Here is a 47,727-nt window from a genome sequence, read left to right on the forward strand (position 1 = left end):
TTCTGCGCGAGAGCTGTGGCGCAACCCCGTACTCCGCACCGCCTACATACTGCAGGTCACTGCGGTCGTCGCCCTCGCTGCCTCGTGGCAAGCCTGCTATGCCGGGCTCACCTCGAGATCCACGCGAGACCCGCAGTTCGAATTGGACGCGGGCGGCAGTTTCGCGGTGGCCTTCGCGGTCTATCTGCCGTTCTTTGTGCTCGTGACTCCATGCCTTGTCATCGTTGCCATCTCAGGACTGACCTCGTACCGATTCGCGCCTTCAGCCACTGCCTTTGGTGCAGTGATCATGGGGGCATTCGCGCACTGGGCGCGAATCAACGACGCTTTGATCGACAACAAGCCCGCCTTGAGCGGCTTTCTCGACGCGAGCAATGTGCTCGCGGGCCTCGCCGGCGTCGCTGCGCTAGCGGCGATCGCTGTGCGCTTCCGAACAGTGCGGCGGGCCACCATCCTTGCGAGCGTGCTCGTTGTTCTCGCCGCCTACAGCATTACCTCCGCGGGCTGGATCGGCAAACGCGTCCTGGCCCCACAGTGCGGCGAACGCCTGTCGGACTGGTTCGACGCCGACGCGACCTCCATCTACGCCGGGACCGCCACCTACACGGCACCCCCTTTCGAGAACCCAGGGACGAGGCACCTCGATGTTGTGCTCGAGTTCCACGCAGGCAACGGACGCGCCACCACCAAGCCGGAAACCCCGGTGTCGATGACGCAGGAAACCAGCGCGGAGCTGACGTTGAGCTCATACGGCGGGTTCGTGAAGCTGGATTGGAGTGTGGGGTACAACTCTCGCATCACAAGATTGGAATCGCCGGTATGCGCCCCCGGCAGCACCACAGTGACCTCAGCGGCGTACTACGGTCACTACTCCACATTCATCCGACGCGACACCGCGACCTACCGGGCCACGGGCACCCTGACCCGAACCCATTAGCACCGCTCCGAACCACCCACTCCCCTGGCGCACACCATTCGTACGTGAAGTGTGAACCCGAGGGGGTACTGGTGCAGGTGGCCTCTCGGGCGATGCCTACACCAGTACCCGATGATCAGTCGACCAGCTCCAGAGGGTGCGGATTCGCACCCTTGTTGGGATTCGCACTCGTTCCGGGGAGGGGCGGGTCAGCTGGTGGTGTGGCCGTTGGATTCGGGGGTGCCGCCTGCGTGGGCGTATTCGGACAAGGCCGCGGCCAGCGAGTGCGGGACGCGGGCGCGGACCCGGGTGCCACCTTCCTCGTGGGTGGCGGAGATGATGCGGCCGTCGGCGTGGATGCGGGCGAGCAGGTCGCCGCGGGTGTACGGGAGCAGGACGCCGATTTCGACGTCGAGGCCGCCGAGCACCTCGGCGAGCCGGTCGCGCAGGGCGTCGATGCCGAGGCCGGTGTTGGCGGAGACGAACGCCGCATCGGGGAGCTGACCACGCAGGCGGGTGAGCGCCATCGGATCGAGGGCATCGATCTTGTTGACCACCAGCAGTTCCGGCGGAGCCGAGGTGCCCTGCTCCTTGATCACGTCGGTGATCACCTCGCGGACCGCCTTGATCTGTTCGGCGGGCAGCGCGTCGGAACCGTCGACCACATGCAGCAGCAGGTCGGCGCCGGTCACCTCTTCGAGGGTGGAGCGAAACGCCTCGACCAGCTGAGTCGGCAGGTGCCGCACGAAACCGACGGTGTCGGTGAACACGACCTCGCGGCCGTCGTCGAGATCGGCACGGCGGGTGGTCGGATCCAAGGTGGCGAACAGCGCGTCCTGCACCAGCAGGCCCGCGCCGGTCAGCGCGTTCATCAGGCTGGACTTGCCCGCGTTGGTGTAGCCGACGATCGCGACCGACGGGATGCCGCTGGAGTTGCGGCGGGCCCGCATGGTGTCGCGCGCGGTCTTCATCTCGCGGATCTCGCGGCGCAGCTTGGCCATTCGCTCGCGGATCCGGCGACGATCGGTCTCGATCTTCGTTTCACCGGGACCACGCAGACCGACGCCGCCGTTGCTGCCCGCGCGGCCACCGGCCTGCCGGGACATGGATTCACCCCAGCCGCGCAGTCGCGGCAGCATGTATTCCATCTGCGCGAGCGCGACCTGCGCCTTGCCCTCGCGGGAGGTGGCGTGCTGGGCGAAGATATCGAGGATCAGCGCGGTCCGGTCGATCACCTTGACCTTGACGACCTTCTCCAGCGCGGTGAGCTGCGCAGGGGTGAGTTCACCGTCACAGATCACCGTGTCGGCGCCGGTTTCGAGCACGACGGCGCGCAGTTCTTCGGCCTTACCCGAGCCGATGTAGGTGGCCGGGTCTGGCTTGTCCCTGCGCTGGATCAGCCCTTCGAGCACCTCCGAGCCTGCGGTCTCGGCGAGCGCGGCCAGTTCGGTCATGCTCGCGTCGGCCTGCGCGGCACTGCCGGTGGTCCAGACACCAACCAGCACAACGCGTTCCAGGCGCAGCTGCCGGTACTCGACCTCGGTGATGTCGGTGAGTTCGGTGGAAAGCCCGGCCACGCGACGCAGCGAGCTGCGTTCGTCGAGCTGCATCTCGCCGACCGTCGGCTCGGCGGCCGTCCAACCGCCGGACCGCTTCATCCGCGCGGCATGCTCGGCCACCACGTCACCCTCGGACTGATCGTCCGTCGGCTGTGTGCTGTCCTCGGCCGCCTCGAACTCGTCGGCCGGAGTGAATTCAAACGTCTTAGATTTCGTCATTCAACCTCATCGATCGCTGTCCTGACCTGCAGGGAACCTGCGCGGCGGGGGAGCATATCGACATATTCTTTGGCACAAGGTTTGTGCCGACTTCCTCCCAGATTACGCCCCTCAGCGTCCTCGGCCCGGTGTGCGAGGTCAAGCGAGTTTCGACTGGTCCCCCATTCGAGCTAACTCGAGATCGCGTGCCACCAGTCCTGCGCCAGGTGCCCTTTGGCCACGAGGACCGAGGGCCCCCGCAACCGGGCAGCACCACTCGCGATGCCGACGGTGACTTCGCCACCCGGAATACGAACGCGCACTTCACCACTGTCGGTGGCGAGGTCGAAACCCGTGCCCGCCAAGGCCGCTGCCGCCGCGGCAACGGTTCCTGTTCCGCAGGAACGGGTTTCGCCGACGCCGCGCTCGTACACCCGCATATCGACGGCGCCGTCGGCGTCGAGCGCGGTCACGATCTCCACGTTGACGCCGTGCGGGAACAGATCCGGGTCGTAGCCGGGCGGCACGGTCAGGTCGAGCTTGGCGAGCCCTTCCGCGGAAAGCCCAGGGTCGACGCAGGCCAGATGCGGGTTGCCGACGTCGATGCCGAGGCCGGAGTAGGCCCACCCCGCAACGGTCGCCGTCGATTCGCCGAGCTGACGGACCTGGCCCATGTCGACGGTGACGTCACCGTCGACCGCGGTCGCGGCGTGCACCTTGACCGGTCGAGCGCCTGCCCTGCTGCCGACAACGAACTCGGCGACCGCCCCGGACCCCGCGCGACTGCCGACAACGAACTCGTCGCTGGTCTCCAGCCCGGACGCCACCAGGTAATGCGCGAACACCCGAACCCCGTTGCCGCACATCTCGGCGATGGACCCATCGGCGTTGCGGTAGTCCATGAACCAGTCGTCGGCAGCCACCCCCGCCGGAATGTCCGCGAGCACCCCCGCAGCCTGCAACGCACCGGCTCGCGCCACCCGAAGCACCCCGTCGGCGCCGAGTCCGCGCTGCCGGTCGCACAGCGCGCTGACCCGTTCCGGCGTCAGGTCGAGGCGCACCTCGAGGTCGGGCAGCACCACGAAATCGTTCTGGGTGCCGTGGCCCTTGGCGAACTCGATATCCGACACGTGCGTGTTTCTCCCTACTCGGTTGTCACTTGGCAAACGTCCGGCGCTGCCGGGAAATTTCGTACAGCGCGACGGCCGCCGCTGACGGCGCGCCGAGCGAGCTCGCGGTGCCGCCCATCGGGATGTGCACCATGTCGTCGCACGCCTGCTGCCAGGCGGCGCTCATTCCGCTGGTTTCGTTGCCGACGACGAGGATCGTCGCCTCGGTGAAGTCGTAGTCGTAGGCCGCGCGCGGACCGTGCTCGTCGGTGCCGACGATCCGCGTCGGAATTCCCCGCCGCACCTGCCGATCCCGGAATTCGATCACCTGCGCTGGCCCGGCCGCGCGCAGCACCGGCATGGCGAACAGCGATCCCGTCGACGCGCGCACCGCCTGCGGGTCGTACTGGTCGGCCCCGTGTCCGGTGACGATCACGCCGCCGGCGCCGAACGCGTCGGCCGAACGGATCAGCGTGCCGAGGTTGCCCGGCGAATTCGGTCGGTCGAACACCACGACAACGGGCGCGTCCTCGCCGGGCTCCCCCGGCGCGAAGGTGTCGAGCTCGTCCTGCCGCGACACCGCCACGGCCACCACTTCCGGTATGCCGCCTGCCTTTTCGCCGAGTTCGGCCATCAATTCCGGCACCAGGCCGACCTGCGGAACGTCGCTCGCATCCAGCAGTTCCCTGGCCCAGCTCGACAGGTCGGGAGTGCCGAGGCGATAGAGCAGCGTCTCCAATGGCCAGTCGTTGGCGACCGCCTGACTGATCGGCCGGACGCCCTGCACGAGGAAGCGTCCGTCGCGGTGACGTTTGGTCCGATTGTTCAGATATGCCTGCCACACCTGCACGGAGGCGTTGCGAGTGCTCACACGTCGGGTCACTGGGGACTCCGTTCCTTCTCATCGAGCAAGGCGAGCGCGGTCGGCACCAGATCGGCGGCGGCGCCGTCCACCCAGCGCACCCGTGGATCGCGGCGGAACCACGAGCGCTGCCGTCGGACGTAGCGCCGAGTGCCGATCAGGGTGCGTTCCCGCGCGTGCTCAAAGTCATATTCGTTGTCCAGGTAGGCGAGGACTTGTGCGTAACCGATGGCACGCCGGGCCGTGACGCCGTCGCGCAGACCGAGTTCGATCAGGGCGCGCACTTCGTCGACGAGCCCTTGTTCGAACATCAGCTCGGTGCGCAGTTCGATCCGTTCGTCGAGTTCGGTTGTCTCGCGGTCGACCCCAATGATGACGGTTCCCCAACGCGGCGTACCGATTTCGGGCGCCGAAGCGGCGAACGGTTTTCCGGTGAGTTCGACGACCTCGAGTGCGCGCACCATTCGCCTGCCGTCGGTGGGCAGGATGGTGGCCGCGGCAGCAGGGTCGGCCTGCCGCAGTGCCGCGTGCACCGCGTCGACACCGCCGTCGGCGAGCACCGCCTCCCAGCGCGCACGCACGCCAGGATCGGTGGCCGGGAACGCCCATTCGTCCAGCAGCGCTTGGACATACATCATCGAGCCGCCGACGATCACCGGCACCCGACCGCGCGCCATGATCGCCTCGACGTCGGCGCTCGCCGCGGCTTGATAGACGGCGACGGTCGCGGTTTCGGTCACGTCGAGCACATCGAGCTGGTGATGCGGGATGCCGCGCCGCTCGGCGACGGTGAGTTTCGCGGTGCCGACGTCCATGCCGCGGTAGAGCTGCATCGCGTCGATGTTGACGATCTCGCCGCCGAGCCGTTCGGCCAGGTCGAGGCCGAGGTTCGATTTGCCGGTGGCGGTGGGGCCGACGACGGCGATCGGGGTGATCGGGTCGGTCACGACTGCGCCTCCGCGGCCCGCCACAGGCCTACGTGATAGCCGACGCCGAATGGTGCGGCCTGGTACCGGGTCTCGACGATCGGATCGGCATCGAACAACCCCGTCAGCACTTGATACGCGGCTCGGCCGGACAGCACAAGCTCGGCGCACAGCACCGGGTTGAGCGCGCGCAGTCCGGCGAGATCACCGGTGCGCAGCATCCGATCGAGGTCCGCTTGCACCGCCTCGGCGCGCTCGTCCAGGTAGCCGGGCGCCTTCAGCGTCAGGGTCGCGGCGCCGTCGGCGATCACCAGCACACCGTGCCGCGCGTCCGAACCATCCGCCTCGGCACGAAGTTTCATGCCGAGCGCGCGGCAATCGTCCGGATCGGTGTCCTCGGCAACAATGTGGACATCGGCGGCAATGGCCGGCGCGACCTGTTCTCGCAACCATCCAGCGATCAGCACGGGCAACGGAAGTCGCGGATCCGGCGCCGCCGACGCGGTCGCGGACAGCGCCACCCGCACATCGGCGCCGAACCCACGGAACGTACCGACCGTTCCCGGCCCGAATGCCTGGTCGGCGGCGCCGACACCGACGACCGTCCACCGGTCTGTCACCGCGGCCATGGCGGTCGCGGCGGCAACCACCTCGGCCCGCAACGCCACCCGTGGATCGACCTGATGACCGGGGATCGGGCCGGTCGCGCCGCCGCAGAGCTCGGGCACCAGGATCGGTGGCGACGGGACCAGCGCGGCAATCGAGAACACGTCGTAACCGTATCTGTTGCCCCGACCGCCGCTGTGCACCGCGGGTAGCGGCCCGGCTTCGAGTGTCTCTGCCGCAAAGGTGGTCGGGATTGATACTGTTCGAAGAGCTACAACCCAGGTCATCAGGGGTTGCAATCCCGTGATTCCTCCGAGTGAAGGCGTGGGTCGATGGTCACAAGGGCTCGGACCGGGTTCAATGGGATGAGCTAGAGCGTAACCAGGCAGCCGTGACGCGCGGCAGGGACGAGGAGCTATGACCGACAGCAACGGAACCGCGAAAGCCAGCCCCGGCAAGATGCCGCGCTCTTCCGGTGCCCCGAAACCCGGCGGCTCGATCCAACCCCCCAAGCCGCACGCGACCCCGGGCCCGGCTCAGCAGCACCCGCATCCCGTCGTCGTGCCGACCGTCACCGACCCCAGTGCGTGGGGCCGCGTCGACGACGACGGCACCGCCTGGGTGAAAACTGCCGAGGGCGAACGTCAGGTCGGCTCCTGGCAGGCGGGCGACGCCACCGAGGGGCTCGCCCACTTCGGCCGCCGGTTCGACGATTTGGCCACCGAGGTCGCGCTACTCGAAGCCCGCCTCGCCGCGGGCGCGGACGCGCGCAAGACGAAGGCCGCGGCCGTCGCCCTCGCCGAATCGCTGCCCACCGCCGCCGTCATCGGCGATATCGACGGGCTCGCCAAGCGCCTCGACGCGATCGCCGAACACTCCGAAGAGGCGGCCGCGCACGCCAAGGAGGAGAAGGACCGGGCTCGGCACGAGCACACCGAGCGCAAGGAAGCGCTGTGCGCCGAGGCCGAGAAGATCGCCGCCGAATCCACCCAGTGGAAGTCCGCAGGCGACCGGTTACGCGAGATCCTCGACGAGTGGAAGTCGATCCGCGGCGTCGACCGCAAGGTCGATGACGCGCTGTGGAAGCGGTACTCGAAGGCGCGCGAGGCGTTCAACCGCAGGCGTGGCGCGCATTTCGCCGAGCTCGACCGGGAACGGGCCGCGGCGAAGACGCGCAAGGAAGAGCTGTGCGTGCGCGCCGAGGAACTGTCCAGCTCCACCGACTGGGTCGGCACCGCGAGCGTCTTCCGTGATCTGCTCGCCGAGTGGAAGGCCGCGGGCCGGGCGCCGCGCGAGGCCGACGAGGCGCTGTGGCGGCGCTTCAAGAGCGCGCAGGACGTGTTCTTCGCCGCCCGCAACGCCGCCGTCACCGAGCGGGACGCCGAGTTCGAGCAGAACGCCACCGCCAAGGAAGAGCTGCTGCACGCCTACGACCACATCGACCCGGCCAACGGCCTGGAAGCCGCCCGCGCGTCTTTGCGTGAGCTGCAGGACAAGTGGGACGCCATCGGCAAGGTGCCGCGCGAACGCATCCAGGAACTGGAAGGCAAGCTGCGCGCCATCGAGAAGCGGGTCCGCGACGCCGCCGACGACCAGTGGCGGCGTACCGATCCGGAGGCGATGGCGCGCGCCGCCCAATTCCGTGAGCGGGTAGCGCAATTCGAGGAGCAGGCCGCCAAGGCGCAGGCCGCAGGCAAGGCTCGAGACGCCGAGAAGGCGCTGGAGCAGGCCAAGCAGTGGCGCGAGTGGGCCGAGGCCGCGGAAGGCGCTGTCACCAACCGCTGAGCGACACCTCCGGGTACGTCGCGCCTGCCGACCGCGACTCACGGTGTGGCGCAGGGCGAATCAGCGCCGAACGACGTCGCGTTGGCCTCGACGCGGCAGCCGCATCGCGGGCCAGGACTACCTCTGGCGACCAGTGCGCGGCCGCGCCGAGCGACGCCGCTTCCGCCTAGACGCAGCGGCCTCGCAGGCGAGGACTACGCGGCCAGTGCTCGGCCATTGCGCCGCTTCGCCATTGAGACCTGGGCGAACATGGTGAGCCCGGATATCAGGAGCGCCGCGAGCGGGAGCAGCGGAATGTAGGACACCCAGATGATGGGGTCCGGCAGCGACAGCGCAACGAACGTGACGAGGACGGTCACCAGGAAGGTGACAGCCGACCAACGGTGCAACGGCCGAACCCACGTGGCCCGGGCACCGGCCGGTGAGCTACTGCTGGACCGCCTGCTCGTCCGATACCACCGCACCAGCAGATAGAGCCCGGAGAAGAAGAGCAGGGCGAGCGGGAGCAACGGCACATAGGACACCCATTCCGGCCCCTGCGCAGCCAAGACCACCACGGTGACCACAACCGTCACCGTGAAGATGATCGCCACCCACCGGTGGAACTGCCGAATCCCCTTGTTCCAGTTCATGCGTCCTCCTTGTGAAATACGAGCAACCCGGCGATCTGCCGGACGTATATCAGCGACGCAAACGCTAGCGAAAGCTCTGTGACCAGCGCTTCTCGATTCCTGATCGGTTCTGGTGATCCTATTCCGCAGCTCCGTCCGATCAGCTGTTCCGTGAGACATCAGGCTTCATCCGCCCGGCGTCGATCAGTGTCTGTCGGGCCGCCGCCTTGTACGGACACTGGTCGGCGCGGCATTCTTTGTGCAGTTGCATCGCCGCGTGCGCTTCCGAGATGCCGAGTGGGCGGTCCGGCGCTTCGTGCGGCCACACAGTATGCGGCGCTACGGCATCGGATAGCTCGGCGCGAACCTGCTGGCGTCGACGCTCGGCTCGCCACTCTTCTTGGATACGGTCGACGATAGCTTGTACCGACGTGTCATCGGCTTCGGCCTCGCGCCACCAGTTGAACCCCACGGTGTTTCACCCCTGCCATGTATTCCAATGTTTGGATGCACACCACCCGGCAGGGTCATTTCACCGCCAGCGGCTCACTGCCGACGATGCGCCTGAATCGAGAGAAGGTAGGCGCGCCCGCCGGGTGGGTGCTGAGTCCCAGCTTCGCAATCGGGCTGCCGCCGGACACCTGCTCTGCGGGTTGCCATTCGCCAGGTTTCTGGGTGTCTTGACCTGCGTATTTGCTCGAGTAGTCCGATATTGCCCAGCAGGATGGGTAAGTTCGGAGAACTCGCTGGTGTCCGCAGGCGCAGAGGGGGTGCACGTGGCAGTTCAACCGCGTCCGTTGAGTCCCCAGGCGCGTGGCCGCGAGATGGCCGCCGTGGGCAAGAAGCTGTGGACCGAGCTGGGGTCAGTGACACGCGCGGCGACCGAGCTACAGGCTCGGTATCCAGATGTGCCCAGTTTGCAGGCTTTCCGGTACGCGGCCGGCTTATCGCAGGACCTTGCGGCTGAGCGCTACAACGAAATCACAGGGAACCAGACTTGCCTCGGTGGCACATCGATCAATGCGTGGGAAACGTGGGCGCGCGGACGTGGGCAGGGATCTCCGCCGTCGTTGTCGAGCGTGTTGATCCTCTGTGCGGCCTACGGCCGTGGCCCGCTCGGGGTGGCGGAGGAGTATGTTTCGCCGACCGAGCTGATTGCTGAGGCCTACGAACGTCTTCCGATCGAGGACCAGCTCTCGCTCAAGCAGTTCACAGCCAAGAGGGGCACTCGCACGGCGACCAAGGCCCAGCAGTCGACGCAGGGGAACGTATCGGTGTCCGAGGAGACGACGCCGCAGGTGGGCGCAGAGTTCACTCTCTCCGCCCCGACCGTGGAGTACGGCAACTCCGACATCCTCGTTTGCACCTTGCCGAATCCGGTGCCCGGTCAGTTACTCGACTTGAGTTGGGAAACCTTCGGATTCGGCATCGAACGACTGTCGCAGCAAGTCAAGAACGTCGGCAAGCGCCTGGACGTAGATGTGTGCTTCGGAGTGAACGAGGCCGGTCTCGTGATGGCCGCATTCCTTGCCTCGGCCCGGTTCTCCCGCTGCAAGATAGGTTATCTGCGGTGCAACAAAGTGCGCGACGGCATCGATCTGGATCGCGCGTCATTCTTCCCTGATACCAGAAGTGCACCGACCATTTTCATCTGCGACTTCGAAGTGAAGCACGCCGATGTCGTCGGTTACCTTGCCCACGAGATTCGGGTGCGATATCCGAAAGCTGAGCTGTATTTCGCCGTGTTCGGCGCCATGACCAAAGGTCGTGACCTGAGAGTGGGCAGTTTCGACGATCTGACCGGGGCAACGATCATGCGTGCGGCTGGATTCGAGGCTATCTTCCTTGCCGCTACGATGAGTCCTCCCGGTATCGAACCTCCGCTCGAGTTGCGATGACGTACACAGAGGCGATGACTCGATGAGCAGTCCAGGATCGGCCACAGATCTCGCCCGATGCATCGTAGGGGCGGTGCAGCTGATGATCGAAGAGATCCGGCCGCGACTGATAGACGCCGCACTGACCGGACATCGGGCCGAAAACGAGAACACTCGACACGCCGACAACTTCTTGTCCGAGTATGACCTGTGGATGCATGATCGCTACAAAACGGTACTGGCAGAACATATTCCGTCGTTTGTCTACGCGTCGGAAGAGGCCGATCCGGAGGTCATCGGGGACGAGACCGACCCCGATCTGTGCATCCTTGTCGATCCCTTGGATACCAGCGAACTAGCCGTACGCGGACTGTGCGGCTATACGCACGTTCTTGTGTACTCACGTGCTCTGGCTCGCCCTCTCGCGGCTGTGGTCGGTGACATTTTCCATCACATCCAGATCTATTCTGCGGCGCGCGATAACAATGGCGATGATCGCGCTTCCATCACCACCGCCGACGGCCGTGAACAAATTCTTGACAGCCCCTCGGGCGCAACACTTTCCGACGCGCTGGTCACCAACTACCTGATGCGACCCGAGCAGCGATTCCAACCGCTTGCCAGGCAACAGCGGTTCATCGAAGCGCTCAGCGCTCCGTCTCGTGACGGAAAGGCGCGGGGCCGTATCGGTGTCGACTTCGGGTCGATCGGACTGTGCCATGTTGCCGCCGGATTCTCCGATGCCATGGTCGAGTTCGCCAAGGGATTCGCTATCTGGGACCTATCCCCTGGTCACTACATCCTTCATGCGGCGGGGGGAATCGTGACAGATCTCGACGGAGCGTCGATCCCGTTGGACTACAACCTGAACTCATTGCGCGACATCAGGAGCGCAATGGCAAGGCGCCAGAAGTTCATCGCTGCCGGAAATGCTGCTCTGGCAAACGAAATCCGCGGGACGCTCACTCCGTCATGAACGGGTTCGAGTTCGTGGCACAGCGGAGCGGGTCTACTCGCCGGTGAGGCGGCGGCGGTCGCGTTCCTCGGCGGCGGCGGAGGCGTTGCGGCGCTGCTCTTCCGCGGCCAGTTGCAGGGCGGTGCGGCTCCAGACGACGCGAACCCAGTGGAAGGTCAACACGATGGCGGCGAGGGTGCCGAGGATGAGGCCGATGGCCGGGCCTGCGCCGTGATAGTTGCCGATGCCGGGTGTCTGGCGGTGCCAGATCGAGAAGACGCCGAACACGCTGGTGATCGCGGTGCCTGCGACGGCGATCCAGGCGAGGAACCAGCGCCGGGTCATCAGCGCCAGCGTCGAGAAGCCGACGCCGAAGATCACCAGGAACCAGACGAAGATCCGCGACGGCAGCCCGATGTGCTCCAGCCGGGCGGCGTCGGTGCCGAGCAGCACATCGAAACCGCGGGCGCCACCCGCGTGCGGCAGCACCAGCGAGAGCAGCAGGACGAACACGGCGCCCGCGACCACCATGGCGCGCACCCCTGGATCGATCTCGCCGGCGATGCGGCGTTCGACCGCGTCCAGGTCGTCACGGAACTGTTCGAAGTTGCTGCTCTCGACCGCGTTCACGGAACCCTCGTTTCGTTCGGCTTGTTCGTGGTTCGCTGCACTGCCCGCGTCCACTGTGCCATCTCCGGGTTCGGTCCCTGCGGCCGACCCACTACCGCCGGTAGTAGGTTCGGATGTTTCCGGCTTTTCGCCGTCGGGCGTGCGGTCCGCGTGCCCGTCGACCGGTCGCTCACTCATGCCCCCACCTCACTGTGGCTCGAACATCCACGGCCGCAACCGAGTTGGTCATACACCGCAACCGGTCGAACACCCTGCGGCGGCAGCCGGTTCCGGCGCGGGCGCACCGATGCGCGGCAGGCCGAGCCCGACCCCGATCGGTTGAGTCTTCGGGGTGATCCCCTGCTCGTGCGCATCACCGGCCGCGGTCCGCCGGTGCGACTTGATCGGCGCATCCGCGATCAGGTGATGCGGCGCCGCCTCGGTGAGGTCGACGGTGATGATGTCGCCGGGACGGATCATTTCGGCGGTCCCGCCCGGCCGGAAATGCACCAGCCTGCCGTCGCGGGCCCGCCCGCTCATGCGTGCGGTCGCGGCGTTCTTCTTGCCTGCGCCCTCGGCCACCAGCAGCTCGACCTCGGTGCCGATGAGCGCCCGATTCGCCGCGAGCGAGACTTCCTCCTGCAGCGCGATGAGCCGCTCATACCGTTCCTGCACAACGGCTTTCGGCAGCTGGTCGGCCATTTCCGCGGCCGGGGTGCCCGGGCGCTTGGAGTACTGGAAGGTGAACGCACTGGTGAATCGCGCCTGACGAACCACATCCAGGGTCTCCTGGAAGTCCTCCTCGGTCTCGCCGGGGAAGCCGACGATGATGTCGGTGGTGATCGCCGCGTGCGGCATCGCGGCACGCACCTTCTCGATGATGCCCAGGTAGCGCGCCTTGCGGTAGGAGCGCCGCATCGCCTTGAGCACCTTGTCCGAACCGGACTGCAGCGGCATGTGCAGCTGCGGGCAGATGTTCGGGGTGTCGGCCATCGCCTCGATCACGTCGTCGGTGAACTCGGCCGGGTGCGGCGAGGTGAAGCGCACGCGCTCCAAGCCGTCGATGGTCCCGCACGCGCGCAGCAGCTTGGCGAACGCGCCACGATCGCGCGGCTCGTCCGGGTCGGCGAACGAGGCGCCGTAGGAGTTCACGTTCTGTCCGAGCAGCGTCACCTCGAGCACGCCCTGGTCGACCAGCGCCTGCACCTCGGCGAGCACGTCACCGGGGCGGCGGTCGACCTCCTTGCCGCGCAGCGACGGCACGATGCAGAACGTGCAGGTGTTGTTGCAGCCCACCGAGATCGACACCCAGCCCGCGTAGGCGGACTCGCGCTTGGCGGGCAGGCTCGACGGGAACGCCTCCAGCGACTCCAGGATCTCCACCTGCGCCTCGGCGTTGTGCCGTGCCCGTTCCAGCAGCACCGGCAGCGAGCCGATGTTGTGGGTGCCGAACACCACGTCCACCCACGGCGCCTTGCGCACCACGGTGCCGCGGTCCTTCTGCGCCAGGCAGCCGCCCACCGCGATCTGCATGCCGGGCTGGTCGGCTTTGATCGACGCCAGATGACCGAGGGTGCCGTACAGCTTGTTGTCGGCGTTCTCGCGCACCGCGCAGGTATTGAGTACGACCAGGTCGGCCGACGCCCCCGGCGCGGCCTTCACATAGCCCGCGTCCTCCAGCAAGCCGGACAAGCGTTCGGAATCGTGCACGTTCATCTGGCAACCGAAGGTGCGGACCTCGTAACTGCGCGTGCTCTCCGCAGGGAGTTGGGCGAGAGTCAGCACGTGCCCACCCGTCACCCGACCGCCACCCCTCACCGAGTCGCTTCGCGACGCTGCATGTCCCTTCGAATCCACTTGTCCAGGGTACGGGGACAGGCAACGCGAGTTTCGCGGGCATCGGCGCAGGCCTCGGCCGCCGCCGTCCTCGAGTGGCGGGATCCGGTCACCCGGTCACGTGACGACGCTCCGACCGCCCACGATGCACCTTTCGGGAGGATTACAGACACATGTCAATACGGCGCGGCGCGACGGTGTGTCGCAGAAACTCGGGCAAATCCACGTTTTCCGCTTAAGGTCTTTGACCATGACCGACGACGCCGCCGCGCCCGATACAACGGGGGACGCTTCAACCGGGGACGCCAGCGCCGCCACCAGCGCGCCGATGATCTCGATGCGCAATGTGCAAAAACACTTTGGTGACCTGCACGTCCTGCGCGATATCGACCTCGAAGTCCCCAAAGGACAGGTCGTCATTGTTCTCGGCCCCTCGGGGTCGGGAAAGTCGACACTGTGCCGCACCATCAACCGCCTCGAACCCATCGACTCTGGTGACATCGCCATCGACGGCGTGCCGCTGCCCGCGGAGGGCCGCAGCCTGGCCGCGTTGCGCGCCGACGTCGGCATGGTGTTCCAGTCGTTCAACCTCTTCGCGCACAAGACGATCGTGGAGAACGTCATGCTCGCGCCGATGAAGGTGCGCAAGATCAAGAAAGACGCGGCGCGCACGCACGCCATGGAACTGCTGACCCGCGTCGGCATCGCCAACCAGGCCGACAAGTACCCCGCCCAGCTCTCCGGCGGTCAGCAGCAGCGCGTCGCGATCGCCCGCGCGCTCGCCATGAACCCGAAGGTGATGCTGTTCGACGAACCGACCTCGGCGCTGGACCCGGAGATGGTCCAGGAAGTGCTCGACGTGATGGTGTCGCTGGCCAAGGACGGGATGACCATGCTGGTCGTCACGCACGAGATGGGCTTCGCCCGGCGTGCGGGCAACCGGGTCTTGTTCATGGCCGACGGACAGGTGGTCGAGGACGCCGAACCGGAAGCGTTCTTCACCGCGCCGAAGTCCGACCGTGCGAAGGACTTCCTCGGCAAGATATTGAGCCACTGAGCCATTGGGTCCGGCTCACCACACACCAACAACCGACGAGAAAGAGAAGGAAACTCGATGAGGATCAACCGTGCCCTTCGGCTCGGTGTCGGAGCCGTCGCTCTGACCCTGACCGCTGCCCTCGCCACCGCCTGTGGCGGCGGTGACTCCAAGTCCGCCCTGGATCACGCCAAGGACGGCAAGCTCACCATCGGCATCAAGTACGACCAGCCCGGCCTCGGCCTGCGGACCAAGGACGGTTCCTACACGGGCTTCGACGTCGAGGTCGCCAAGTATGTGGCGGGCAAGCTCGGCGTGAAGCCCGAGGGCATCACCTGGAAGGAATCGCCGTCCGGCCAGCGCGAGACGCTGATCGAGAACGGCCAGGTCGACTTCATCGCGGCCACCTACTCGATCACCGACAGCCGCAAGCAGAAGGTCGACTTCGCGGGCCCGTACTACATTGCGGGTCAGTCGTTCCTGGTGCGCGCCGACAACACCGACATCACCGGCCCGGACAGCATCAAGGGCAAGAAGGTCTGCTCGGTCAAGGGCTCCACCCCGGCCCAGAACATCGAGAAGAACTTCAAGGACACCCAGCTGCAGGCCAACGACACCTACTCGGTGTGCCTCGAGGGCCTGCGCGCGGGCTCCTGGGATGCGGTGACCACCGATGACATCATCCTGGCCGGCTACGCCTCGCAGAGCACCGGCGCGTTCAAGGTCGTCGGCAAGCCGTTCACCACGGAGAACTACGGCGTCGGCCTGAAGAAGGGCGACAAGGAGCTCCGCGACAAGGTGAACACCGCGATCGAGGAAATGATCTCGGACGGCTCGTGGAAGAAGGCGTTCGACGCGACCGTCGGTGCGTCCGGCTACCAGGCGCCGGAGCCGCCGAAGGTCAACCGGTACTGAGATCCACCCACGCACGGGTGGCTCGACCCCACCGGGTCGGGCCACCCGCCGCACTTTCCCCTGACAACGGCATGGGCGGTGCTTGCGTAACCACGCAGGACGCCCGCACATGCCACATGAACATCGAGACCCGATGGGAGGGACGCGTACGCCGTGTTCGACCTGATCTCGAGGTATGACGATCAAATCCTCGACGCCTTCTGGGTGACCATCCAACTGACCGTGCTCTCGGCGGTCGGAGCGCTGATCCTGGGCACTTTCGTCGCCGCGCTGCGCGTGTCCCCCGTGCCGATCGCCCGCGCGGTCGGCACCGCCTACGTCACCATTTTCCGCAACACTCCACTCACGCTGATCATCGTCTTCATGTCACTCGGCCTGTACACCACGATGGGCTGGAAGCTGGCAGGCGAGGGCCCGGATTCGGTGGCCCAGAACAACTTTCGCTACGCCGTCGTCGGCCTCAGCATCTACACCGGCGCCTTCGTCTGTGAATCGCTGCGGTCCGGCATCAACACCGTCGCGATGGGCCAGTCCGAGGCGGGCCGATCGCTCGGCCTGACCTTCGCGCAGAACCTGCGACTCATCGTGCTGCCGCAGGCCTTTCGCTCGACCATCGCGCCGCTGGGCAGCGTGCTGATCGCGCTCACCAAGAACACCACGATCGCCTCGGCCATCGGCGTTGTCGAGGCCGCGTTCCTGATGGCCAACGTCAACGAGAACGAGGCCAATGTGATCGCCGTCGGCGCCATCTTCGCCCTCGGATTCGTCATCCTGACCCTGCCGACCGGCCTGCTCTTCGGTTGGCTCGCCAAGCGATTCGAGGTCGTCCGATGAGTTCAGCATCGGTGCTGTTCGACGCACCAGGACCCCGCGGACGCATCCGGCACCACATCTACACGGTCGTGGTCGTCGTCGCCGTCGCGGCATTTCTGTGGGTGCTGTACCGCGGCTTCGACAGCACGGGACAATTCACCGCGGCCAAGTGGAAGCCGTTCCTCGACGCCGAGGTGTGGCAGACCTATCTGCTGCCCGGCCTGAAGGGCACCGTGGTCGCGGCGCTGATGTCGATCGTGTTCGCGCTCGTGCTCGGCATGGTCTTCGGCATCCTGCGGCTGTCGGATCATCGGGTGGTGCGCTGGGTCGCAGGCACGATCGTCGAAGTGTCGCGCGCGATTCCCGTGCTGATCCTGATGATCTTCCTGTTCGCGCTGTTCTCCAAGAACCAGATCTTCCCGTCCGATGATCTGGCGCTCGCCGCGGTCGTGATCGCGCTGACCGTCTACAACGGATCGGTGATCGCCGAAATCGTGCGTGCGGGCATTCGCTCGCTGCCGAAGGGACAGAGCGAGGCGGCCGTCGCGCTCGGCATGCGCAAGAACCAGCTGATGCGGTTGATCCTGCTGCCACAGGCGATCACCGCGATGCTGCCCGCGCTGGTCTCGCAAATGGTTGTCGCGCTGAAGGATTCGGCGCTCGGCTACCAGATCACCTACACCGAGATCGTCCGATCCGGTCAGCAGCTCGGTGCGGCGGAGCAGAACACGATCCCCGCGCTGTTCGTCATCGCGCTCGTGATGATCACGCTGAACAGTGCACTGACCTTCGTGGCGACCAAGCTGGAGGCCAGGTTGCGGGCCAGGAAGAAGGGTCGGGGCGCGGTCGTCGCGGCCGACTCGATCCTCACCGACGCGGCGCCGGGGATGGACCTCACCAAGAAGTAGTTCCCCTCCGGGACAACATGATTGAAGCGCCGGCGCGCTGGATGCGGTACTCCGCTCCAGCGCGTCGGCGTTTCTGCGCTCGGATGCCCGTGTGCCGCGGATCTGTGCGAGATGGCGGTTGACCGATAGCGGCCGACTACCATCGCACCGTGCGGAAGATTTCCGGGTTGCTTGCCTTTCTGGTGCTGCTGACCGTGGTGGTCGTGACCGCGTGGGATCGGCAGCCGCACGGGTATCGCACGGAATCCGCGCCCGCGGCGGAGTTCAGTGCCGGACGCGCGATGCGGACCGTTGCGGACATCGCGCAACGGCCGCATCCGGTCGGCACCGCTGAACACGACCGCGTCCGTGACTACCTCGTCAAGCAACTGCGGACGCTGGGTCTCGACACCGAAGTGCAGACCGGAGTCGGGCGGGCTCCTGCCGCGATCGAACGCGACGTGCTGTCGATGGGGCGGGTCGCCAATATCATTGCCCGGCTGCCGGGTACGCAATCGACCGGCACGGTATTCCTGACCGCGCACTACGACTCCGTCCCCTCCGGGCCCGGCGCCAACGACGACGGCGTCGGCGTCGCGGCGGTGCTGGAAACCGTGCGGGCGCTGCGCGCGAGCGCGCACCCGCTGCGCAACGACGTGGTCGTCCTGCTGACCGACGGCGAGGAAGCCGGATTGCTCGGCGCGGAAGCGTTCGTCACCGCGGGCAAGGACGGCAGAGACACCGGCGTCGTCATCAACCACGAGGCGCGTGGTGCAGGCGGACCGCTGTTGCTGTGGCGGACCAGCAGGCCCGACGGCGCGCTCATCCGCACCGTCGCCGACGCGGCGCCCCGCCCGAACACCGACTCGGTCGCCACCATGGTGGCCAGCGCCCGCACGGCGAGCAGCACCGACTACTCCGCGTTCGACCCGAGCGGATTGCGGGTGCTGGACTGGGCCTACGTCGGCCGCAGCGCCTACTACCACAACCGACTCGACGACCCGGCGCACGTCGACCTGCCGACCGTGCAGGAGCTGGGCGACAACAGCCTCGGTCTGGTCGCGGCGTTCGGCGGGCAAGACCTCACCGCCGACGACGCAGTCGATCGCACGTACTTCCAGCTGCCGTTCGGAATCCTTGTGGTGCTGCCGGTGTGGGTGATCATCGCCCTCGCGGTCGCCACGGTCCTCGCGGTGGCCGGGATCATCCGGCACCTCATCCGGGCAGGCGACACCAGCCTGGCGCGTGTATTCGGCGCTGCCGCAACCGTTCTCGTCGCCGCACCGATCGCGGCGGGCGCGGCCTACGGGCTGTGGGAGGTGATCAAACTGATCCGCCCGGACTACGCGCCCCTCGTCGTCGACCCCTACCGGCCGGAGTTCTACTACCTCGCGATCCTCGTGCTGTCCACCGGCGTGCTCGCCGCCTGGTACCTGCTGGCGCGACGCCTTTTCGACACCGCCGCCGCGGCGGCAGGCCTGCTCGGCACCTCGACGGTGATCGGCGCGGTGTGCACGGCTTTACTCCCCACGACCGCACACCTTTTGATCGTGCCCGCGTGCGCGGCCGCGCTGGGCGTGGCGGCGACGTTCGTCCTGCCCGACCGATGGCGGCTGCCGGTGCTCACCGTATTCCTCACGCCCGCAGCAGTATTCCTCGGCACCGCGACCTGGCCGCTGCTCCAGACCGGAATCACCACTGCCCCGTTCCTGGTGGCTCCTGCGGTACTGCTGTTCGGCGGGCTCCTCGCTCTGACGCTCACCCGAACCTGGCCCACTCACCGCGCTTGGACCATCCCCGTCACCGCGTTCGTACTCGCGATCGCACTCGCCGCGGTCGGTCTGGCCGTCGACCGCAGCGACGACACCCATCCGCTCGGCTCTCAGCTCGTCTATGCCCTCGATGCCGATAACAATGCCGCACAATGGCTTTCCCGCGACGCGCCCAATCGCTGGACCCACACCCTCGTCGACAAGACCACCCCGACAACACCATTCGCTCAGCTGTGGTCGAACGCCGTCTCCAGCGGACCGGCCGCCACCCAGCCACTCTCGCCGCCCACCGCTGAAATCCTCTCCGACACCACCGAATCGAACCAGCGCACCGTCCACCTCCGCCTCCGCAGCACCCGCGACGCCACCGGCATCGCCCTCCGCTACGACAGCGCACCCAGCTCGCTCACCGTCGCAGGCCGCGATCTGACTCCCGTCCCCGCGAAGGGCGTGCTGTTCAACGCACCTCCGCCCGAAGGCATCGACGTACAGGTCACGTCCCCCGCAGGTCCGCTCCCCCTACACCTCGTCGACTACACCTGGCTCTCCGACGCCGGACTCGCCCTCTCCCCGCCTCCCGACGTTTTCCTCCGCCAAGACAGCACCGCCGCCGTCTTCCGCACGATCCCCGGGCTCTGAGAATCAGTCTGACGGCGCTTTCCGAGCGACTTCGTATTCGCCCTTGCCGTAGGGGATTTCGACGGCGACCTTCGGAAGGAAGTAGCCGACCAGCGGGCCCATCGTCACCGCGATGACCACGGTCCCGACGCCTGCGATGCCGCCGAGCGCCCAGCCGATGGTGGCGACGGTGACTTCGATGCAGGTGCGCACCACCGCGACCGGTTGCCTGGTGAGCCGGACCAAGCCGGTCATGAGTCCGTCGCGGGGACCGGCGCCGAATTGCGCACCGAGATAGACCGAGTCGAAGAACGCGAGCCCGACAATGCCGGTGACCAAGAAGATCGCTTGGGTGCCGAGGCCGGTCGGCGTCGGAAGGATCAACGCCGTCGCATCGGCAGCGACCCCGACGAGGACAACATTGAGCAGCGTTCCCACACCGGGCAGCTCCCGCATCGGGATCCACGCGACAAGCACGATCACCGCAATGAGATTCGTCGCTGTACCGAAAGAAATGCCGACCGTCTTGGCCAGGCCATCGGTGAGAACGCTCCAACTTGCCGCGCCCAGCCCGGAGGTGACGAGCACCATCACCGACGCACCGTAACCGACCAGGCCGACGAGCAACTGGGGGAACCTGCGCAGCTTCCGACCAGCACGCAGTTGCTCGGCCGCGTTCATGCGACGGATGACGAACCCGTCACCGCGATGGGTTTCCGTGCCCGGGTCCTTGCTCGGCGAGGTAGGCGATGGCATCAGCCCATCCTCGACGACGTCCGGTCGGTGATTCCATAGCCAGACGCGGGCTGCTGGTTTTGCCGACGTTGTGAGTTACCGTGCGCCTGGCCGCGTTTCAGAGGAGGCGCGTCATGCCTTCTCGAACTCGACCGTCACATTCGAGGCGAGGGCGAAGTCCTTGAGATCCTGGGATATCGAAGCCTGCACTGTTCCGGTTTCGCCAGGCTGGACCTTGTGATGCTGGTCCTCCTCGCCGTGGGGGTCGAGGTACACCCGAGCTTCCCACTCGACGGTTTTGCCATCGCACGGAATGTACTTGTCGGAATTCCCGCGGTAGGAGGTGCCCTGCACATTCACGCGAACTTGTACTGCGCCGTTACCGCCGCCGCTGCACGAGGCAGTGCCGGTGACGGTCGCCGTGCCGTCTCCGGATGTAGTGCCGGTCTTGTCGACCGTGATCGTCGCTCCGGCCGCGGCTGCCGCCGGAGCGGTAGCTACCGCCGCCACCGTCGCCAGGGCAGCAACCACCGCGGAAAAGCCTGGCCTACTAGGCATTCGTGTTCCTTCTTCGGCAGGGGAACAGCTGACGAACGAACATTCGCTACCGAACATAAGCCTGGATGGGTCCCACACCCGGGACCTACCGTCACCATCGAGAGTCGGCGCGGCCGGCCCACTCGAGCCCTACCCGCGGAAGCCGGCGGGCTGGGGCCAGGATCGCTCGGCACTTGAGCTGGACACTGTCGAGACGGATGCGCGTCACGTAGCTCAACGCGGTGACGGCGAGTGCGGTGAGCGTCGCGCTCGCGAAAGCTGCACCCGGTCCCCAGTCCAGCAAAGTCGAAGCGAGGCAGGCGTAGAACGCCGCGCAGGACAGTGCGCTGATGATCGCGCGACGCAGGGAGCGCACCGCGTCCGCGCCGCCGGTACGCCGATGGGTGCAGACCGTCATGAGGACGCCGAAGAGGGGTAGCTGTCCGATCAAAGCGGTTCCGTAGCTGCCGATTTCGCCGGCGGCCGTAGTGGTCACGGCGGTGACGCCGACCGCGGTCGCGCAGCGCACCGGCAACTCCCAAGATTTCGGGTCGACCGGTGCCGCACCGGCGGCAGGCTGTCGCTCGGGCCAGCAGTACAGCAGCACGCCGATCCCGACCAGCACCGCGAACGCGGCGAACAGCGGTGACGGAGCCCACCACTGCAGCACGGTCGCCAGACCGGCGTAGCACCCCAGGGCCACCGCGAGCGAGACCGTCCACGACCAGTTTCGCGCCGTCACGGCATAGGCGACGGTGAATCCGACGTAGGCGAGCAGCCCGGCGAAGGCACCGCGCGCGACCTCGGCGGCGAACTCCGACCCGTAGGCGAATCGCACGGCTACCAGCGCCGGGCCCGCCGTCAACGGCAGCGCGACCAGCAACGCCCCGACGAGGGGATCGACCCGGCGCACGGCAAGCGTCACCGCGACGATCAAGAGTGGACTGAGCAGAAGTTTCAGTAGAAGAACAACCACGACCTCGACTTTCTCAGCAAAACCGCCGAGATTGTCACGGAGTTTATGGCAGATTGCCCTGATCGCTTGGTCAATCCGCAGTATTCTAGTTGATCTATCGAGAATATCGCAGATAGAGTGACTCGCTATGGACGACATCGATCGAGACCTGCTGGGAGCCCTCGTACGCGACGGTCGAATGACCTACCAGGAGCTCGCTCGCGCAGTTCGGTTGAGCGCCAACGCGGTTGCGGAGCGGATCCGACGCCTCAAGCACAGCGGGTTGTTGCGCGGCTACCATGCCGAGCTCGATCTTCGGGTGCTCGGCCGCACCCTGGTCGCGCTCACCGACGTGCGGCTGCGCGACGATGTCTCGGGCCGGGACTTCGAACAGAGCCTGCATGCCGTGCCGCAGGTGGTCTCCGCCGCACACACCACCGGCGAGTACGACTACCAGCTCCGGATCGCGTGCACCGATCCTGGCGAGCTCGAGCAAGTCGCGGAAGTCCTCAAGCGTGGGCACGGCGCGCGCCAGCTCCGCAGCAGGGTCATCCTCAGCGAGGTCGAGCTGGATCCGTCTCGGCTGCTGGGGATTTCAACGCTTCGGTAATCCGTAACCTTGGTCGCCGACCATCACAGCTGTTTGGCCTTGTACAGAAACTCAGCGCCGCCGTTGGGATCCAGACCGATCAGCTCGGTGATGTGACCGAGCAGCTTGGTGGTGTCGAAATAGTTGATCGTCATCAGTGGAAGTTGTGCGCTGGGCAGACAGAAGCTTTGCACCATGGGAAAACCGTTGGCCACCATGGTGGCGCGGTCTCCGGCCAGATCGCTGCTGAGATACGCCACGTGCTGGATCGACGGGCCACGATCCCGTAACCACGTCGAGTAGATGCTCTCTCCCGAAAGCGGCCGAATAAGTTCGACGTTGAGGTCACCATGAAAACCGTTGTAGAGGTCCGCCGACCACTGCCCCGGCTCGCCGAGATATGTCCCGTTGGTGTCCTCGGCACGGACGTTCCGCATCCGCACGAACGGCGTCGTGCCCACCTTGTGCAGAAAGTACTGTTCCGCGGCTTCGATATCGTCGACGATCCAGGCAACCTGATGAAAAACGGGAACAAGCAGGCGATTCGGTCCCATCGCATCAGCACCGAACGGCATCGGCAGCGGCCCGACGGAAATATCGGTCGCCTCGGCGCGCGGGGCCATCAACCCCGACAAACCGGCAAGGCCGAGTCCGGCCCCTACCGCGCCCGCACCGAACAACGTCCGCCTCGTAATGTCATCCATACCGGCACCCGTCTCTAGCTGTTGTCAGAGATGAACCAATAAGAACGCGTACTACTCCTGTGCGAATTCGCAACTGTAGAGAGAACCACCAACCCGCGCAATATCGAAAAATCCGCACACCCAACCGTGTGACGACGCCCACATTCGCGACGCCCCCTCGCACCAAAGGGCCACCAGACCATACAAAATGGCGAGTTCGGGGATCCATATAATCCGCACTCGTTCCGTGCATCCGCACTAGTTCTGGGCGCCCAGAACGGGTGCGGATCCACAGTAGCGGTGCGGATTTCTGCGCTGGGGCAGAGCTAGCCGCGTTTGCCGGTCTCAGGGGTACTCGCGATCCCGGTATGCGGGATCACAGGGGTTGGTTTCGCGCCGAGTGGGAACTGGTGGCGGGAGCTTCTCGGGCGATGCCGCCACCAGTTCCCAGTGATCACATGACCAACACTTCACCGTCGACTACTCGACGAGATTGGCGCATGCCTCTCCTACGTCGGCAATCCAGAGGATGGGTGGGAGACCCGATCTCGGGTTCTGTGCGTTGTTCGAGCGCTACCCGCCCGAGGCCGCCCCGAGCAGGAACCAACGCCGTCTCATCGACCACCCCCTGCAGCTACTCGCCCAGCGCAGGGGCAGTCCAGCTCGGGTCCGAGAGCTCGAGATCAGCTTGGGCCACTTCAGATTTGACCACCCGTCTACACCTCGATGCTCACCGAGGATAGAAGACTGGGAATCCCCCGGGGAGGATTCCCAGGACGATGTGATCGCTAGCTGATAGAAGTAGTAATTCCCAACTCCTGCATCACCAGCCGCGCAGCGATCCGACCAGGCCCGCGAGTGGTGCTTATCTTGTCGTCGGCGATGATGTTTCCCTGCCACATGCTGGCTTCGCGCCGCCAGTCAATCTTTGTGGCAAGGTCCAAGTACCGAGCGCGACGCCAGTCGGCATCGGGGTTCTTTTCTATCTCGTAGGCAACGTGCCCAATGATGACCAAACCTGTGGCAGTCATGTTGATGTAGTGGCGCCGGAAGTCGACTACCTGGTTGGCGGGACCGCCAGATGTCGGAAGCTCCACGACCGTGTTCCACGGCGCCATATGCATAGCAAGCAGATTCAACATCGCCAAAGTACGTTCGACGAACGCATCTTGATCCTCGGTGGTACCGATGACCTGAGCGCTCCGTGCGGGAATACTGCTTTCACTGAGTGCGTAGTCGTGGAAGAGAAGCTCTTTGACCATCCCGCGCACCTGGTTCAGCAGGAACACGGACGGGGCGTTCTTCGAAAGGCTCTTGGAAGTCTCGTCGATCCGCCCTTGGAAGAGTCGTGTACCGTCGACGATCTTCGTAAGCACGCGATTCAGCGGCTCCCTGGTGTTGAACGCCGCGAGCAGACTGGCTGGAATCTGTTTCGTCTGTGCAGCATCAGCGAAATCTTGATGAATCCGTGCGAGATCCGGCTCAACGACGATCACTACGGAGATGCTGTCTGCCATGAAGTCCGAGTTGTCCGGCAATGTCTCCCTCCGCTTGGTGATCGCCATGAGGCGGTGCTGTCCGTCCGTAATGGAGAACTGTGTTTCGTCACCGATCACGACGAATCCCACTGTCGTAGCGAAGTTTCCGCGGGGGATGTGGATCGCGGGGACTGAGCGGACGTTGAGAGTAACTGGCGGGAGGATGTAGTTGGCACCGTTCTCGGTCAGATACTTGGTGATCACTCGCACGTGACCGCTGTCCACCGGCCGATTGGTTGCCATTCGAGGATTGCCCCCCTTCTCCGCTGGCTCCGAAACCACGTGCCTGACAAGAAACGCGTAAGAGAACGCCGTTGTGAGCATCAAACGGCCCCCTTGCCGAAACGCTACACAGGTGAAGACGCGGCCGCCCGATGCCGAGGCGGCTTCGTTGGCTGCAGCCTGGGCTGCCGTCAGTGAGTCGTGCTGCGTAAGACCCATCTCTGACAAGAACATGAAACCTCTTCCCTAACAATGAATGAACTAGATCTCAGGCTACGCGACATCCGCGTAGTACGTTCACTTTTCCACGTACTACGCGGACGAACGGTTCGTCGAAGCATGGGCGCCCGTCACCGCACAAACAGATCAAGCTGATTCGGGAGGAGCAAACAAGACCGACCGGCCCCAATGGTTCTCAAGCCGAGTAGGATTCCTCCTCGCACCTGCGGGGCATCAACCGCCACCAGAGCTCGCGGAGTTGGCCGCACATTGACCGAACCCGGCCGCGCAGGGACCGGGCCCAGCACGGGTCAATCCAGCTCGGGGTCCGACAGATCAACATCACCTTGGGACAGTTCATCTTTGACCACCGTGTACGCAGTGGACTGACTGTATCCGCGGCGGGCGAGCATGCCGACCAAACGGCGGATTGTTTTGTCGCGGTCGAGACTTGAGGGGATGGTGCGGAGTTTGCGGCGGACCAGTTCGCGGGCGCGGGACTCTTCGTCGTCGGAGCTGATGGCTTCCAGGGCGGGCGCGGCGTCGGCCGGGTCTACCCCTTTGCGGCGGAGTTCTTGTGCCAGAGCCTGTTTGCCTTTGCCGGAGAAGGTGTGGCGGGAGTGGACCCATTGTTCGGCGAAGGCGGCGTCGTCGATGAGGCCGACTTCGGTGAGCCGGTCCAGGGCGCGGTCGGTGACGTCAGCGGTGTAGCCCTTGGCGGCCAGGCGTTGGGCGAGTTCGGCTCGGCTGCGGGCGCGGACGGCGAGCAGGCGAAGACACGCCTCTTTCGCCTGCTCGACCGTCCCGCCTTGCGGAGCGGACTCCGAGGAGCGCGCATCCCGCTCGGATCCGGCCGCCACCGGATCCGCCCATCGGCCTTCGGAACGTTCAGCGTCAGCCGAATGGGAGTCTGTGGGCTGGAACGTCTTTCGACGTCCGCGCCGGGACGACCCCGCGCGGGACCCAGTCGAACGCGCCCGCTGCGGATCGGGCGCGCTCGACCGAGTTCCCATGGTGTCCTGTGCAGCCGAACCACCTTCGGCCGACCGGACTCGTCCGGGTTCCTGTCCGCCGGGCCAAGATCCGACAGGATCGGTGGCGGCACCGTGGGCAGACAGGAGTTCTTGGAGCCGGCGCCGCATCTCCTGCACCGATTCGGACCGCGACTCATCGGGCGCGGTCCGGCGCGGTTGGGGCGAGCGCCGGCTGTTGGTCGAATCAGAAATCGGCGGGGACCTCGGCAGCAGGCGCGGTCACATCGGCGCCGATGCCGAGCTTCTCCTTGATCTTCTTCTCGATCTCGTCCCGCACATCGGTGTTCTCCAGCAGGAACTTTCGGGCGTTCTCCTTGCCCTGACCGAGCTGATCGCCCTCGTAGGTGTACCAGGAGCCGGACTTGCGCACGAAGCCGTGCTCGACACCCATGTCGATGAGCGAGCCCTCCTTGGAGATGCCGTGGCCGTAGAGAATGTCGAACTCGGCCTGCTTGAACGGCGGGCTGACCTTGTTCTTCACGACCTTGACCCGGGTACGGTTACCGACCGCGTCGGTGCCGTCCTTCAGCGTCTCGATGCGGCGCACGTCGAGACGGACCGAGGCGTAGAACTTCAACGCCTTACCACCCGTTGTGGTTTCGGGAGAACCGAACATCACGCCGATCTTCTCGCGCAGCTGGTTGATGAAGATCGCGGTGGTGTTGGAGTTGCTCAGCGCACCGGTCATCTTGCGCAGCGCCTGGCTCATCAACCGGGCCTGCAGACCGACGTGGCTGTCACCCATCTCACCTTCGATCTCGGCGCGCGGCACCAGCGCGGCCACCGAGTCGATGACGATGATGTCGATGGCGCCCGAGCGAACGAGCATGTCCGCGATCTCCAGCGCCTGCTCACCGGTGTCCGGCTGCGAGACGAGCAGGGCATCGGTGTCGACACCGAGCTTCTTGGCGTACTCCGGATCGAGCGCGTGCTCCGCGTCGATGAACGCCGCAATGCCGCCCTGCGCCTGCGCATTGGCCACCGCGTGCAGCGCAACGGTGGTCTTACCCGAGGATTCCGGACCGTAGACCTCGACGATGCGGCCGCGCGGCAGGCCACCGATGCCGAGCGCGACGTCCAGCGCGATGGAGCCGGTCGGGATCACTGCGAGAGGCTGACGCACCTCTTCGCCGAGGCGCATGACCGCACCCTTGCCGAAGCTCTTCTCGACCTGGGACAGCGCGAGTTCGAGAGCCTTGTCGCGGTCGTACGCCTGTGGTGCCATGTCCTGATCCCCTTTTCGACGGGTAAGTCTCTTCCGTGGTTGGCGCCAACATTAGAGGGCGGCACCGACAAGTTCTGGCGCCAAGAGTAGACGAACAGGTGTTCGAGTCAAGCGACGCGCCCAGCAACACGCGAACGGACTTCGCTGTCCTCGGCAAACGCGGCGCGATCACCGAATCGGTGCGACACGATCGCTGGTCAGCAGCGTCTGGGCTTGTTTCAGCACCCGCAGCGACGGCGTCGCCTCCAGGTCGGTGATGCCATCGAGCGCACCCAAACGCTCGGTGATGTAACGGTAGAGGTGGGGCGTGTCGCGGCAGAGGAACGACGCGAACAGATTGGTCGACCCGGTGGTCGCCGCCACGAAAACGATCTCGGGATGGGTCACCATCGCCCGGCCCACCGCGTCCAGATCGGACGGGCGCACCCGCAACCACAGCGCACCACGCACCGTGTACCCCATCCGCTCGACCGCGAAGTCGAGGTCGAAGTACAGCACCCCCGCCTGCTCGAGCTCGGCCATCCGCCGCGCGACTCGTGGTGCGGTCCAACCGATTTCGGCGGCTATCTGCGCGTACGGCGCACGCCCGTCCCGCCCGAGCAGCACGAGCATGGCCTCGTCCTCGGCGGACAGATCCACCGGCGCATCCGGACCGGCACTGTCCGGCGGCGCGCCGAACGCACCACCCGAACGTTGCCCCAGCTCGCCCAGCTGCTGCTCGGTGAAGAGGTGAGTGAACCGCGGCCATTCCTCGTCGGCCACGAACCGATGCATCACCTCGTGCGCGGCCACTCCGAGCACCTGACTCGCCTTCGGCAGCGTGTGCAGCAGCAAGGCGTCGCGTTGTTCGATGGAGCGCGGCCTGCTCACACAGGTGACCTCGGAGCCGGTGGACAGCAGGCTGACCCAGCTCAATTCCGAGAATCTGGCCAGGGATTCGGCCAAGCGCAGCGCTTTGTCCGGGGCGGTCCTGATCCGCAGCACCCAGCGCGCATGCCCGAGCGGCACCGCGTTCACCTGCCCGGACACGTGCATGATGCCGCGCTGGCGCAGCGAACGGTAGCGGCGCGCGATCGTCTGTTCGGAGACGTCGAGGAGGCTCCCGAGCTTCGCGAACGGAATCCTGGCGTCGTAGACCAGCGCGTGCAGGATCTGTTTGTCGAGAACATCCAGTGCGGAGGATTCCGAGGACTCGTCGGACTGCATAGGAGGAATCTAACGCAGAGAGCCATCTGACTAGGTGGATACGTTCGATTACCGCACGCTTGGCGTCGATATCGTTCGATTCCGCCATGGAGGCTCCTGTGAGGAAATGGCTCCCACTGTTCGCCGCGTGCCTCGGCACGCTCATGCTGCTCATCGACGTCACCATCGTGAACGTCGCGCTGCCCGACATCGCCACCGATCTCCACGCCGGACTGGCCGACCTGCAATGGGTGGTGGACGGCTACGCACTGGCGTTGGCCGCGCTGCTGCTCGTGCTCGGTTCCCTCGCCGACCGGATCGGCGCCAAACACACCTATCTCGCCGGGCTCGTCCTGTTCGCCCTCGCCTCGCTCGGTTGCGGCATCGCCGATACCGCGACGAATCTCATTGCGGCACGGGTGCTTCAGGGCGTCGGCGGCGCGGCGATGTTCGCGACAACGCTGTCGCTGCTGCACGCGACCTACCTCGGCCGCGACCGCGGCACCGCCTTCGGTGTCTGGGGTGCGGTGTCCGGTGCGGCGGCCGGCATCGGCGTGGTGCTCGGCGGCGTACTGACCGAGGCACTGTCGTGGCGGTGGATCTTCTTCGTCAACCTGCCCATCGCGGTGCTGGCAATCGTGTTGACCGCCCTCGTGTTTCCGGCGTCGACCCGCCACGCGAACCGTTCCGTGGACATCGGGGGCATGCTCTCCTTCGCCACCGCCGCCACCGCGCTCACCTACGGTGTCATTCGCGGCGGCGAGCACGGCTGGACCGACGGTCGCACGGTGGCCGCGCTGATAGTCGGCGCAGTCGCGGTGGTGGTTTTCGTCGCCGTCGAATCACGCAGTGCCGCACCGATGTTCCCGCTGGCACTGCTGCGCAATCGGAATTTCGGGGCGACGCTGCTCGGGGCGAGCGGGCAGACCTTCGCGGCGTTCGCGTGCACTCCCCTGGTGTCGCTGTGGTTGCAGCAGCAGCTGCGGATGTCGCCGCTGCACGCAGGTCTCGCGCTGCTGCCGATGGCGGTGACCGCGTTCGTGGTGGCCGGCGCGTTCGGACGGCTCGCGCACGACGCGGCGCCGAAGTGGACGATCGGTGCAGGCCTGGTGGTGGTCGGCGTCGGCAGCGGGCTGCTGACCATCGTCGATGCCGGATCGTCCTGGGTGGCACTGGTTCCCGGCTTGGTGGTGATCGGCGCGGGCATCGGCATCAACGCGCCCGCGCTGGTGTCGGTGGGCATGGCCGCGGTGCCGCCGCACCAGGGCGGCACTGCGGCCGGTGCGGTGAACACCGCGCGACAGCTCGGCCTCGCACTGGGTGTCGCGGTGCTCGGCACGGTGTTTCACGAGGTGGCGGATGCGGGTCAGCCGATGACGTTGGCGCACTTCGTCGCCGGTCTGGACGCGGCCTTCGCGGTCGCCGCCGCAGTCGGCATCGTGTTCGGCGCGATCGCCTTCGGCCTGTTCCATCGACGTCCGCAGGCCGAATCCGCCAAGGAGGAGCAGCAAGTCGTCGCCGCTTGACGTGCTCCGCTACGACCATCGGCACGACGCGCACCGGATCAGGTGCGCGTCGCGCCGATGGTCATGTCGACCGCAGGAGATCCCTACTGCTGCGGCTGAATCGAGGTGTCCCCCGCCTCGCGCGGGCCGAAGATGCGGCGATCGACTTCGGCGATCCGGACGTCGTTGATGCTGGCCTCGCGGCGCGACATCAGCCCGTCGGGCGCGAACTCCCACTGCTCGTTGCCGTAGCTGCGCCACCATTGGCCTGTCTCGTCGTGCCATTCGTACTGGAAGCGCACGGCGATGCGATTGCCATCGAACGCCCAGAGGTCTTTGCGCAGCGCGTACCCGTTCTCGACAGACCATTTGCGGGTGAGGAATTCGACGATGGCGGCGCGGCCGGTGAAGAACTCGTCCCGGTTACGCCAGACCGAGTCCTCGGTGTACGTGGCGGCGACCCGCTCGGGATCGCGGGTATTCCAGGCATTTTCGGCGGCGAGCACCTTGGTCTCGGCCGATTCGAGGTCGAACGGCGGCAGTGGGGGTCGCATGAAACGATCCTTTCAAGGGTTGACGGGAGAGAATTCGGGCGGACCCCAGTGCAGCGGGCCCGCACCGGATCGCTCGATGATCTCGGTGATGGTGAAGTCGATCGAACATTGCGCGCCGACGGCGAACGTCTCGTGCTCCCAGCGCAGTTCGGCGGTGCCGGTGAGCTGGAGGGTGCCACCGGTCGTCCAGTCCGGGACGAGGATTCCGCAGCGCGGATGCACCGTGAGGTTGCCGAGGGTCATGAACATCGAGTTGCCGCGGTAGTCGGGCCAGCGCAGTCTGGTCGGCGAAAGCACCTGCAGGAAGCCGGGATTCCCGCCGCGGTGGGAGGCGTCGGCATTGCCGTCGGCGTCGGCGGTCGCGACGAAGAACGCGTCGGCCGCTCTGATCGCCGCCTGCTGACCCGCGTCGAGCTCGGTCGCGTGGCGCGGGGGTGGCGGCACCACATCCGGCCGATAGGACTCGACCTGCCTGCGGGAGATGTACTTCGGGCAGTTCGCATAGACCTGGTCGGTGCTGATGCGCAGCCCGGTACCCACCGCCGTGGCACTGCCGTTGACGCGCATTCGCCTGCGCCGCTGTGGTTGCAGGGCGATCATGCCGACCCGGGCCGGACGAGTCAGCGCCTCCCGCAACGGATCCCCCTCGGCGGGCCGGGCGTCGACCGCGATGGTGTCCGCGTCGACCGCGTGCACGAAGCCGGCGGGACCGACCAGCTCACTGGCCCACAACCGGCCCGCGGCATCGGCGGCTGCGATCACGATCATGGGCTGCTCGGCGAGGAAGGCCGCGGCGACGTCCGGAATGTCGGCCCGGATGCCCCGGCCGACCCGGTCGGCGATCTCCGCCTGACCCATCCGTCGCTGGACCGCGAGTTCGCCGGAATGAAAGGGTGCCATCGGCGGGCTCCTTGTCACGAAGAGATGCTCATCGGAATGGTCAACAGCCGAGCGGGTCAGAAGAATCCACAGGTCGGTGCGCCACCGCTCGGCGCGGAGGCCCCCTCGGCGCCGGTCGGCGCGTAGATCTCCAGCCGGATGCCGTCGGGGTCGGTGAAGAAGATGCCGCCCGAGGCCGCGCCTTCGCCGTGCGCGACGACGCCGTCGTAGGCGAAGGGCACCGACTGTGCGCGCAGCACCGCCTCGATCGCCCGCACCTGCTCGATGGTGTCGACTTGGAACGAAAGGTGGTGCAGACCAGGCGTTTCCGTGGAGAACGTGCCCGCGCTCTGCTCCCACAGCGTCACGAGCAGCTTGCCGTCCACGCCGAGGAACGCCCACTTCTTGTCGCCGTCGGCGCTCGCGCCGAGGGGTTCGAAGCCGAGTGCGCTGCGATAGAACTCCACCGAACGGTTCAGGTCCGCGACGTTCAGCCCGATGTGCCCGGTGGCAAGCTGGGGTGCGGCAACTGCGGTCATGTGATCCTCCTCGACAGGTCAAACCGTCTTAATTGGTTTAACTGGTTAGAGAATAACGACAGCGGATCGCCGCGGTCAACCTGTAAAATACTGATAGACGGTTAGATGACCGTGGTGATCGAGGTGACCAGAAGGAGGTCGATACCCTCAGGCATGCACGATCCACGCCCCCACCTCGGCGAACCGCTGGCACTGGACCTGCTGGACACGCGGTGGAACGCGCACGGACAGCCGCAGGACCTGCTCACCGATGTGTCAGGCCTCGGCATCTGGCTGTCCGCGGCCGGGCTGACCGATCGCGCGAACGCCGACGTGGCGACACTGAACGCGGTACTGACCGCCCGCTCGGCCATCTACGACGTCGTGCGACACGCCGCCCCCGCCGCACTGAACGAGGTACTCGACCGAGGCCGAATCCGGCGCGCGCTCACCGACACTGGGCCATCGCAGGTCATCGACGTACCCGATATCACCTGGCTGCCGGCCTGGTTGGCGGCGGCCAACCTACTCGATCTGCTGGCCGAAGCACCGGATCGCATCCGGCAGTGCGCCCACCCCGACTGCGTGCTCTTCTTCTACGACACCTCGAAAAACGGCACCCGCCGCTGGCATTCGATGGCGACGTGTGGCAACCGCACCAAGGCGGCCCGCCACTACGCGAAAAAGGTCTGATCCGCAGCACATTCGGCGCGCTGCGCCCGTCGAGTCGTCAGAACACTTCGAGCTCAGAACAATTCGTCGAGCAGACGGTAGTACTCCAAGCGCTGCTCATCCGGATCGTCGAGGCCGTACGCGGCGAAAAACGCCGCCACTTCGTCCGCACCGAAGTCCTCCCGCAGATCCCGCACGGCCAGCGCCAGGTCACGGTACCGATCCGCCACCCCGAGCGCGCCGACGTCGAGCAGGATCGCGCCCTCCAGCACATTGGGCGGGGTGAAATCACCGTGCGCCACCACCAGATCCTCGCCGTCCGGGCGCTCGGCGAGCAGCCGCGCCAGCACCTCGTCTGGGCCGGAATCCTGGTTGTCGTCATCGAAGTCGTCGGGATCAACCAGATCCTCGACCACCTGCCTGCGCGCCTGAGCCAGCACACCGTCGAGTCGCCCATCGAACGGGCACTCCGCGACCGGCAGGCTGTGCAGCCTGCGCAACAGGGCACCCATGATCGCGCCGATCGAGTCCGCGCCCGCCCCGGCCTCGGCTCGCGCGGCCAAGCTCGGCGCACCCGCGTCGGCGAGGACCAGCACATCACCGTCGAACACGACGATCTCCGGCACCCGAATCCCGTGGTCCCGCAACCAGTTCAGCCGCTGCTCTTCGGCAACAGCCTTGGGGCCCTGCTTCAGCCAATACATGTCGTTGACGAGCGCGACGCCACCGCTCATGCCCTCGTGCTCCGCCGACCAGGTCGGTGCGGGCCCGAGCAGCGCGGACACCTGCTGCGGCAGCGGAATCGGCAACGACGGGAGCGTCTCCAAAGCGACCCTGGTGGATTCGATCAGCTCGGGATCACCCTCGGCGATGCGCAGATCGAGCGCTTCCCGCAGCAGGTCGTGCGCCTCGGTCAGCCGATCCTGTTCGGCCAGCGCCTTTCCCAGATGCTGCACGGCGAACGACAGCACATCCGGCGCGGCCACCCGCGCGTGCTCGACCGCCCGCCGGTACAGGATCTCCGCGGTGTGTCCCTCGCCGTGATAGCGGTACACATCACCGAGGTTGATCCACACCGTGATTCGGCGCTCCTCGGTGTCCACCAGCTCCAGCGCCCGATCGAGCAGGTCGAGTGCTTGGTCGTAGTGCCCGAGCAGCATCGCCTCGATCCCGGTCTGCCGGTACCCGGCGAAATCGACCGGATCGGCCGCCGCCAGCCGCGCGGCCAGCCGTTCGGGATCGACCGGGATCATCCGCTGCCGCTCGTCGAAGCGATATAGCCCGTCCGCGTCGACGGCCCGCCCCGACGTGCTCACCACCGGCCCCGCGGCACGTCGAACTCCGAGCACAGCGCCCGCCACACGTCACGCGGATCAACGCCCGCTTCGATGGCGGCGGAGCCTGTTCGGCCCAGCGACGGGATGACGTGATCGGTCAGCAGGGCGTCTCCGCGCGCCGTCCCGAACTCGGTATGCAACAGCTCCTGAAACTCTGTCAATCGCACCGTGCCCAAGATACTCGTTTCGCGTGACGCCCCGCGAACCCCGGCTATCAGGACATTTGCGCCGGGCGACAGCTGGCGAGGAGGACCGGTCGGACGGACGGTCCGACTTACCCCGCGCTGACCGAATCGCGCACGGCGTGACACAACTCGAGCGGATCGGCGACCGCGGCGGCACTCGCGGCTGCCTGTTCGGCCGCGGCGGTGAACCGCGGTTCGGACAGGATCTCGAGGACGGCGGCGCGCACCGCCTCGGCGGTCATGGGCCGGACGAGCAGGGAACTCCCCTGCCGGACAGCGCGATTGGCCAGCTCCCATTGATCGCCACCGCCGGGCACCGTGACAACCGGCACGCCAGCGGACAGCGACTTCGCCAGCAGCCCGTGTCCGCCACCACCGACGACCACCGACGCGTGGGTCAGCAGTTCGTCCTGACGCCCCAAACCCGCAGTGGCCCAGGATGGCAGGCCGGCGGGTGGCGGGTCGAGCGACGAGATCGCCACGCGCACACCGGTGTTGTCGAGCGCTTCGAGCACCATCTCGACCATCCCGTGCACGCCGGTGTGCGCGGTCGAGGGCGCGACCATCACCACTGGCCCGTCGCCGGGCGGCAACGCCAGGGTCGCGTCGGTCGGTTCCCAGAAGAGCGGCCCGATGACGTGGGCGTTGTCGGGCCAGTCCGGCCGCGGCACTTCGAGAGCGGGCAGGGTGGCGATCAAGCGCGCGGCAGGCCCCGGATCGGTGGCGGGCAGGCCGACGCTCTCGCGCGCCTGTTCTCGCTGCCGCAGACCGTGCTTGATATCGCGGGCCGTCATCGTGCGCAATACCCCGTCACGCATGCGCCCGCGCAGCCCCTCGCCTGGCGCCAGCCCACTCCCGATGGGCGGCAAGGCTTTCGACGGCAGGTACAGCGGATGCGGCGACAGCTCGAGCCACGGCACGCCGAGCCGCTCGGCCGCCAGACCGCCGCCCGCGGTCAGCACATCGGAGACGACCAGCTCGGGGAGCATGGCGCTGAGGTCGGGCAGGATCTCGGTGGAGATGTGCGCGGCACGTTCGTGGATGCGCTGGCCCGCGTCGGCGTCGTCGTCGGCAGGGCGCGGCGCCAGGCCCTTGAGTCTGCGCACGCCGATCCCGGCGTCGCGGGCCGCATCGAACCAGCGCGGGCCGGTGAACAGCACCGGCTCGTCTCCGGCGGCCAGGAAACGCAAGCACAACGCGATGGCGGGAAAGGCATGCCCCGGATCGGGCCCCGCGACTACGGCAACTCGCATCCGCCTAGCCTGCCACACCCGATTCCCGCTGGGCCGCCCCCTCGACCCGCGTCTTCACCTGGTGGACAGCAGAACTTCACGTGACCTCGAACGCAGGCAACGATATGGTCTAGACCAATACGAGTGAGCGAGGGAGCGATCGTGCGGGTGTCCACCGTGGATGAATTGATGGTGCTGCTGGCGAACGGCGAGGACGTCTGGGACATGCCGGACCGCAGCGGCGATCCGGTCGACATCCTCGACCACGACCGGCAGTGCGCCGAACTACTACGGCAGCGGTACCCGCACGACGAAGAACTCCAGGTCGCCGGGCTGGTGCACGACATAGGCCACCAGCTCTTCCCCGGCGACGACGCGGGGCACGGCAGACACGGCGCCGACGCGATCCGCGGGCTGCTCGGCGCCCGAGTCGCCCGGCTGGTCGAACTGCATGTTGTCGCCAAACGCTATCTGGCAGTGACGGATTCGGCGCACACCCTGTCCCCCTCCAGCGCGCGCACTCTGATCGCGCAGGGTGGGCCGATGAGCGCGGCGGAAATCGCCGAATTCCGCACCGACCCCGACTTCGACGCCGCCATCGCGCTGCGCCACGCCGACGACGCAGGCAAGGTGGTTGGCCTAACCGTCGCCCCACTGGACGAGTGGCGGCCGGTCATCGAACGCGTTGCCGCACAAACGGCGTCAGCGTCTACGCCGTAACCGCAGGCTCGGACTGTCTACGCCACAACAGAATCCATCTCTACACAACAGATTCCATGCGGCGTATCGGTCGGCGACCACGCGGAATCACCGCGATACCGCCTGCATCGCAGCCTGTTTCGAACGCGATCAACCGCCGAAGTAGTACAGCTCGAACCCCACCGCGCGTTCAGCGGCAAAGCCGGCGATCGGCCCGGTCGCCCGGTCCACGATGGCCCGCACCTGATCCTCGACCGGCTCGTCGCTGAGCACCTCCAGATACCGGCGATGCGCGGCCAACGACGCGGTGGCCTGATCGATCACCCCGGTGACATCGACGGCATGGGTAGCCGTCGGGCCGACAACCGCACCGAAGCGGGGTGACCACGGCTGATCGGTGAGCTCGGGGAAGATCCACTCGTTCCCCGCATCCGAGATGGCGTCGAGCGCGGCGCGGCCGACCGCCCGATGATCGGCGCTGTTGGCGAAGCCGGGCGCCCAGGTGTCGCCGAAGTTGAAGAGCACCACCAGTTCCGGCTGATGGCGGCGAATCGCGGCGGCAAGGTCGCGGCGCAACTCCAGCGACTCCACCACCCGACCATCCGGATGTCCGAGGAACTCCACCTGCTGCACGCCAACGGCTTTGGCGCCCGTGATCTCCTCTGCCTCACGCAGCGGCCCGGATTCGGCGGGCGGCAGTCCGGCGATCCCGGCCTCACCACTGGTGACCAGGACGTAGCGAATGTCTTTGCCTTGCCCCGTCCAGCGGGCCACCGCCGCGGCCGCTCCGTACTCGATATCGTCGGGGTGGGCGACAATCACGATCCCGCGCTGCCAGTCCTCCGGAAACTGCTCCAAAAGTGTCATTCAAACAGAGTCCCAGACACGAACAAGGGCCGTGCGCTGTCCCGACGACTCACGCACGGCCCCGCGCCGGACGGTGTGCGACTTCGCTCGCACCAACCCGGTGGCATCCCGGCCACACCTGGAAACCGCCCGACCCCCCGCTCACGATCCGGCTCCGCAGCGCTACCCGTGCGCGCTGAAGCCGCTTCGCGTGCGGAAACCTACAGCTTGCTCACCGGGGAGTTGTCCGAGCTCGACACCGCCTTGTACAGCAGGTACAGCCCGAACACGATGGCGCTGATCACCAGGATCGGGAACAGTCCCTTGATCAACGCACCGATGATGGCCAGCGCGATCCAGACGACCGCGACGATTCCGATAATCTTCCACAACATTTGCCAGCCTCCGATGTCTTCGCGAACCGCCCCTCGACGACCCGACATGTTCCATGCTGGCAGCTGCGCAACGAGAAATCACCAGGTCAACACCGATATCCGGGTGAAGATCAGGGTGAACCCTGAGCCACACCCGGCACTATCGATCCGCCGAAAGACTGGTTACCGACGCCCGCGGTTGCGGTCGTTGTCGACGCCCTCGGTCTCGATCCGCTCCTTGCGCACGGTGTCGGACACGGTCTGCGAGTCCTGGACCTGGTCGACGGCGAGGCGGACCCGTTCGACAGGCACGGTTTCCTTGTGCGCCGTCACCCGCTCTTCGTGCAGGGTGACCTCGCGTTCCTGTTCGCCGATGTCGGCGCGGCGCACGGCCGACGGGTCGGTGATCGGCTCGCGTTCGATCCGGACTTCCTCATGCGTCGTCGGCACCGTGACGGTCTGCTCCTCGGTCTCCACGTACTTGTGCAGACGGGCAGTTCCTGCCGTCTCGGTCTGCTTGTCGACCGCGAGTCGCTCCTCGGACCGCACCAGCCCCGCATCGGCAGGCCTGGTGCCGCCGCGCATCTGCTTACCGCCCATATCCCAGGCGGCCCGGCTCGGGTCGATGTGATAGTGCTCGAACAGTTCGCGCTCGGCTTGCGGGCTGATCAGGCCGTCGCGATCGAGATGCGGCGCGGTCTTCACCTCCTCCTTCTCGACTCGCACCTGCAGCGCCCCCGGATCGTGGCGTAGCTGAGCGCCCGCCAACGGCACCAGCGAATCGCTGCTGAACAGTCCAGTGGAGACGGCGACCCAGGTGGGTGAGCCCGAGGAGTTGTCGATGTAGATCCGTTTGACCTTGCCGATCTTGTCGCCCTCAGGGTCGTAGACGGCGCTTCCGATGAGTTCTTCCAGCATTCCGGTCATGATTTCCTCCGCGTTCCGGTTCGGCGCGATGCGCAGGCCACGGGCGCGGCCCGGTTACCGCTTGGATGAAAGGTCTTCAGGCGCTTGCCTTTTGCTCGGGCTGCTCGAGATCGCCGACGATCCGCAGCGCGCGCCGGGCACGGCGTGCTGGATCGTCGGCGGTGTCCATGGCCAGATATCGACGGACGTCGAGCCGTTGCGTGTCCTGATCAATCACGGATTTTCGGTAGGCAATGTCAAGCATCGGTCTGCTCCTGCCCAGTAGGTGAGAGTTTCCGATCCCGCTTCGAGATCGGGCCGATCAGCTACAAAATGGCAACTACCCGACGCCGTCGGCACCAAACACCTCGTCGCCGAAATGGGCGATCGACCGGCCGCCGCTCCTCAGACACCTGGTTCCAACCGGACAATCTTCCGACTATGCTTCGCGGAGCTATCGATCTTGTGCGCTTCCGAGCCGTCTCAAGATCAGTGTACGGTTGTACTCTGAACTCTTGCGTAGCGTTGCGGATAGCGGCAGTCAGGAAGGGATGGTCGGCCTATGTACACACCACGCTCAGCACACAGTTATTCACTGAATCTCACGTAACGGTCGGTGTCTGATGGAAAACGAACTCGCTCAAGAGCTCGCCGCGGCAGCCCGCCGCCACGGTGGGGCCATCGCAGGCATTGTCGGCGGAGCCGCCCGCAAGGCCTCCTGGGAAGTGCTCGACCTGATGGCCGAAGGCCGTGAACTGGTCGGGGCCGCACTACGCGCCAGGGCCGAAGAACTACGCCGCAAGGACCGTCTCAGCTGATTCGCCGGGCATCGGTGGCGGGCTGTTCGCCACCGATGTCGCGGAAGTGCTTAACCATCAGGTCAATTGACCACTTGCAATCTGGCGGCAATCGCTAAGGTACTGGCCGGTCTCGAAATTCGCGCAGGATATTTCCATCAGGTACACAATTGCCGAATTTCCTTGGCAGGCAAGGTCTCTTGATGCTTCAATCCGGTTCATGGGGATTCGCCGCCTACTTGCCATGGCAGGTGTCGCCGTTACCGACCTACCGGGCGCCTACGCGGTACCGGGCCAAGTGCGCCGGATCGGTTGCGTCGAGGACCACCAGGCCGTCGCGGTCGGACTCGCCGCGATCCTGTCCGAGCAACCGGATCTGACCGTGGTCGCGATGGCGCCAACGGTTCCGGCGCTCCTCCAGCAAACCAAGGATCTCGACCTGGCGATCCTCGACCTGCGCCTGCCGGACGGGTCGAGCCCGCGCGCCAACGTCGAACTGCTCCGCGAACACGGTATCGACGTCCTCGTGTACACCACCGGCGACTGGCGTGACCTGATCCGCTCCGCGGCCCAGGCCGGCGTGCTCGGGGTGGCGTTGAAGAGCGACCCGGCCGAAAAGACCACCGCGATGGTCAGGGCCGCCGCCTCCGGACGCCAAGTGGCGACGACGGTGTGGGCCTCGGCGATCGACAGCGATCCGGCACTGACCAACATCGACCTGCCGCCGCGGCAACGCCAAGTGCTCGAGCTCTACGCCAACGGCGAAACCGCGGCCTCCGTCGCGCGCAAACTCGAGCTGTCCGAACACACCGTCAACGACTACCTCGCGCGCATCCGTCGCCGCTATGCCGAGGCAGGTAGGCCGGTACGCACCAGAGTTGACCTGTACCGGGAAGCGGCCCGCGACGGCATCATCGGCGAGGAGCCGCGGGATCGATGATCGGCACGCAGCCTGCCGTTACCGACGCACCACGCGGCGCCGAAGCCAAACTGGTCAGGGGTGCAAGCCTTTTCGTCGGTTCGGGTGGGCTGTTCTATGCCGCGCTGACCGCGCCGACCGCATTCGCCCAGGCGCATTTCACCGCGGCATGGTGGACGCCGGTCGCGTTCCTCGCGACCTATCTGCCGCCGGTCCTGATCATCGTCGCGGCCGCCAGGTGGCGGATGGACCTGGTGCGAAAAGCAGTGGCGGCCTTCGCCTTCGGCTACGCGTTCGCCGCATTGAGCTGGCCGCTGGTCCGCACCGGGGAGCTGCTCGAACCCGAAGCGTCACTGTGGTTGGTGTGGATCCCCGGGTTGCCCGCGGTGGCGCTGTGCCTGTTCTGGCGTCGGGTGCCGTTCGCGTATCTGGCCTGTGCCGGGATCGTCGCGCAGGTCGACGGCATGCTCGCCCGCGGGCCCGACGTGCACAATCCGCTGCTGCCCGAAATCCTGTTCGCCTTCGCCTATTCCGCGTTTCCGTGCGCCGCGTGCGTGGTCTTCGTGCGGCTCGGGCGCATGCTCGACCAGACGTCCTCCTCCGCGCTGGCGACGGCGACGTCGGCCGCCGCGGCCGAAGCTCGGCGCTTCGAACGGCGGCGCTTCGACGCGCTCACCCACGACGGTGTCATCGCGACGCTGCTCGAGGCCTCGCGCGCGCCGAACTCGCCGATCCTCGCGCACTACGCGCAGACGACACTGCGCAACCTCGGCAGACTGCGCTCCGGGCTGCCCGCCCAGGACGACCTCGATCTGGAACTGGTCGTCGCGGGCATCCGGGCCGCGGCCGCTGAGATCGACGACTCGATTCCGCTGCGGGTCGAACCGGCGGCGGGCGCCGAACTCACCGTGCCGCCCGACGTCGCCACCGCGCTGGCGGCGGCCACGGGCGAGGCGCTGCGCAACTGGAAGAAGCATGCCTCGCCGGTGCGCGACGCCGCCTGCGAGGTGACGGTGACCGCAGGCCCCGCCGACATCCGGATCGACGTGGTGGACGACGGCATCGGGTTCGACCCGAAAGCCGTTCCGCCCGACCGCCTCGGGCTACGCGCCAGCATTGTCGACCGCATCGCTCAACTGCCCGGCGGTTGGTCTGCCATCGAGTCCACGCCGGGGCGGGGGAGCCGGGTCAGCGTTGGGTGGGCGGCGTGAGGGCGCGGGCCGGCGCCGGCAAGTCAGCGGCAAACGCAGTGTCGGGTCGTATCGACATTGCTGACAAGTGGGTGGCATGACGACGTTGCGGAGTATGCGCGCAGCGGTGGCGCAGCGCGGTGCGTTCAGTGTTGCGGTGCGGCGCGGTTTCCTGGGGATCGCGGCGCAGCGGGACGAGCCCGCGGACGTTCGCGACATTCTCGGTATGCGCACACCGACGGCGTGGGTGCTGTGCGGGTTGTTCACGGTCGCGATCTACTCGATGGCGTTCGCGGCCGACGACGGGATTCGCCATCTCTGGATCACCGGGTTGGCGGCGACGATCATCCTCGGCGCCGGAGTCGGCACCATCCTTGCCTCCGGCGACAAAATACCGCTGCGCGTGGCGATTCCACTGGCCGCGGCCGCACCGCTCGGCACAGCGCTCGCGCTATGGCAGCTGCCGGTGCCGATGGTGAATTCCACCCAGATCTGGTTCCTCGGTGCGGCTTCGGCGTACCTCAACTTTCTGTGCATTCGAGGCGCTGGGCTGTTGGCGTGGCTCGCGCTGTTCGGCCAGATCATCGCCTGCACCTGGTGGGCGGCGGCCACCGGGCAGGGGGCGTTGCTCGGCGCAGGGTTCTCCTTCATCAATGCGACGCCGCTGCTGATGGCCACCTTCTTCGCCAAAGTCGTTCGTCCCATTGCCCGTTCGATCCTCAGCCTGCGCAGGCAGGAAACCGAGCGGGCCGCGGCGGAGGCGGCAGCGCTTGCCGCACAGTCGGAACGGGACGCGCGCATCGCCCGGCTGGACGGTGCGGCGCGGCCGCTGCTCGAAATCATTGCGCTCGGAAGACCATTGACCTTCGAAGAACAACAGGAATGCCGGCTCGTCGAAGCGCAGTTGCGTGACGAGATCATCGGCGGGCTGATGGTCGACGAGGCGGTCACGGCGGCCGCCAGATTCGCCAGACAACGCGGCGTGCGAGTGGTGCTCGATGATGGCGGAGGTCTCGACGACGCCGACGATCGGGTTAGAGACATGGTGCGTACGGTGTTACGTGACGCGCTCGACTACGCCGACGGCGGCGAAATGACCGCGCGGGTACTACCGCCGGGACGGGCCACCGTGGTATCGATTCTGTTGCGTGACAAGGAAGAACTCCGGATCGACGTGAGCGCGGCGGGGGTCGTTCGATCAGACCTGGATCACCAGAATTCCGTTAGCGCGACGAACGGAGCCCCCGAAACTAAGGGCTGAGTAGTAGCGAATTTCCTGATTGTTTGCCGAGGCATAGAGTCGATACACGATGTCCGGCCGCCGGATTCCCGGGGCGATTGCCCTCGAACGAGACCCGCCGGTGTCAAACGCAAGGAATGTAATAATGATAGCCGCAGTTTCGCACTCGCTCCCCCAGCCGATGAACCCCTCCCCGCTAGCGGCGGTACCGGCACATCACTGGCCCGACGCAGGCCTCTCGCAACGCGAACGTGAAGTGCTGATCACCTGGGTGGTCTGCGATTCCAAAACCGATGTGGCGCAGCGCTTGTACCTCTCGCTGGGCACCGTCAACACCCACATCACCCGCATCCGCGGAAAGTACGCCGCCGTCGGCCGCACCGCCAACACCAAAGCGGCACTGGTAGTTCGAGCCCTACAGGACGGGCTCGTCGGCCTGGAAGACCTGTAGTCGACGCCTCCCACACACGCCGGGCCCTCGAACATCCCACACCCCGGTTCCCCGGTACCCCACCGGATTACCCGTACCTGGAACCGCCCAAGCGGCGCCGTTACCCGACCGCGCGCCGAGGGGTGTTGCCGCCGCCCGCCTCCCTTCCGGGGCGGCGGCAACGCCCGCCGACCGTGGTGTTCCCGGCCGTCACACGGCAACGCCGCCGGACAGCGCTCGGGGCCGCGCAGAAAATGAGGGCTGCGCGCCCCGAGCCTGCCAACCGCACCGCAATGCTGTTCTCGCGGATCACGCCGGATCCCCACCAGCCTTGCCACACGGCCGACCTCGCGCCGACCACCACGCGCGAGACCACGCCGCCCCGCAGGTCCGGTTCCCCGAGCCTGAGCCGACCACGAATGACACACCACCAAGCCAACTTTCGGCGTACTACCACCTGTCACCAGCCGATCCGGAGCACGAGGCGAACCGGCATCGAATCCAACTGGCACAGCTGGAGCGAATAGGAGCACCACGAGCCCCGCCGCGCCAAATCAATGACCTGACAGCCAGTACCTCGACAACCGCAGGTTTCTGGAAGCGCAGCCGCCGCGCCGAGTGTGACGATCACCGGACATCGTTCGGAGGAGAGTTCATGCGCGAACATATCGAGCGCGTCTCGTCGGCCATCGCGGGGTTGGCCGACCTGACGCGCGCGAGATCGACCGACCCGGCACATGCGAGATTGGTCGACCCGGCACATGTGACGTTGGTCGAAACCACGGATGCGGGTAGCCCGGTCACATCACACGGTGTACACGCGGCCTGCTGTCCAGCGACGCAGCGCGCGGGCACACACGGTGCATGCGCGGACCACGGCGCAGCGGAGTGGGCAGTACTGGTGCGGGACAAGCGCGGTGGGGTGCAGCGGCGGTTGGTTGGGGGGTGGCGATGAGAACCGTTGTGCTCGCATTTGTTGCGGTGTTGTTTGTGGGGATGGGTTTGTATGCGCTGTGTGTGCCTGCGGCGCTGGCACGGCCGTTTGGACTGTCGGCGGCAACGGCGGTGAGCCGGGCGGAGATTCGGGCCGTGTACGGCGGTTTCGGGATCGCCGTCGCCGGGGTGTTGTTCTGGTCGGCGTTCGGCGGCGGTGATCTGCGGACCGGAGCGGCGCTGACCGTTGGGTTCGCGCTGGCGGGGATGGCAGGCGGGCGGATCGTGTCGTGGCTGATCGATCGTGGGATGCGCTTCTATCCGATTTGGTTCTACTGCGTGGTCGAGCTCGTCGGCGCGGGGCTCTTACTCAGTTTCGCCTGACACGCGGGGCGCACAGTGGTCCCAAGCCAACGGTTGCGAACAGGCGAGTGTCGTCGATAACGGTGTATGGCGATCGCTGAATACTCGGGCCGGGTGCGGCCCACCCGGGACAATGTCCGGGACTTCGTCGCGTGGGTGGCCTCGGCTCCCCGCAGCATGGTGGACACGGTGCGGGCCGCGATCGCGGAAGATTACGGCGAGGACGTCGTCGACGCACTCGGCGAGCTGCTGCTGACCGAACCGGAGATCGACCTCGCCCATGCCACCACGACACTGTCGATCCTCGGCGAAGCGCGGCACCCGGCCGCGATTCGGTATCTCCGCGAATTCGTTTGGGATACAAGTGATATCGATGACCCCATCGCGGATGCGAACCCGCCGCTGCTCACCGACGGCAAGTTCATCGGCTGCGATATGGATCTGAAGCGCAAGGCTGTTCTTCAGGCACGAGCCGCCGAAATGCTCTGCTATCTCCGGCTGGACCAGGTGTTCGACTACACCTTGCAGATCGTTGTCGAGCATCCGGAACCGCAGGTGCGCCACGCCGCGATCGACGCCTACCTCTACAACAACGGCGACAGCGCCGAGGTGCGCGACGAACTCATGCGCACCGTACGCGAGGAGGACCGCCCCTGGGTCGGACTGCCGCGTCGCACAGCCGACATGGACGCCGCCACATTCGACGCCACACTGGCCGAGTTGCACGCACAGGATCCGCCACCGCCGTTGCCGGACAAGGAAACTCACCAAAGGAGCAAGCGCGATGTGTAACGCAGGGGCGGGCGTCCTCGACCGCGACGTCCGGGCCGCGATGGACTCGGTCGGCTTCTGGCCACCGAATTCCGGTGTGCCGTGGGGACATTTCCTGTTCGACTTGACCGACGACTCGTGGGGCACAATCGATCCGAACGTCGACCTGCGCTACGGGAAAATGATCAACTCCATCTTCCTGATCGCCCGCGGCCTCACCGACTTCGGCGCCAGCCACTCCGGCTCCAGCTGCAGGCAGTGGCACGGCACGGGCGACTACGTCGCTTCGTGCAGCGGCAGCAAGGACAACAAGTACCACGATTCCTACCACCACCAGTTCACCACCGCGCACGGCAGCCTGCCCATGCATTCGGAGGTCGGACGGTTTATGGCCGACGACCGCGTCGTCGTGCACTGCCCGGTCTTCGATTTCGGAAACTTCTCGGACAGACCGACATTCCGCGCCGCTGCCCTGATCCACGAATCATGGCATCACTGGCAATACGAGCACGACTTCAAGGGCGACCATCAAAAGCTCCCCGACGGAGGACGAGGCGACCACTTCTACCCTCACAAGGCCGAAGCCTTCCCGTTCGGACGCATGTACTCGCACAGCACCAGCTCCGCCAACTTCCACTTCCTCTCCCCCTACCAGGTACAAGCCGAGTTCCTGGACGACCTGCACTGCTACGGCCACCCCTTCCTCTCCATCGCCGTCATCGACCAGGCCCGCCTAGACGCCAACGGCACCCTCGACCAAAAATTCAAAAACCCACCCCGCTACCGAGTAGGCGAACCCAAACCCTTCAGCTGACCCCCACGCCACGAGCCGTGGCGTCACCCTTTGAAGTTGGTCGGTTGATCACGGGGCACTGACGGCGGCATCGCCCGAGAAGCCCCCGCCACCAGTGCCCACTCACCGCGAAACCATCCTGTTCGATCCCAAATACCGGGATCGCCGGGGCCCTGAGGCCAGCAATCACGGCCAGCTCATCCCCGACGCCGAAATCCACACCCCTACGGTGCATCCGCACCGGCTCAGAGACCGCGATCTCGACCGGGTTCCAGCGGCCAAAGCCAACGACTGACTAACGCACGATATGCGGCATTTCAGTGCTTTCGGACGGTCCCGGATGGCGATCCGATGTGCTCGGTGCCGAGGGCCACCTCGCCCGCGCGGCAAGAATGGTCGCCAGTGGCAGCAAGTCCGGTGTTCTGCTGACCCTCGCGGATCAGGCCGGCGAGCCGCTCGGACGTCAACGGAGCCACGGGAAGTCCGCGCTGAGGACAGTGATCAAGCATCCAGACGATCGAATGGTTGTCGGTGGGGTCTGCCACCATCACCCACATGGCGACAACCGATCCCCTTGCCCCATTCCAGTGGCTCAACGCATCCGAGAGCCAAGCGGGTCCGCTGGGCGTGATCTTCAGCGTCGCCTTCTTCCGAAACCTGGACCCGCCGGAGGTGGTGCGCCGCTTCAGCAACGGTGGCGCCTCCGGCCAGGAGTCGGACTTCGAAGAGCTCAACGAGTTCCTCGGCAAGACCGGCGGCGGTTACGTGGGCGTGTTTCGGGCCGGTGCCTGGAGCGTAGCCATCGAACCGTGCGGGTGGTGGGTGACTGACCACAAGACGCTGGCGGAGCTATCGCGAGACGGTGAAGTCCTGGCGATAACCCGACACGACTACGCCGAGCACAGCCTCGAATACGCGATCGACGGGACGATCGTGACCGGCCACCAACTGTGGTACCCGCATATCCGTTGGGGTAGCGAGCCCGACCGGCTCAACGACTACATGCGCGAGCTGGGCATGGAGCTGGACATGACCGACGATGACTACATTTATGACGCCGATGAGGATGAACCCGAGAGCAATTCGGACGCCTGGGACATCAGCCTCAGCACCGGCGTGCCGAGGGCCTTCGCCCTGGCGGCGAAGGTCACCGGAGTGTCGTTCACCGCAGACATGCTGGACCAGCCCCTGCTCATCGGGCCTATCGCCCACCGCCGGTAGTACAGGTCGGGATAGCCACCTCCCGACCACACCACCGCTGGGCCCGGTGCGCTTGCTGGTACGGCCGGTGAAGTCGTAGAGCGCATCTCGGTCCGCTCGACATCCACCTGGTGTCGCCGCGAAATCGTTCGATTCTCGATACTGGCGGGTTCAAACTATCCTGTATTCGGCATTTTGGGACGTCCACTCAGGCGGCCGTGTCACGATTGGCCCGGAAGATCCTGGTCAGGTTCAGACCGGGATTGACAAAAGCTCTCGAAACGGGACCACAGCCAGATGACCCCGCTGGAACGGGAGAACGCGCACCTGACAGCGGAGGTCAGCCGGGTACGGCACACGACGCAACCACGCTAATCCGATGCACACACCGAGATGCCGTACTCGCGTAGGCAACCGTAGAGCCGGAGAGGCTTTCGGCTTTGCCGGGCATGAGGCAAGTGCGGCTTGGATGGGCTGTTTGCGTTGGGAGTCTTGAGGTTTGAGGATCCCAGAAAGGTGCGCTTTGCTCCGCGGGTTTGACGTCTCCTAGCGAGCAGGACGGTTTCGGGGTT

General features: G+C 66.3%; 50 protein-coding genes (1 of these 50 only partly in view). 23 read left to right on the plus strand and 27 right to left on the minus strand.

Translation table 11 applies throughout. The annotated features are described in order from the left end of the window. A protein-coding gene (locus NA11_RS03050) for a hypothetical protein (protein WP_069160132.1) crosses the window boundary here: on the plus strand, positions 1-937 show its 3' portion. It extends 8 nt beyond the left edge of the window; only the last 937 of its 945 coding nucleotides appear in the window; the start codon falls outside the window, past its left edge; its stop codon occupies positions 935-937. A gap of 188 nt (positions 938-1,125) precedes the next feature. Here the strand turns inward: NA11_RS03050 and hflX are convergent, their stop codons facing one another. The 5 genes from hflX to NA11_RS03075 all read right to left on the minus strand — a co-directional run bounded on the left by hflX (position 1,126) and on the right by NA11_RS03075 (position 6,340). Then, positions 1,126-2,574, minus strand: coding sequence for a GTPase HflX (hflX, locus tag NA11_RS03055; RefSeq protein WP_069160219.1), 1,449 nt, complete (start codon positions 2,572-2,574; stop codon positions 1,126-1,128). 290 nt (positions 2,575-2,864) lie between these two features. Beyond that, positions 2,865-3,794, minus strand: coding sequence for a diaminopimelate epimerase (gene dapF / locus NA11_RS03060; protein ID WP_069160220.1), 930 nt, complete (start codon positions 3,792-3,794; stop codon positions 2,865-2,867). 34 nt (positions 3,795-3,828) lie between these two features. Next, complete coding sequence (locus NA11_RS03065; RefSeq protein ID WP_069160133.1) at positions 3,829-4,665, minus strand: TrmH family RNA methyltransferase; 837 nt, start codon at positions 4,663-4,665, stop codon at positions 3,829-3,831. Then, the gene (gene miaA / locus NA11_RS03070) at positions 4,662-5,591 is read right to left on the minus strand and encodes a tRNA (adenosine(37)-N6)-dimethylallyltransferase MiaA (RefSeq protein ID WP_069160222.1); all 930 of its coding nucleotides are present in this window, start codon (positions 5,589-5,591) and stop codon (positions 4,662-4,664) included. Before miaA ends, NA11_RS03065 begins: the two co-directional genes overlap by 4 nt. Next, positions 5,588-6,340: a class III extradiol ring-cleavage dioxygenase family protein gene (locus NA11_RS03075; RefSeq protein WP_069160221.1), complete on the minus strand. Its 753-nt coding sequence runs from the start codon at positions 6,338-6,340 to the stop codon at positions 5,588-5,590. Before NA11_RS03075 ends, miaA begins: the two co-directional genes overlap by 4 nt. 253 nt (positions 6,341-6,593) lie before the next feature. Here NA11_RS03075 and NA11_RS03080 point away from each other — a divergent pair, with 253 nt between their 5' ends. After that, positions 6,594-7,961, plus strand: a complete 1,368-nt coding sequence (locus tag NA11_RS03080; RefSeq protein ID WP_069160134.1) for a DUF349 domain-containing protein — start codon at positions 6,594-6,596, stop codon at positions 7,959-7,961. A 194-nt stretch (positions 7,962-8,155) separates the two neighbouring features. On the opposite strand, the gene NA11_RS46125 is transcribed toward NA11_RS03080, so the two are convergent. Both NA11_RS46125 and NA11_RS03090 read right to left on the minus strand, forming a co-directional pair. Continuing rightward, positions 8,156-8,593 (minus strand): heparan-alpha-glucosaminide N-acetyltransferase domain-containing protein, encoded by a 438-nt coding sequence (locus tag NA11_RS46125; protein ID WP_174567646.1) that lies wholly within the window; start codon positions 8,591-8,593, stop codon positions 8,156-8,158. A 139-nt stretch (positions 8,594-8,732) separates the two neighbouring features. Then, positions 8,733-9,044, minus strand: coding sequence for a hypothetical protein (locus NA11_RS03090; RefSeq protein ID WP_069160135.1), 312 nt, complete (start codon positions 9,042-9,044; stop codon positions 8,733-8,735). A 361-nt stretch (positions 9,045-9,405) separates the two neighbouring features. Here NA11_RS03090 and NA11_RS03095 point away from each other — a divergent pair, with 361 nt between their 5' ends. After that, positions 9,406-10,470 carry a hypothetical protein gene (locus NA11_RS03095; protein ID WP_141717362.1) on the plus strand — a complete coding sequence of 355 codons (1,065 nt, stop codon included), beginning with the start codon at positions 9,406-9,408 and terminating at the stop codon, positions 10,468-10,470. An 82-nt stretch (positions 10,471-10,552) separates the two neighbouring features. Further along, the gene (locus tag NA11_RS03100; protein WP_245745699.1) at positions 10,553-11,425 is read left to right on the plus strand and encodes an inositol monophosphatase family protein; all 873 of its coding nucleotides are present in this window, start codon (positions 10,553-10,555) and stop codon (positions 11,423-11,425) included. Between the two features lie 33 nt (positions 11,426-11,458). Here NA11_RS03100 and NA11_RS03105 read toward each other — a convergent pair whose 3' ends face one another. Both NA11_RS03105 and miaB read right to left on the minus strand, forming a co-directional pair. Next, the gene (locus NA11_RS03105) at positions 11,459-12,211 is read right to left on the minus strand and encodes an Rv2732c family membrane protein (RefSeq protein ID WP_369691108.1); all 753 of its coding nucleotides are present in this window, start codon (positions 12,209-12,211) and stop codon (positions 11,459-11,461) included. Positions 12,212-12,259: 48 nt separating this feature from the next. After that, positions 12,260-13,813, minus strand: coding sequence for a tRNA (N6-isopentenyl adenosine(37)-C2)-methylthiotransferase MiaB (gene miaB, locus NA11_RS03110; protein ID WP_281196807.1), 1,554 nt, complete (start codon positions 13,811-13,813; stop codon positions 12,260-12,262). 364 nt (positions 13,814-14,177) lie between these two features. On the opposite strand from miaB, the gene NA11_RS03115 reads away from it, so the two are divergent. The 5 genes from NA11_RS03115 to NA11_RS03135 all read left to right on the plus strand — a co-directional run bounded on the left by NA11_RS03115 (position 14,178) and on the right by NA11_RS03135 (position 19,911). Next, the gene (locus tag NA11_RS03115; protein ID WP_069160224.1) at positions 14,178-14,906 is read left to right on the plus strand and encodes an amino acid ABC transporter ATP-binding protein; all 729 of its coding nucleotides are present in this window, start codon (positions 14,178-14,180) and stop codon (positions 14,904-14,906) included. A gap of 57 nt (positions 14,907-14,963) precedes the next feature. Further along, positions 14,964-15,800 (plus strand): glutamate ABC transporter substrate-binding protein, encoded by an 837-nt coding sequence (locus NA11_RS03120; RefSeq protein ID WP_069160140.1) that lies wholly within the window; start codon positions 14,964-14,966, stop codon positions 15,798-15,800. 153 nt (positions 15,801-15,953) lie between these two features. After that, on the plus strand, positions 15,954-16,634 hold the full coding sequence (locus NA11_RS03125) for an amino acid ABC transporter permease (protein WP_069160141.1): 681 nt from the start codon (positions 15,954-15,956) through the stop codon (positions 16,632-16,634). Next, positions 16,631-17,521: an amino acid ABC transporter permease gene (locus NA11_RS03130; protein WP_069160142.1), complete on the plus strand. Its 891-nt coding sequence runs from the start codon at positions 16,631-16,633 to the stop codon at positions 17,519-17,521. The genes NA11_RS03125 and NA11_RS03130 overlap by 4 nt, the downstream gene beginning before the upstream one ends. A 149-nt stretch (positions 17,522-17,670) precedes the next feature. Beyond that, a complete protein-coding gene (locus tag NA11_RS03135) occupies positions 17,671-19,911 on the plus strand; it encodes a M20/M25/M40 family metallo-hydrolase (RefSeq protein WP_069160143.1) in 2,241 nt (746 codons plus the stop codon). Positions 19,912-19,914: 3 nt separating this feature from the next. On the opposite strand, the gene yczE is transcribed toward NA11_RS03135, so the two are convergent. From yczE to NA11_RS03150, 3 genes are all read right to left on the minus strand, one after another. Then, positions 19,915-20,646 (minus strand): membrane protein YczE, encoded by a 732-nt coding sequence (yczE, locus tag NA11_RS03140; protein ID WP_218023227.1) that lies wholly within the window; start codon positions 20,644-20,646, stop codon positions 19,915-19,917. 111 nt (positions 20,647-20,757) lie between these two features. Further along, the gene (locus NA11_RS03145) at positions 20,758-21,183 is read right to left on the minus strand and encodes a DUF6299 family protein (RefSeq protein WP_141717363.1); all 426 of its coding nucleotides are present in this window, start codon (positions 21,181-21,183) and stop codon (positions 20,758-20,760) included. Between the two features lie 91 nt (positions 21,184-21,274). Next, the gene (locus NA11_RS03150) at positions 21,275-22,138 is read right to left on the minus strand and encodes a hypothetical protein (protein ID WP_069160145.1); all 864 of its coding nucleotides are present in this window, start codon (positions 22,136-22,138) and stop codon (positions 21,275-21,277) included. A 127-nt stretch (positions 22,139-22,265) separates the two neighbouring features. Between NA11_RS03150 and NA11_RS03155 the strand changes: the two genes are divergently transcribed. Then, complete coding sequence (locus NA11_RS03155; protein WP_069160146.1) at positions 22,266-22,727, plus strand: Lrp/AsnC family transcriptional regulator; 462 nt, start codon at positions 22,266-22,268, stop codon at positions 22,725-22,727. Between the two features lie 23 nt (positions 22,728-22,750). Here NA11_RS03155 and NA11_RS03160 read toward each other — a convergent pair whose 3' ends face one another. The 5 genes from NA11_RS03160 to NA11_RS03180 form a co-directional block, all read right to left on the minus strand. After that, positions 22,751-23,329: a VOC family protein gene (locus NA11_RS03160; protein WP_069160147.1), complete on the minus strand. Its 579-nt coding sequence runs from the start codon at positions 23,327-23,329 to the stop codon at positions 22,751-22,753. A gap of 848 nt (positions 23,330-24,177) precedes the next feature. Beyond that, positions 24,178-25,383 (minus strand): DNA sulfur modification protein DndB, encoded by a 1,206-nt coding sequence (locus NA11_RS03165; protein ID WP_069160148.1) that lies wholly within the window; start codon positions 25,381-25,383, stop codon positions 24,178-24,180. 296 nt (positions 25,384-25,679) lie between these two features. Beyond that, positions 25,680-26,228 (minus strand): recombination regulator RecX, encoded by a 549-nt coding sequence (gene recX / locus NA11_RS03170; protein WP_069160149.1) that lies wholly within the window; start codon positions 26,226-26,228, stop codon positions 25,680-25,682. A 358-nt stretch (positions 26,229-26,586) separates the two neighbouring features. Continuing rightward, positions 26,587-27,627 carry a recombinase RecA gene (gene recA, locus NA11_RS03175; protein ID WP_069160150.1) on the minus strand — a complete coding sequence of 347 codons (1,041 nt, stop codon included), beginning with the start codon at positions 27,625-27,627 and terminating at the stop codon, positions 26,587-26,589. A 168-nt stretch (positions 27,628-27,795) separates the two neighbouring features. After that, the gene (locus tag NA11_RS03180) at positions 27,796-28,833 is read right to left on the minus strand and encodes an Lrp/AsnC family transcriptional regulator (protein WP_069160151.1); all 1,038 of its coding nucleotides are present in this window, start codon (positions 28,831-28,833) and stop codon (positions 27,796-27,798) included. A gap of 98 nt (positions 28,834-28,931) precedes the next feature. Between NA11_RS03180 and NA11_RS03185 the strand changes: the two genes are divergently transcribed. Then, on the plus strand, positions 28,932-30,338 hold the full coding sequence (locus NA11_RS03185) for an MFS transporter (RefSeq protein ID WP_167837544.1): 1,407 nt from the start codon (positions 28,932-28,934) through the stop codon (positions 30,336-30,338). Positions 30,339-30,421: 83 nt separating this feature from the next. Here NA11_RS03185 and NA11_RS03190 read toward each other — a convergent pair whose 3' ends face one another. The 3 genes from NA11_RS03190 to NA11_RS03200 are packed head-to-tail and all read right to left on the minus strand — an operon-like array spanning position 30,422 to position 32,289. Then, positions 30,422-30,871 (minus strand): nuclear transport factor 2 family protein, encoded by a 450-nt coding sequence (locus NA11_RS03190; RefSeq protein ID WP_069160153.1) that lies wholly within the window; start codon positions 30,869-30,871, stop codon positions 30,422-30,424. Positions 30,872-30,883: 12 nt separating this feature from the next. Continuing rightward, positions 30,884-31,771 carry a pyridoxamine 5'-phosphate oxidase family protein gene (locus NA11_RS03195; protein WP_069160154.1) on the minus strand — a complete coding sequence of 296 codons (888 nt, stop codon included), beginning with the start codon at positions 31,769-31,771 and terminating at the stop codon, positions 30,884-30,886. A gap of 56 nt (positions 31,772-31,827) precedes the next feature. Further along, complete coding sequence (locus NA11_RS03200) at positions 31,828-32,289, minus strand: VOC family protein (RefSeq protein ID WP_069160155.1); 462 nt, start codon at positions 32,287-32,289, stop codon at positions 31,828-31,830. 153 nt (positions 32,290-32,442) lie between these two features. On the opposite strand from NA11_RS03200, the gene NA11_RS03205 reads away from it, so the two are divergent. Next, on the plus strand, positions 32,443-32,961 hold the full coding sequence (locus NA11_RS03205; RefSeq protein WP_069160156.1) for a CGNR zinc finger domain-containing protein: 519 nt from the start codon (positions 32,443-32,445) through the stop codon (positions 32,959-32,961). A gap of 53 nt (positions 32,962-33,014) precedes the next feature. On the opposite strand, the gene NA11_RS03210 is transcribed toward NA11_RS03205, so the two are convergent. The 3 genes from NA11_RS03210 to NA11_RS03220 all read right to left on the minus strand — a co-directional run bounded on the left by NA11_RS03210 (position 33,015) and on the right by NA11_RS03220 (position 35,715). Further along, a complete protein-coding gene (locus NA11_RS03210; RefSeq protein WP_245745690.1) occupies positions 33,015-34,256 on the minus strand; it encodes an aminoglycoside 3'-phosphotransferase in 1,242 nt (413 codons plus the stop codon). After that, entirely contained in the window at positions 34,253-34,444 is a 192-nt protein-coding gene (locus NA11_RS03215) for a DUF3046 domain-containing protein (protein ID WP_069160226.1), read from the minus strand. Before NA11_RS03215 ends, NA11_RS03210 begins: the two co-directional genes overlap by 4 nt. Positions 34,445-34,551: 107 nt before the next feature. After that, on the minus strand, positions 34,552-35,715 hold the full coding sequence (locus tag NA11_RS03220) for a glycosyltransferase (RefSeq protein WP_069160158.1): 1,164 nt from the start codon (positions 35,713-35,715) through the stop codon (positions 34,552-34,554). 123 nt (positions 35,716-35,838) lie between these two features. Between NA11_RS03220 and NA11_RS03225 the strand changes: the two genes are divergently transcribed. Continuing rightward, the gene (locus tag NA11_RS03225) at positions 35,839-36,414 is read left to right on the plus strand and encodes an HD domain-containing protein (protein WP_245745691.1); all 576 of its coding nucleotides are present in this window, start codon (positions 35,839-35,841) and stop codon (positions 36,412-36,414) included. Between the two features lie 129 nt (positions 36,415-36,543). On the opposite strand, the gene NA11_RS03230 is transcribed toward NA11_RS03225, so the two are convergent. From NA11_RS03230 to NA11_RS45460, 4 genes are all read right to left on the minus strand, one after another. Beyond that, positions 36,544-37,251, minus strand: coding sequence for a PIG-L deacetylase family protein (locus NA11_RS03230; RefSeq protein WP_069160228.1), 708 nt, complete (start codon positions 37,249-37,251; stop codon positions 36,544-36,546). A 209-nt stretch (positions 37,252-37,460) separates the two neighbouring features. Beyond that, positions 37,461-37,634 (minus strand): hypothetical protein, encoded by a 174-nt coding sequence (locus NA11_RS45455; RefSeq protein WP_167837545.1) that lies wholly within the window; start codon positions 37,632-37,634, stop codon positions 37,461-37,463. A 162-nt stretch (positions 37,635-37,796) separates the two neighbouring features. Next, the gene (locus tag NA11_RS03235; RefSeq protein WP_069160159.1) at positions 37,797-38,540 is read right to left on the minus strand and encodes a PRC and DUF2382 domain-containing protein; all 744 of its coding nucleotides are present in this window, start codon (positions 38,538-38,540) and stop codon (positions 37,797-37,799) included. 76 nt (positions 38,541-38,616) lie between these two features. Then, the gene (locus NA11_RS45460; protein ID WP_167837546.1) at positions 38,617-38,784 is read right to left on the minus strand and encodes a hypothetical protein; all 168 of its coding nucleotides are present in this window, start codon (positions 38,782-38,784) and stop codon (positions 38,617-38,619) included. Positions 38,785-39,142: 358 nt separating this feature from the next. Here NA11_RS45460 and NA11_RS03240 point away from each other — a divergent pair, with 358 nt between their 5' ends. The 10 genes from NA11_RS03240 (at position 39,143) to NA11_RS03290 (ending at position 47,176) form a co-directional block, all read left to right on the plus strand. Beyond that, on the plus strand, positions 39,143-39,337 hold the full coding sequence (locus NA11_RS03240; RefSeq protein ID WP_069160160.1) for a hypothetical protein: 195 nt from the start codon (positions 39,143-39,145) through the stop codon (positions 39,335-39,337). A 223-nt stretch (positions 39,338-39,560) separates the two neighbouring features. Continuing rightward, positions 39,561-40,256 carry a response regulator transcription factor gene (locus tag NA11_RS03245; protein WP_069160161.1) on the plus strand — a complete coding sequence of 232 codons (696 nt, stop codon included), beginning with the start codon at positions 39,561-39,563 and terminating at the stop codon, positions 40,254-40,256. Continuing rightward, positions 40,253-41,446 carry a sensor histidine kinase gene (locus NA11_RS03250; protein WP_069160162.1) on the plus strand — a complete coding sequence of 398 codons (1,194 nt, stop codon included), beginning with the start codon at positions 40,253-40,255 and terminating at the stop codon, positions 41,444-41,446. The genes NA11_RS03245 and NA11_RS03250 overlap by 4 nt, the downstream gene beginning before the upstream one ends. A gap of 76 nt (positions 41,447-41,522) precedes the next feature. Further along, complete coding sequence (locus tag NA11_RS03255) at positions 41,523-42,686, plus strand: DUF8320 family protein (protein WP_245745692.1); 1,164 nt, start codon at positions 41,523-41,525, stop codon at positions 42,684-42,686. Positions 42,687-42,810: 124 nt separating this feature from the next. Beyond that, complete coding sequence (locus NA11_RS03260; RefSeq protein WP_141717364.1) at positions 42,811-43,116, plus strand: response regulator transcription factor; 306 nt, start codon at positions 42,811-42,813, stop codon at positions 43,114-43,116. A gap of 930 nt (positions 43,117-44,046) precedes the next feature. Further along, positions 44,047-44,412: a DUF4345 domain-containing protein gene (locus NA11_RS03265; protein ID WP_069160165.1), complete on the plus strand. Its 366-nt coding sequence runs from the start codon at positions 44,047-44,049 to the stop codon at positions 44,410-44,412. A 66-nt stretch (positions 44,413-44,478) separates the two neighbouring features. Further along, on the plus strand, positions 44,479-45,183 hold the full coding sequence (locus NA11_RS03270; protein WP_069160166.1) for a hypothetical protein: 705 nt from the start codon (positions 44,479-44,481) through the stop codon (positions 45,181-45,183). Further along, complete coding sequence (locus tag NA11_RS03275) at positions 45,176-45,976, plus strand: hypothetical protein (protein WP_141717365.1); 801 nt, start codon at positions 45,176-45,178, stop codon at positions 45,974-45,976. The genes NA11_RS03270 and NA11_RS03275 overlap by 8 nt, the downstream gene beginning before the upstream one ends. A 94-nt stretch (positions 45,977-46,070) precedes the next feature. Further along, a complete protein-coding gene (locus NA11_RS03280) occupies positions 46,071-46,250 on the plus strand; it encodes a hypothetical protein (protein WP_069160168.1) in 180 nt (59 codons plus the stop codon). 260 nt (positions 46,251-46,510) lie between these two features. Next, a complete protein-coding gene (locus NA11_RS03290) occupies positions 46,511-47,176 on the plus strand; it encodes a DUF6461 domain-containing protein (RefSeq protein WP_069160170.1) in 666 nt (221 codons plus the stop codon). Positions 47,177-47,727 lie beyond the last annotated feature (551 nt).

The organism is Nocardia altamirensis NBRC 108246, assembly GCF_001612685.1.
Taxonomy (GTDB): domain Bacteria; phylum Actinomycetota; class Actinomycetes; order Mycobacteriales; family Mycobacteriaceae; genus Nocardia; species Nocardia altamirensis.

Excerpts from the sequence above, each read along its gene's own strand:
- NA11_RS03240 (WP_069160160.1), top strand. The coding sequence starts at position 39,143 with ATGGAAAACGAACTCGCTCAAGAGCTCGCCGCGGCAGCCCGCCGCCAC.
- NA11_RS03080 (WP_069160134.1), top strand. The coding sequence starts at position 6,594 with ATGACCGACAGCAACGGAACCGCGAAAGCCAGCCCCGGCAAGATGCCG.
- NA11_RS03120 (WP_069160140.1), top strand. The coding sequence starts at position 14,964 with ATGAGGATCAACCGTGCCCTTCGGCTCGGTGTCGGAGCCGTCGCTCTG.
- NA11_RS03290 (WP_069160170.1), top strand. The coding sequence starts at position 46,511 with ATGGCGACAACCGATCCCCTTGCCCCATTCCAGTGGCTCAACGCATCC.
- NA11_RS03100 (WP_245745699.1), top strand. The coding sequence starts at position 10,553 with ATGATCGAAGAGATCCGGCCGCGACTGATAGACGCCGCACTGACCGGA.
- NA11_RS03155 (WP_069160146.1), top strand. The coding sequence starts at position 22,266 with ATGGACGACATCGATCGAGACCTGCTGGGAGCCCTCGTACGCGACGGT.
- NA11_RS03115 (WP_069160224.1), top strand. The coding sequence starts at position 14,178 with ATGATCTCGATGCGCAATGTGCAAAAACACTTTGGTGACCTGCACGTC.
- NA11_RS03250 (WP_069160162.1), top strand. The coding sequence starts at position 40,253 with ATGATCGGCACGCAGCCTGCCGTTACCGACGCACCACGCGGCGCCGAA.
- NA11_RS03190 (WP_069160153.1), bottom strand. The coding sequence starts at position 30,871 with ATGCGACCCCCACTGCCGCCGTTCGACCTCGAATCGGCCGAGACCAAG.
- NA11_RS03235 (WP_069160159.1), bottom strand. The coding sequence starts at position 38,540 with ATGACCGGAATGCTGGAAGAACTCATCGGAAGCGCCGTCTACGACCCT.
- NA11_RS03145 (WP_141717363.1), bottom strand. The coding sequence starts at position 21,183 with ATGCCTAGTAGGCCAGGCTTTTCCGCGGTGGTTGCTGCCCTGGCGACG.
- NA11_RS03255 (WP_245745692.1), top strand. The coding sequence starts at position 41,523 with ATGACGACGTTGCGGAGTATGCGCGCAGCGGTGGCGCAGCGCGGTGCG.
- yczE (WP_218023227.1), bottom strand. The coding sequence starts at position 20,646 with ATGCCATCGCCTACCTCGCCGAGCAAGGACCCGGGCACGGAAACCCAT.
- NA11_RS03220 (WP_069160158.1), bottom strand. The coding sequence starts at position 35,715 with ATGCGAGTTGCCGTAGTCGCGGGGCCCGATCCGGGGCATGCCTTTCCC.
- NA11_RS03195 (WP_069160154.1), bottom strand. The coding sequence starts at position 31,771 with ATGGCACCCTTTCATTCCGGCGAACTCGCGGTCCAGCGACGGATGGGT.
- NA11_RS03275 (WP_141717365.1), top strand. The coding sequence starts at position 45,176 with ATGTGTAACGCAGGGGCGGGCGTCCTCGACCGCGACGTCCGGGCCGCG.
- NA11_RS03270 (WP_069160166.1), top strand. The coding sequence starts at position 44,479 with ATGGCGATCGCTGAATACTCGGGCCGGGTGCGGCCCACCCGGGACAAT.
- NA11_RS03160 (WP_069160147.1), bottom strand. The coding sequence starts at position 23,329 with ATGGCCCCGCGCGCCGAGGCGACCGATATTTCCGTCGGGCCGCTGCCG.
- NA11_RS03245 (WP_069160161.1), top strand. The coding sequence starts at position 39,561 with ATGGCAGGTGTCGCCGTTACCGACCTACCGGGCGCCTACGCGGTACCG.
- NA11_RS45460 (WP_167837546.1), bottom strand. The coding sequence starts at position 38,784 with ATGCTTGACATTGCCTACCGAAAATCCGTGATTGATCAGGACACGCAA.
- NA11_RS03165 (WP_069160148.1), bottom strand. The coding sequence starts at position 25,383 with ATGTTCTTGTCAGAGATGGGTCTTACGCAGCACGACTCACTGACGGCA.
- NA11_RS46125 (WP_174567646.1), bottom strand. The coding sequence starts at position 8,593 with ATGAACTGGAACAAGGGGATTCGGCAGTTCCACCGGTGGGTGGCGATC.
- NA11_RS03130 (WP_069160142.1), top strand. The coding sequence starts at position 16,631 with ATGAGTTCAGCATCGGTGCTGTTCGACGCACCAGGACCCCGCGGACGC.
- NA11_RS03180 (WP_069160151.1), bottom strand. The coding sequence starts at position 28,833 with ATGCAGTCCGACGAGTCCTCGGAATCCTCCGCACTGGATGTTCTCGAC.
- NA11_RS03260 (WP_141717364.1), top strand. The coding sequence starts at position 42,811 with ATGATAGCCGCAGTTTCGCACTCGCTCCCCCAGCCGATGAACCCCTCC.
- NA11_RS03265 (WP_069160165.1), top strand. The coding sequence starts at position 44,047 with ATGAGAACCGTTGTGCTCGCATTTGTTGCGGTGTTGTTTGTGGGGATG.
- recA (WP_069160150.1), bottom strand. The coding sequence starts at position 27,627 with ATGGCACCACAGGCGTACGACCGCGACAAGGCTCTCGAACTCGCGCTG.
- hflX (WP_069160219.1), bottom strand. The coding sequence starts at position 2,574 with ATGAAGCGGTCCGGCGGTTGGACGGCCGCCGAGCCGACGGTCGGCGAG.
- NA11_RS45455 (WP_167837545.1), bottom strand. The coding sequence starts at position 37,634 with ATGTTGTGGAAGATTATCGGAATCGTCGCGGTCGTCTGGATCGCGCTG.
- NA11_RS03200 (WP_069160155.1), bottom strand. The coding sequence starts at position 32,289 with ATGACCGCAGTTGCCGCACCCCAGCTTGCCACCGGGCACATCGGGCTG.
- NA11_RS03205 (WP_069160156.1), top strand. The coding sequence starts at position 32,443 with ATGCACGATCCACGCCCCCACCTCGGCGAACCGCTGGCACTGGACCTG.
- NA11_RS03105 (WP_369691108.1), bottom strand. The coding sequence starts at position 12,211 with ATGAGTGAGCGACCGGTCGACGGGCACGCGGACCGCACGCCCGACGGC.